The sequence below is a fragment of the Stutzerimonas sp. LR2 genome (assembly GCF_055755175.1).
This window is the reverse complement of the sequence record NZ_JBVTRR010000005.1, coordinates 219,611-274,630: the sequence shown is the minus strand read 5'-3', so window position 1 is coordinate 274,630 and position 55,020 is coordinate 219,611. Positions and strand designations below refer to the sequence as shown.

At 66.8% G+C, this 55,020-nt stretch carries 53 protein-coding genes (2 of these 53 only partly in view); 31 read left to right on the top strand and 22 right to left on the bottom strand.

Annotation, left to right across the window (positions count from 1 at the left end; all coding sequences use genetic code 11):
• Both ACVRRC_RS18900 and ACVRRC_RS18895 read right to left on the bottom strand, forming a co-directional pair.
• Positions 1-451, bottom strand: the 5' portion of a protein-coding gene (locus ACVRRC_RS18900) for a TIGR03862 family flavoprotein (protein ID WP_472997370.1). It extends 833 nt beyond the left edge of the window; the window shows 451 of its 1,284 coding nt (coding positions 1-451); the start codon lies at positions 449-451; its stop codon lies off the left edge, out of view.
• Positions 452-470: 19 nt separating this feature from the next.
• Positions 471-1,391 (bottom strand): histone deacetylase family protein, encoded by a 921-nt coding sequence (locus ACVRRC_RS18895; RefSeq protein ID WP_017244853.1) that lies wholly within the window; start codon positions 1,389-1,391, stop codon positions 471-473.
• Between the two features lie 70 nt (positions 1,392-1,461).
• On the opposite strand from ACVRRC_RS18895, the gene ACVRRC_RS18890 reads away from it, so the two are divergent.
• From ACVRRC_RS18890 to ACVRRC_RS18880, 3 genes are all read left to right on the top strand, one after another.
• On the top strand, positions 1,462-2,016 hold the full coding sequence (locus ACVRRC_RS18890) for a GNAT family N-acetyltransferase (protein WP_472997369.1): 555 nt from the start codon (positions 1,462-1,464) through the stop codon (positions 2,014-2,016).
• 76 nt (positions 2,017-2,092) lie between these two features.
• On the top strand, positions 2,093-2,962 hold the full coding sequence (gene tesB / locus ACVRRC_RS18885) for an acyl-CoA thioesterase II (protein ID WP_013981787.1): 870 nt from the start codon (positions 2,093-2,095) through the stop codon (positions 2,960-2,962).
• Positions 2,959-3,549, top strand: a complete 591-nt coding sequence (locus ACVRRC_RS18880; RefSeq protein WP_106442799.1) for an HAD family hydrolase — start codon at positions 2,959-2,961, stop codon at positions 3,547-3,549. The genes tesB and ACVRRC_RS18880 overlap by 4 nt, the downstream gene beginning before the upstream one ends.
• 102 nt (positions 3,550-3,651) lie before the next feature.
• Here the strand turns inward: ACVRRC_RS18880 and ypfJ are convergent, their stop codons facing one another.
• Positions 3,652-4,509 carry a KPN_02809 family neutral zinc metallopeptidase gene (ypfJ, locus tag ACVRRC_RS18875; RefSeq protein WP_020306613.1) on the bottom strand — a complete coding sequence of 286 codons (858 nt, stop codon included), beginning with the start codon at positions 4,507-4,509 and terminating at the stop codon, positions 3,652-3,654.
• A gap of 118 nt (positions 4,510-4,627) precedes the next feature.
• Positions 4,628-5,062 carry a DUF411 domain-containing protein gene (locus ACVRRC_RS18870; protein WP_013981790.1) on the bottom strand — a complete coding sequence of 145 codons (435 nt, stop codon included), beginning with the start codon at positions 5,060-5,062 and terminating at the stop codon, positions 4,628-4,630.
• A 191-nt stretch (positions 5,063-5,253) separates the two neighbouring features.
• On the opposite strand from ACVRRC_RS18870, the gene ACVRRC_RS18865 reads away from it, so the two are divergent.
• Entirely contained in the window at positions 5,254-5,793 is a 540-nt protein-coding gene (locus ACVRRC_RS18865; RefSeq protein ID WP_011912078.1) for a DUF4345 domain-containing protein, read from the top strand.
• A gap of 3 nt (positions 5,794-5,796) precedes the next feature.
• Here the strand turns inward: ACVRRC_RS18865 and ACVRRC_RS18860 are convergent, their stop codons facing one another.
• The 4 genes from ACVRRC_RS18860 to ACVRRC_RS18845 form a co-directional block, all read right to left on the bottom strand.
• Complete coding sequence (locus ACVRRC_RS18860) at positions 5,797-6,492, bottom strand: Crp/Fnr family transcriptional regulator (RefSeq protein WP_014595842.1); 696 nt, start codon at positions 6,490-6,492, stop codon at positions 5,797-5,799.
• A 96-nt stretch (positions 6,493-6,588) separates the two neighbouring features.
• Positions 6,589-7,374, bottom strand: coding sequence for a type IV pili methyl-accepting chemotaxis transducer N-terminal domain-containing protein (locus ACVRRC_RS18855; protein WP_014595843.1), 786 nt, complete (start codon positions 7,372-7,374; stop codon positions 6,589-6,591).
• Positions 7,375-7,540: 166 nt separating this feature from the next.
• Positions 7,541-8,149: a two-component system response regulator NarL gene (gene narL, locus ACVRRC_RS18850; RefSeq protein WP_011912081.1), complete on the bottom strand. Its 609-nt coding sequence runs from the start codon at positions 8,147-8,149 to the stop codon at positions 7,541-7,543.
• A complete protein-coding gene (locus ACVRRC_RS18845) occupies positions 8,127-10,103 on the bottom strand; it encodes an ATP-binding protein (RefSeq protein WP_472997368.1) in 1,977 nt (658 codons plus the stop codon). The genes narL and ACVRRC_RS18845 overlap by 23 nt, the downstream gene beginning before the upstream one ends.
• Before the next feature lie 267 nt (positions 10,104-10,370).
• Here ACVRRC_RS18845 and ACVRRC_RS18840 point away from each other — a divergent pair, with 267 nt between their 5' ends.
• From ACVRRC_RS18840 to ACVRRC_RS18790, 11 genes are all read left to right on the top strand, one after another.
• The gene (locus ACVRRC_RS18840; protein ID WP_011912083.1) at positions 10,371-11,972 is read left to right on the top strand and encodes an MFS transporter; all 1,602 of its coding nucleotides are present in this window, start codon (positions 10,371-10,373) and stop codon (positions 11,970-11,972) included.
• Positions 11,973-11,987: 15 nt separating this feature from the next.
• Complete coding sequence (locus ACVRRC_RS18835) at positions 11,988-12,446, top strand: universal stress protein (RefSeq protein ID WP_011912084.1); 459 nt, start codon at positions 11,988-11,990, stop codon at positions 12,444-12,446.
• 14 nt (positions 12,447-12,460) lie between these two features.
• Complete coding sequence (locus tag ACVRRC_RS18830; RefSeq protein WP_017244847.1) at positions 12,461-13,948, top strand: MFS transporter; 1,488 nt, start codon at positions 12,461-12,463, stop codon at positions 13,946-13,948.
• Positions 13,949-14,053: 105 nt separating this feature from the next.
• The gene (locus ACVRRC_RS18825; RefSeq protein ID WP_011912086.1) at positions 14,054-17,812 is read left to right on the top strand and encodes a nitrate reductase subunit alpha; all 3,759 of its coding nucleotides are present in this window, start codon (positions 14,054-14,056) and stop codon (positions 17,810-17,812) included.
• Positions 17,813-17,823: 11 nt separating this feature from the next.
• Positions 17,824-19,362 (top strand): nitrate reductase subunit beta, encoded by a 1,539-nt coding sequence (gene narH / locus ACVRRC_RS18820; RefSeq protein ID WP_053527336.1) that lies wholly within the window; start codon positions 17,824-17,826, stop codon positions 19,360-19,362.
• A gap of 3 nt (positions 19,363-19,365) precedes the next feature.
• Positions 19,366-20,121, top strand: coding sequence for a nitrate reductase molybdenum cofactor assembly chaperone (gene narJ, locus ACVRRC_RS18815; RefSeq protein ID WP_011912088.1), 756 nt, complete (start codon positions 19,366-19,368; stop codon positions 20,119-20,121).
• Positions 20,114-20,905, top strand: coding sequence for a respiratory nitrate reductase subunit gamma (narI, locus tag ACVRRC_RS18810; RefSeq protein ID WP_011912089.1), 792 nt, complete (start codon positions 20,114-20,116; stop codon positions 20,903-20,905). Before narJ ends, narI begins: the two co-directional genes overlap by 8 nt.
• Positions 20,906-20,986: 81 nt before the next feature.
• A complete protein-coding gene (locus tag ACVRRC_RS18805) occupies positions 20,987-21,943 on the top strand; it encodes a peptidylprolyl isomerase (RefSeq protein ID WP_019406545.1) in 957 nt (318 codons plus the stop codon).
• Positions 21,944-22,052: 109 nt separating this feature from the next.
• On the top strand, positions 22,053-23,042 hold the full coding sequence (gene moaA / locus ACVRRC_RS18800) for a GTP 3',8-cyclase MoaA (RefSeq protein ID WP_013981802.1): 990 nt from the start codon (positions 22,053-22,055) through the stop codon (positions 23,040-23,042).
• Between the two features lie 240 nt (positions 23,043-23,282).
• Complete coding sequence (gene moaB / locus ACVRRC_RS18795; protein WP_017245394.1) at positions 23,283-23,828, top strand: molybdenum cofactor biosynthesis protein B; 546 nt, start codon at positions 23,283-23,285, stop codon at positions 23,826-23,828.
• Positions 23,825-25,057 (top strand): molybdopterin molybdotransferase MoeA, encoded by a 1,233-nt coding sequence (locus ACVRRC_RS18790; RefSeq protein ID WP_472997367.1) that lies wholly within the window; start codon positions 23,825-23,827, stop codon positions 25,055-25,057. Before moaB ends, ACVRRC_RS18790 begins: the two co-directional genes overlap by 4 nt.
• A 54-nt stretch (positions 25,058-25,111) precedes the next feature.
• Here the strand turns inward: ACVRRC_RS18790 and ACVRRC_RS18785 are convergent, their stop codons facing one another.
• From ACVRRC_RS18785 to ACVRRC_RS18750, 8 genes are read right to left on the bottom strand one after another with little or no spacing between them, the layout of a single operon-like run.
• The gene (locus tag ACVRRC_RS18785) at positions 25,112-25,663 is read right to left on the bottom strand and encodes a cytochrome b (RefSeq protein ID WP_011912094.1); all 552 of its coding nucleotides are present in this window, start codon (positions 25,661-25,663) and stop codon (positions 25,112-25,114) included.
• Between the two features lie 58 nt (positions 25,664-25,721).
• Complete coding sequence (locus ACVRRC_RS18780; protein WP_472997366.1) at positions 25,722-27,194, bottom strand: ATP-binding protein; 1,473 nt, start codon at positions 27,192-27,194, stop codon at positions 25,722-25,724.
• A complete protein-coding gene (locus ACVRRC_RS18775) occupies positions 27,188-27,847 on the bottom strand; it encodes a response regulator (protein ID WP_045631807.1) in 660 nt (219 codons plus the stop codon). Before ACVRRC_RS18775 ends, ACVRRC_RS18780 begins: the two co-directional genes overlap by 7 nt.
• Before the next feature lie 60 nt (positions 27,848-27,907).
• Positions 27,908-28,558, bottom strand: a complete 651-nt coding sequence (locus tag ACVRRC_RS18770; protein WP_472997365.1) for a tetratricopeptide repeat protein — start codon at positions 28,556-28,558, stop codon at positions 27,908-27,910.
• Positions 28,555-29,385 carry an SDR family oxidoreductase gene (locus ACVRRC_RS18765; protein ID WP_017245388.1) on the bottom strand — a complete coding sequence of 277 codons (831 nt, stop codon included), beginning with the start codon at positions 29,383-29,385 and terminating at the stop codon, positions 28,555-28,557. Before ACVRRC_RS18765 ends, ACVRRC_RS18770 begins: the two co-directional genes overlap by 4 nt.
• Positions 29,372-30,043, bottom strand: a complete 672-nt coding sequence (locus tag ACVRRC_RS18760) for a TenA family transcriptional regulator (RefSeq protein WP_472997364.1) — start codon at positions 30,041-30,043, stop codon at positions 29,372-29,374. The genes ACVRRC_RS18765 and ACVRRC_RS18760 overlap by 14 nt, the downstream gene beginning before the upstream one ends.
• A gap of 15 nt (positions 30,044-30,058) precedes the next feature.
• Entirely contained in the window at positions 30,059-31,504 is a 1,446-nt protein-coding gene (locus tag ACVRRC_RS18755; protein WP_472997363.1) for an AMP-binding protein, read from the bottom strand.
• Positions 31,488-32,177, bottom strand: coding sequence for a thermostable hemolysin (locus ACVRRC_RS18750; protein WP_472997362.1), 690 nt, complete (start codon positions 32,175-32,177; stop codon positions 31,488-31,490). The genes ACVRRC_RS18755 and ACVRRC_RS18750 overlap by 17 nt, the downstream gene beginning before the upstream one ends.
• Before the next feature lie 237 nt (positions 32,178-32,414).
• Here ACVRRC_RS18750 and ACVRRC_RS18745 point away from each other — a divergent pair, with 237 nt between their 5' ends.
• From ACVRRC_RS18745 to ACVRRC_RS18715, 7 genes are all read left to right on the top strand, one after another.
• Positions 32,415-33,452, top strand: a complete 1,038-nt coding sequence (locus ACVRRC_RS18745; RefSeq protein ID WP_084898856.1) for an SdiA-regulated domain-containing protein — start codon at positions 32,415-32,417, stop codon at positions 33,450-33,452.
• 84 nt (positions 33,453-33,536) lie between these two features.
• The gene (locus ACVRRC_RS18740; RefSeq protein ID WP_013981815.1) at positions 33,537-34,220 is read left to right on the top strand and encodes a response regulator transcription factor; all 684 of its coding nucleotides are present in this window, start codon (positions 33,537-33,539) and stop codon (positions 34,218-34,220) included.
• The gene (locus ACVRRC_RS18735) at positions 34,210-35,478 is read left to right on the top strand and encodes a sensor histidine kinase (protein WP_472997360.1); all 1,269 of its coding nucleotides are present in this window, start codon (positions 34,210-34,212) and stop codon (positions 35,476-35,478) included. Before ACVRRC_RS18740 ends, ACVRRC_RS18735 begins: the two co-directional genes overlap by 11 nt.
• 81 nt (positions 35,479-35,559) lie before the next feature.
• Positions 35,560-36,237: a class I SAM-dependent methyltransferase gene (locus ACVRRC_RS18730; RefSeq protein ID WP_011912105.1), complete on the top strand. Its 678-nt coding sequence runs from the start codon at positions 35,560-35,562 to the stop codon at positions 36,235-36,237.
• 2 nt (positions 36,238-36,239) lie between these two features.
• Positions 36,240-36,959 (top strand): lipopolysaccharide kinase InaA family protein, encoded by a 720-nt coding sequence (locus tag ACVRRC_RS18725; RefSeq protein WP_045631812.1) that lies wholly within the window; start codon positions 36,240-36,242, stop codon positions 36,957-36,959.
• Positions 36,949-37,356, top strand: a complete 408-nt coding sequence (locus tag ACVRRC_RS18720; protein WP_013981819.1) for a diacylglycerol kinase — start codon at positions 36,949-36,951, stop codon at positions 37,354-37,356. Before ACVRRC_RS18725 ends, ACVRRC_RS18720 begins: the two co-directional genes overlap by 11 nt.
• A gap of 28 nt (positions 37,357-37,384) precedes the next feature.
• Entirely contained in the window at positions 37,385-39,538 is a 2,154-nt protein-coding gene (locus ACVRRC_RS18715; RefSeq protein WP_472997359.1) for an LTA synthase family protein, read from the top strand.
• A 99-nt stretch (positions 39,539-39,637) separates the two neighbouring features.
• Here ACVRRC_RS18715 and trmA read toward each other — a convergent pair whose 3' ends face one another.
• Together trmA and ACVRRC_RS18705 are read right to left on the bottom strand one after the other, a co-directional pair.
• Positions 39,638-40,726, bottom strand: a complete 1,089-nt coding sequence (gene trmA, locus ACVRRC_RS18710; protein ID WP_472997358.1) for a tRNA (uridine(54)-C5)-methyltransferase TrmA — start codon at positions 40,724-40,726, stop codon at positions 39,638-39,640.
• Positions 40,727-40,817: 91 nt separating this feature from the next.
• On the bottom strand, positions 40,818-42,113 hold the full coding sequence (locus ACVRRC_RS18705) for an NCS2 family permease (protein ID WP_011912110.1): 1,296 nt from the start codon (positions 42,111-42,113) through the stop codon (positions 40,818-40,820).
• A gap of 130 nt (positions 42,114-42,243) precedes the next feature.
• Here ACVRRC_RS18705 and ACVRRC_RS18700 point away from each other — a divergent pair, with 130 nt between their 5' ends.
• The 6 genes from ACVRRC_RS18700 to ACVRRC_RS18675 all read left to right on the top strand — a co-directional run bounded on the left by ACVRRC_RS18700 (position 42,244) and on the right by ACVRRC_RS18675 (position 48,266).
• Entirely contained in the window at positions 42,244-42,807 is a 564-nt protein-coding gene (locus ACVRRC_RS18700; RefSeq protein ID WP_011912111.1) for a DJ-1 family glyoxalase III, read from the top strand.
• Between the two features lie 68 nt (positions 42,808-42,875).
• Positions 42,876-43,850 (top strand): XdhC family protein, encoded by a 975-nt coding sequence (locus tag ACVRRC_RS18695; protein WP_472997357.1) that lies wholly within the window; start codon positions 42,876-42,878, stop codon positions 43,848-43,850.
• A 7-nt stretch (positions 43,851-43,857) separates the two neighbouring features.
• Positions 43,858-44,448 (top strand): nucleotidyltransferase family protein, encoded by a 591-nt coding sequence (locus tag ACVRRC_RS18690; RefSeq protein ID WP_472997356.1) that lies wholly within the window; start codon positions 43,858-43,860, stop codon positions 44,446-44,448.
• Positions 44,449-44,572: 124 nt separating this feature from the next.
• Positions 44,573-45,085: a (2Fe-2S)-binding protein gene (locus ACVRRC_RS18685; protein WP_013981825.1), complete on the top strand. Its 513-nt coding sequence runs from the start codon at positions 44,573-44,575 to the stop codon at positions 45,083-45,085.
• Entirely contained in the window at positions 45,082-46,068 is a 987-nt protein-coding gene (locus ACVRRC_RS18680; protein ID WP_152480863.1) for an FAD binding domain-containing protein, read from the top strand. Before ACVRRC_RS18685 ends, ACVRRC_RS18680 begins: the two co-directional genes overlap by 4 nt.
• Positions 46,065-48,266, top strand: a complete 2,202-nt coding sequence (locus ACVRRC_RS18675; protein WP_285362027.1) for a xanthine dehydrogenase family protein molybdopterin-binding subunit — start codon at positions 46,065-46,067, stop codon at positions 48,264-48,266. Before ACVRRC_RS18680 ends, ACVRRC_RS18675 begins: the two co-directional genes overlap by 4 nt.
• Before the next feature lie 524 nt (positions 48,267-48,790).
• On the opposite strand, the gene ACVRRC_RS18670 is transcribed toward ACVRRC_RS18675, so the two are convergent.
• Complete coding sequence (locus ACVRRC_RS18670) at positions 48,791-50,029, bottom strand: acyltransferase family protein (RefSeq protein ID WP_472997355.1); 1,239 nt, start codon at positions 50,027-50,029, stop codon at positions 48,791-48,793.
• 143 nt (positions 50,030-50,172) lie between these two features.
• On the opposite strand from ACVRRC_RS18670, the gene ACVRRC_RS18665 reads away from it, so the two are divergent.
• Together ACVRRC_RS18665 and ACVRRC_RS18660 are read left to right on the top strand one after the other, a co-directional pair.
• The gene (locus ACVRRC_RS18665; protein WP_472997354.1) at positions 50,173-51,252 is read left to right on the top strand and encodes a serine hydrolase; all 1,080 of its coding nucleotides are present in this window, start codon (positions 50,173-50,175) and stop codon (positions 51,250-51,252) included.
• On the top strand, positions 51,249-52,304 hold the full coding sequence (locus tag ACVRRC_RS18660; protein WP_472997353.1) for a serine hydrolase: 1,056 nt from the start codon (positions 51,249-51,251) through the stop codon (positions 52,302-52,304). Before ACVRRC_RS18665 ends, ACVRRC_RS18660 begins: the two co-directional genes overlap by 4 nt.
• Positions 52,305-52,338: 34 nt before the next feature.
• Here ACVRRC_RS18660 and ACVRRC_RS18655 read toward each other — a convergent pair whose 3' ends face one another.
• Genes ACVRRC_RS18655 through ACVRRC_RS18645 form a run of 3 tightly spaced genes read right to left on the bottom strand, consistent with a single transcriptional unit; the run spans position 52,339 to position 54,301 of the window.
• The gene (locus ACVRRC_RS18655) at positions 52,339-52,743 is read right to left on the bottom strand and encodes a carboxymuconolactone decarboxylase family protein (protein WP_013981831.1); all 405 of its coding nucleotides are present in this window, start codon (positions 52,741-52,743) and stop codon (positions 52,339-52,341) included.
• A 56-nt stretch (positions 52,744-52,799) separates the two neighbouring features.
• Positions 52,800-53,177, bottom strand: coding sequence for a MerR family transcriptional regulator (locus ACVRRC_RS18650; protein ID WP_106442824.1), 378 nt, complete (start codon positions 53,175-53,177; stop codon positions 52,800-52,802).
• Entirely contained in the window at positions 53,174-54,301 is a 1,128-nt protein-coding gene (locus ACVRRC_RS18645) for a methyltransferase (RefSeq protein WP_197861055.1), read from the bottom strand. Before ACVRRC_RS18645 ends, ACVRRC_RS18650 begins: the two co-directional genes overlap by 4 nt.
• Positions 54,302-54,394: 93 nt before the next feature.
• Here ACVRRC_RS18645 and ACVRRC_RS18640 point away from each other — a divergent pair, with 93 nt between their 5' ends.
• A protein-coding gene (locus tag ACVRRC_RS18640; protein WP_472997352.1) for a ferredoxin--NADP reductase crosses the window boundary here: on the top strand, positions 54,395-55,020 show its 5' portion. The gene runs 151 nt beyond the window's last position; the window shows 626 of its 777 coding nt (coding positions 1-626); the start codon lies at positions 54,395-54,397; its stop codon lies off the right edge, out of view.

Genomic DNA, 55,020 nt, shown 5'->3' with positions numbered 1-55,020 from the left:
AGCCCAGCCAGCGCTGGCGGGTATGCAGCTGCACGCCGCTTTCACGCAGGCGCTTGAGCCAGGCGCGCAGCAGGGGCGCGGCCTTCATGTCGCTAGGAAACACCCTGCCGGAGCTGCCGACGAAGGTGTCGATGCCCAGTCCGTGAATCCATTCGCGCAGTGAATCCGGGGAGAAGGCATCGAGCAGCGGTCGCAGGTCGCCGGCGCGCTCGCCGTAGCGGCTGACGAACGCGGCGTAGTCCTCGGCATGGGTGATGTTCATGCCGCCGACGCCGGCCAGCAGGAACTTGCGCCCCACCGAGGGCATGGCGTCATACAGGTCGACATTCACGCCTGCCTGGCCGAGCACCTCGGCGGCCATCAGGCCGGCCGGACCACCACCGATGATGGCGACGCGAAAAGAGGAGGGCTGGGGCATGGTGGCAACCGGGCAGGCGAGCGGGGCGGGCATTGTAGCTGCTGACGGTTGCTCAGCCGAGCCCGTGGCGCTGCCAGGCCGAGTGGGCGCTGACATGCAAGGTCGCATGACGACGGGCGAGCAGGGCGCGGTCCTTGTCGTAGCCGCCGCCGATCAGCCCTACCACGGGAATGTCTCGACCCAGGCAGTGATCGAGCACCGCGCTGTCGCGCGCGGCGAGCCCGGCGTCGGTCAGCGAGAGCAGGCCCAGGGCGTCGTCGCGGTGGACGTCGACACCGGCGTCATAGAGCACCAGGTCCGGCTGATAGATCGGCAGCAGGTAGTTCAGCGTGTCGTGCACGACCTGGAGGTAAGCTTCGTCGCCCATGCCCGGCGGCAGCGGGATGTCCCAGTCGCTATGGGCCTTGCGGGTGGGGAAGTTCTTCTCGCAGTGCAGCGAGACGGTCACCGCATCCGGCACGTTCTCCAGGATGCGCGCGGTGCCGTCGCCCTGGTGCACGTCGCAGTCGAAGATCAGCACGCGCCCGACACGTCCGCTTTCCAGCAGGTACAGCGCGATCACCGCCAGGTCGTTGAAGATGCAGAAGCCTGAGGCGTGATCGCGATGCGCATGGTGCGTGCCGCCGGCCAGATGGCAGGCCAGACCGTGCTGCAGCGCCTGCTCCGCCGCCAGCAGCGAGCCGCCTACCGCCCGCACGGTGCGCTGCGCCAGCTCCGGGCTCCAGGGCAGGCCGAGCCGGCGCAGCTCGTCGCGGCCCATCTCGCCGCTGCAGTAGCGCGCGACATAATCGGCGTCATGGGCCAGAGTCAGAATGTCGCGGCTGCAAAGTGACGGGCGCAATAGCGCTGCGTCCGTGGTCATACCGAGAGTGACCAGGTGGTCACGCAGCAGACGAAACTTCTCCATGGGAAATCGATGGCCCGGCGGCAGCGGCGGGCTGTAATCGTCGTGATAGACCAGGGGAAGGGACATGAACCACGCGTGTTCGACAGATGTGCGCCGCAGTATGCAGGCTGGCCGTCGACGCGCTCAAGGAGCAAGGATGGTCGATCGAATCGCCCTCGAAACCTCGCGTCTGCGGCTGCGCAGCTGGCATGACGACGACCTCGAGCCATTGGCGCAGCTGTGCGCCGACCCGGAAGTCATGCGCTACGACCCGGCCCTGCTGTCGCGGGATGAGTGCGCCGCGCTGATGGTGCGCAGTCGCCTCCATCTGCTGCGGCACGGCTTCGGCCTGTGGGCGCTGGAACGCAAGGACAGTGGTGCCTTTATCGGCTACTGCGGGCTGGTCTGGGCGCCATCGTCGGTGCCGGGCTCGGCGGTGGAGCTGCGCTGGGGCGTGGCCTGTGAACAATGGGGCCAGGGCCTGGTGCTCGAGGCGGCACGGGCGGTTCTGCAGCATGCCTTCGTCACCCTGCAATTGCCCGAGGTGGTCGCCTGCATGTCGCAGATCAACGAGCCGGCCAAACAGCTGGTGGCGGAGCTGGGCATGCGCGCCGATCAGGCTGCGTCCTTTGCCCACCCGGAGCTGGCAGCGGGGCACCCGTTGCACGAGCAGCTGCTCTACCGGCTGCAGCGGGGCGATTGGCGACAATAAGCCCTGTTGCTGGAGCGTTGCCGGCGAAATCCGTAACATGGCGCGCCTGTCCGCCCCCCTTATCAAGGATGCCGAAATGACCCAGATACTCGACGCCCTGGTCAATCTGCTGACCCTGGAACGCATCGAGGAAAACCTGTTCCGTGGCGCCAGCCAGGACCTCGGCTTTCCCCAGCTGTTCGGCGGGCAGGTGCTCGGCCAGGTGATCTCCGCTGCCAGCCAGACGGTGACGCCGGAGCGCCATGTGCATTCGCTGCACGGCTATTTCCTGCGTCCCGGTGACTCGCACCAGCCGGTGGTGTACGACGTCGATCGCGTGCGCGATGGCGGCAGCTTCACCACGCGACGGGTCAGCGCGATCCAGAAGGGGCAGACCATCTTCACCGGCATCGCCTCGTTCCAGGCCGAGGAAACGGGCTACGAGCACCAGTTGCCGATGCCGGATGTGATCGGGCCGGACGACCTGCCCAACGAGTGGGAGCTGCTGCACAAGCTTTCGCCGATGGTGCCGGAACGTGTGATGGAGAAGCTGCGCCGGCCCAAGCCCATCGAGATTCGCCCGGTCACCCTGGTCGATCCGGCCAACCCGCAGCCGATCGAACCGGTCCGCCACCTGTGGTTCCGCGCCGACGGCTCGCTGCCCGACAGCCCGGCGCTGCACAAGTACCTGCTTGCCTACGCCTCGGACTTCAGCTTTATCGGCACCGCGTTGCAGCCCCACGGCGTCAGCTCGTGGAGCAAGTTCATCCAGCTGGCCAGCCTCGATCATGCCATCTGGTTCCACCGCGAAGTGAAGATGGACGACTGGCTGCTGTACTCCATCGACAGCCCCTGGGCCGGCAATGCCCGCGGCTTCGCCCGTGGCAGCATCTTCAACCGCCAGGGCGAGCTGGTTGCCTCGGTGGCCCAGGAAGGCCTGATCCGCGTGCGCGAGGACTGGATGTGAATATCGCCGAGGTGCGGCACTGGGTGTTCGACATGGACGGCACCCTGACCATCGCCGTGCACGATTTCGCCGCGATCCGCCGCGCCCTGGAGATTCCCGCGGAGGACGACATCCTCCATCACCTGGCTGCGCTGCCGGCCGACGAAGCGGCGGCCAAGCGCGCCTGGCTGCTGGAGCACGAACGCGAACTCGCCTACGCCGCACGCCCGGCCGAAGGCGCCCGCGAGCTGCTGCATGCGCTGCGCGAGCGCGGCTGCCGCCTCGGCGTGCTGACCCGAAATGCCCACGAACTGGCGCTGGTGACCCTGCAGGCGGTGGGTATGGGTGACTGTTTTCTGCCCGAGGACATCCTCGGTCGCGACGAGGCACCGCCCAAGCCGCATCCGGGCGGGCTGCTGCATTTGGCGGAGCGCTGGGGCGTGGCGCCGGCGTCGATGCTGATGGTGGGGGACTACCGCTTCGACCTGGAATGCGCCAGGGCCGCCGGCGCGCGCGGGGTGCTGGTCAACGTGCCGCACAATGAATGGCCGGAGCTGGCCGACTTGTACGCGCCTGATTGTCGTGCGCTGCACGGCATGCTGGGCTGACAGCGGACATCGGCGCCTGGAGGTGGGCTCAAGCCCACCAGTCATTGCAACGGCCCTCGCAGGCGTGCCCGCCCCTCAGGGTGCGGGCGCGCCCGGAAGCGCCTACAGCCGCGCCGCCTTGAAGGTGTCGCAGCGCGCCGGATCACCGTGTTCGAAGCCATCGCGGAACCAGCGCACCCGCTGCGCCGAGGTGCCGTGGGTGAAGGCATCCGGGACCACGCGGCCCTGGCTGCGCTTCTGCAGGTTGTCGTCGCCGATGGCATTGGCGGCGTTCAGCGCTTCTTCCAGGTCGCCTTCTTCCAGCCAGTCGTGGCGTTGCTGGGCGTGATAGGCCCAGACGCCGGCATAGCAGTCAGCTTGCAGTTCCTGGCGCACCAGCAGGCCGTTGTCACCTTCCATCCGCGCACCGCGCTGGCGGGCGGCCTGCATCTGCTGCGAAACGCCGAGCAGTGTCTGCACGTGATGACCGACCTCATGGGCGATCACATAGGCCTGGGCAAAGTCACCGGCGGCGGAAAAGCGCCGGGCCATCTCGTCGAAGAACTGCAGGTCGAGGTAGACCTGCTGATCGCCGGGGCAATAGAACGGGCCGACTGCCGAACTGGCGAAGCCGCAGGCCGAGTTCACGCCGCCGCGAAACAGCACCAGGGTCGGGTCGCGGTACTGCACGCCGTTCTGCTGGAACAGGGCGCGCCAGGTGTCTTCGGTGTCGCCAAGCACGGCGCGGACGAATTCCACCTGAGGATCGTCGCCAGCCGGGCGCTGGCCTTGCTGAGAGACTGCGGGCCCGCCCTGGTTGGCCAGCTGGCCGAGAATCTGCAGCGGATCCTGGCCCGAGAGCAGGCCGATCACCACCACGATGGCGATGCCGCCCAGACCGAGGCCGCCGCCCAGGCGCATGCCGCTGCGGCCTCTGGCGTCCACTACGTTGTCGCTGCGTCGGGCTCGATTCCAGCGCATGAGTTGCCCCTCGGATGGATGGATGGGAGCGCCGGCCGCAGCGAAGCGGCCAGCGCTTTCCACTCAGACCCGTGCACCGGGCAAAACGCTGCAGCGGATGTTGGCTGTCGGGTACCGATCAGTTGCCGGGGTACTCGGAAATCACGCTCTCCTTGCCCTGCTTGCTGACGCCGATCACCTGGAAGGCGTCCTTGCGCTCACCCATTTCCATGCCGGGTGAGCCGACCGGCATGCCCGGCACCGCGGCGCCGATCAGGTCAGGCTGCGCGCGCAGTTTGAGAATGTCCGCCGCCGGCACGTGGCCTTCGACGAACTTGCCGTCGATCACACCGGTGTGGCAGGAGCCGAGGCGGTGCGGTACTCCATGCTCCATCTTTACCGAGGTCATGTCGTTGACCACGTGATCGGCCACGGCGAAGCCGTTGTCTTCCAGATGCTCGATCCATGCCTTGCAGCAGCCACAGTTGGGGTCACGGTAGACGTCGATGGCGATGGGGTCGGCCGCCTGGGCGAAACCGGCGAACAGGAGGGGGGCGAGCAGAAGACGGCGCATGGGAATCTCCAACGAGCGAGAGGCCCAGAATACGCTGGGGCGACGCCATTCCCAAGCCGCACCCCGCGCGCAATTGTCACGCCGTAAGACGCTTTCGGACGGTCGGTCGACATCGCGGTCGCGAAACAAAACGGGCGCAGCACAGTCCCATGCCAACCGGGATAGCGAGTCGCACATCAGGAGAGTTTTCGATGCGTTTTGCCCGTTTCGTTCTGCTCGCGCAGGCACTGGTGATGGCCAGCCTCAGCCTGGCCTACTGGTTTCGCCCCTACGAGATGGCCAATCTGAACGGCATGCTGTTGATGGAAGGCGCGTCCGTCAGCCATATGCGGGTCTACTACGGCGGCCTGCAGCTGGGCCTGGCGCTGTTCCTGATCTGGGCTGCGCGGGCGCCGGAGCGGGCGCGGCCGGCCCTGATGATGCTGATGATCACCATGACGGCACTGGTGCTCGGGCGACTGGTGTCGCTCTGGCTGGATGGCGGCGAGCTGGTCGGCTTCGATCTGGCCTCGCTGGTCTACCGGATCTTCGCTGCCGCCCTGGCGGCGGTCGCCTGGTACGTCATTCGTGAGCGTCCGGAGCCGGAGCCCGAGCGCATCGAGCCGGCTGCGCGCAGGCGCGTCAGCGAGCCGCCGAAACCCTTCCAGCTCGGCGAAGTGCCGCCGACGCTCGAGCCGGCCCCGGCCGAGCCGGCTGCGCAGCCGTTTCGTCGTGGCGATCCATCCGAGTGAGTCTCAGGCAGCCGCCTCGAGATAGGCGGAGAGGCTGTGCTGGTCGAGAATCTCGATGCGTCGTCGCTGCACGGCGATCAGCCCGGCATCGGTCAGCCGGTGCAGGATGCGTGACAGCGTCTCCGGCTGGATGCCCAGTTGCGAGGCGATCAGGCGTTTGGGCAGGTCCAGGTCGATGACGTCGCTGCGCGCCGTCTGCCGCTCCTGAAACAGGTAGCGCACGACGCGCTGGCAGACGTTGGACGAGGTCAGGTTGTCGATCTGGTGCAGGCGCTGGTTGAGCCGCGCGCTCAGGCTGCTGAGCAGCTGCATGCACAGTTGCGGCTGGGTCTCCAGCAGACGCAGGTAGTGGCTGTTCTGCACGTTGAGTACCAGGCTCTCCTTGAGCGTGGTAGCGCTCAGCGGATGTTCGGCGAGCTTGTTGAAGAGCATCGCCTCGGCGAAGGCCTCGCCCGGACGGATCACCTCGATGACCTTCTCCTGGCCATCGCAGGTGACGCGGTGCAGCTTGACCTGGCCGTTGATCAGCACATGGAAATGCTCGGCCGCATCCCCCTGATGGAACAACGTGCAACCGGCCGGCAGATGCCTGGCCGTGGTGTGCGTGGCGATGTTCTGCAGGGCCGTTTCCGGCAGCCCGCGAAACAGATGATGACGGCGCAACGTATTGAGCACTGCGGAGCCTGTCAGCATGGCCATCCCCCTCCTTTTGATGGGGGCATGCTAGGTTGCACGGTGCCGCTATCCCATTTCCCCTAAGCCATACCTCTTTATGGGCAAAGGAGGTAGTCGCGCTCAGCGGCTGCTGCCGGCGAGGCGCTCGTAGTCCAGGGTCAGCTGCTCGATCTTGCGCAGCAGCGAATCGCTGGTGGTGACGATCACCGTAGGGACGAAGCGGGAGTCGTCCGCGAGGCTGAAGCCGGCCCGGGCAAAGCGCCACTGTGCGGCGATCTGTTCGAGCTGGCGGTTGATTGCCTCGGTGTTCTGCGGCGCCTTGTTCAGCTCCTCCAGGCCGCGCTCGAACTCCGCGACCGCGGCATCGAAGTCCTCCCGCAGACGTTGCTCCGGCAGTTTCCAGCTCATGGCCAGGTAGAGCATGGCGATGCGTTGACTGAGCATGCGCTGGCGTCCGCTGCGGTTGACCAGGCGCGCCGCGTGGTTGCCGCTGTGGCGCTCGATTTCCTGAACCAGAGCCTCGCTCTGAGCGAGGAAGCGCTCGGCCAGGCGCAGCAGCTCGGCCGACTGCTCGCGGTCCGGACGGCTCAACGCCAGCTGGCGGTACTGGTGCCAGGTCTGGGTAGCCTCGTCGAGGGCCTTGCGGATGCCGTCGCTGGGCGCATAGTCGCCCAGCAGCTGGGCGTTTTCCTCGAGGCTGGCGATGCTGCTGTCGAGCTGGCTGGCGGCGAGGTCGACGCGGGTATCGGTGCCGATCATCAGGTAATTCTTGGCAATGCGCTGGCTGAGCATGCGCTGCATGCCGGCGCGGTTGACCGCTTCGGCGTCGCTGATGGCAGCCTGGCAGGAAAGGCTGCCGGCGAGCAGGCCGAGCAGCAGGGAGGTGGGTAGCAGGATCTTGAACATGGGCGCTCCTTACGTCCGGGCGGGCGCGATGCTGACCAGCCGGTCAGTTCGACGAGGACGAGACGATAGAGCGCTTCACGTGGATGACATTGATGATCGTCAAGGGGGCGGCCACGGCATCGCGCCTTGCGCGCTCACGCACAGAATGCGAGCGATTGGCGGTGGCTCAACCTTTCGCCTCGTTCTCCAGCACCCAGACCGCGGCCTCGACCCGCGAGCGCAGGCCCAGCTTGTGCAGCAGGTTCTTCACATGGACCTTCACCGTGCCCTCGGTGATGCCGAGCTTGCGGGCGATCATCTTGTTGCTCTGGCCCTTGGCGATCTGCCGCAGCACTTCCTTCTCGCGCTTGGTCAGGCTGGAGAACTGCACCTGCCCGGTGGGCTTGGGGCGCACCCGGATGGCTTCGGCGAGCACCTGGGTCAGCTCCGGGCTCAGGGCCATGCGTCCGGTGGCGGCGATGCGGATCTGCTCGATCAGCTCCTCGGCGTCCATGTCCTTGAGCAGGTAGCCGTCGGCGCCGTTGCGCAGCGCCTCGAGCACGTGGCTCTGTTCGTCGGAGACGGTGAACATGATGATGCGCGCGTCGATATCGGCATCGCGCATGCGTCGGGTGGTCTCAAGGCCGTCGATGCCCGGCATGTTGAGGTCCATCAGAATCAGGTCGGGCTCGATCTGCTGCGCCAGGCGGATGGCGTCCTCACCGTTGCCGGCCTCGCCGACCATCTCCAGGTCGTCTTCCAGCTCCAGCAGGTCACGCAGACCCCGACGCATCATGGGATGGTCGTCGACCAGCAGGATTCGTGTGGTTGTCCTTTCGTTCATGCGTGACAGGCTCCTGTATCAGGGGAATGTGGCGATAGGCGGGCGGGAAGCGCAGGTGCACCCGGGTGCCGCCGCCGGGACGCAGCCCGATGCTGATGCTGCCATTCAGGCTGTTGGCGCGCTCGCGCAGGATGATCAGGCCATAGTGGCCGGTGCGCTGCTCCTCGGGCCTGATGCCGATGCCGTCGTCTTCGATCTCGACGTTGATGGTGCCGATGCCGTCCTGGGTCAGGCGCAGCCAGCAATGCTCGGCCTCGGCGTGCTTGACCACGTTGCTCAGCGCCTCGCGGATGATCTGCAGGCAGTGCACTTCCTCGTTGGGCGTCAGTGGGCAGTGGTCCAGCTGGAAGTCGCTCTCGATGTGCAGCCCGGAGTTGGCGCCGAACTCCTCGATGGTGGCCTGCAGTGCCGGCTTGAGCCCTGGTTCGTTGACCTTGATGCGGAAGGTGGTGAGCAGCTCGCGCAGCTGGCGGTAGGCCGAATTCAGTCCGCGGTCGATCTGCTGCACGCTGTCATCCAGCTGCGCCTGACCGCTTTCCTTCTGCATCAGCCGCTTCAGACGCGCCAGTTGCAGCTTTTGCGCGGACAGCGCCTGGGCCAGCGAATCGTGCAGCTCGCGGGCGATCACCGCGCGTTCTTCCATCAGCGCCAGTCGGGCCTGTTTCTGCCCCAGCTGCGCCAGGCTCAGGGAAGCGGCGAACAGATCGGCCAATGTCGTCAGCAGCAGGGTCTGCCAGGACTCCAGCGGCTCGCCGGCGGGATGGGCGACGCGCAGCGAGCCGAGATCGTCCTGTCCGGAGCGCAGCTCGAAGGTGACCAGTTCCTCTCCGCTGGGCAGTCGCCCGCTCTGGTTGACCGGGCACACCTCGCACTGGGGCAGCTTGCAGTAATCCGGCGGCTGCAGGTCGCTGGAGGTCATCGCCGTGTGGCTGCCGGCCTCCGCGGAGCGGTTCAGGCACAGCGAGATCGGCCCGGTATCGAGGACTTCCTGCACCTTGGTCAGCAGCGAACCCATCATCAGCGAGGGGTCGTCCGGCTGGCTGTAGAGCATCCGGGCACTGTTGAACAGCAGCTGCAAGGTGGCGTTGCTGCGAGTCAGCGCGGCGGTCTTGTCGTCGACCTTCTGCTCCATCTCGGCATAGAGGCCGGCGAGTTCCTGGCTCATCTGGTTGAGCGTGCGCGCCAGCAGGCTCAGTTCGGTGTCGCCGGGGATTTCCACGCGGCCGCTGAAATCCCCCTTGCCGATGTCGCGGGCCATCTTGGTCAGGCTGCGCAGCGGGGTGGCCAGGTTGTTGTGCAGCCCGTAGATCAGCACGAAGGCGATCAGCACGATGATGAACAGGGTGCCGGCCTGCAGCGCACGGATCACCCCGAGCTTGCCTTCCGAGGCTTCCTGCAGGGTGCGCACGAACACGTCCAGCTCACTGACGAATTCCGGGGCCTCGCGACGGTAATCGTCCAGCCGCGGCGGCTGGGCATCGAGCAGCGGGCGCATGCGCTCCTGCCAGTGCTGCAGCACGCCGCCATGCAGGCCCGGCAGAGGCGTGTCGCCATGGCGGTGCAGGGCAGAGCGCAGCGACGCCGAGCGCAGCGTGCGCTCCAGAATGTCGATGCGCTCCTCGAGCAGCGCCTGCGGACCATGCTCGGCGGTGAAGGCCAGGCGGTAGGCCTGCATGCGCAGGCTGCCGGCCTGGTTGATGGCTTCGGCATCACCTTCCAGGGCGTCGGCCAGGTACAGGCTGGCCAGCATGCTGACCAGGGAAAAACCGATGATCACCACGAACGCCACCAGCGTGTTGAACACGATCGAGTGGCGCGTGGAGAGCTGGTCTCGTTCGGATTGGGGCATGGTCGGCTCGTCGGGCGGCGATGACGCATTCTGCGCCTTGCGGCATTCGCTTGCCATGGTGAGGGGTGTACTCCCAATGCTTTCGGGGTTATGCCTGGTGCCACAACCGGTTGTTTGAGGGTTTCTTAACTTATTGATAAGTAATGATTTTTATCGTGAAAATCGGAATATCCCGAAAGAGGTAGAAAGGTACCCCAAAGCAAATTGCCACCTGTCGTGTATTGACCTGAGTCAAATTCGGGACGGTCCCCTCCGCTTAGCGTGCGAGCCATTCCTGACCCCGCTGCGTTTGTCAGCAGGGCCTTGGCGCCAAGAGGATCGACCATGAGCAATATCGAAAAGTGGGACGTGGAGGACCAGACATTCTGGGACACCACCGGCAAGCGGGTCGCCAATCGCAACCTCTGGATCTCCATCCCGAGTCTGCTGATGGGCTTCGCCATCTGGCTGATGTGGGGCATCGTCACGGTGCAGATGCTCAATCTGGGCTTTCCCTTCGAGCCGGCCGAACTGTTCACCCTGACCGCCATCGCCGGTCTCACCGGCGCCACGCTGCGTATCCCGGCGTCGTTCATGATCCGCATCGCCGGCGGGCGCAACACCATCTTCCTGACCACCGCCCTGCTGATGATCCCGGCCGCCGGCGCCGGCATCGCGCTGCAGAGTCAGGACACCCCGCTGTGGGTGTTCCAGCTGCTGGCCTTCCTCTCCGGCATCGGTGGCGGCAACTTCGCCTGCTCGATGAGCAACATCAGCACCTTCTTCCCGAAGAACCAGCAGGGCCTGGCCCTGGGCCTGAATGCCGGCCTCGGTAACTTCGGCGTGACCACCATGCAGATCCTCATCCCGCTGGTGATGACCGCCGGTGTGTTCGGCGCGATGGCCGGTGCGCCGATGGAGCTGATCAAGGACAGCGGCACGCTGATCGGCAAGATCTCTGCCGGTACCGAAACCTGGATTCAGAACGCCGGCTGGGTCTGGCTGCTGTTCCTCGTCCCGCTGGCCTTCGCCGGCTGGTTCGGCATGAACAACCTGCTGGTGATCTCGCCAACACCGGGTTACCCGCTGAACGCCTTCGGCAAGATTCTCGGCCTCTACGCCGTGGCCTTCGTCGCCGCCGCCCTCGGCCTGTACCTCTACCTGCCTGCACCGACCGGCCTCGGCGTGCTGAACATGTGGGGCGTGATGCTGCTCACCATCGGCCTGACCCTCGGCATGCTGCGCATGCTGCCGGGCAGCATCAAGCCGAACATCAAGCGTCAGTTCACCATCTTCAGCGACAAGCACACCTGGTCGATGAGCATCCTCTACATCCTGACCTTCGGCTCGTTCATCGGCTTCTCCATGGCGCTGCCGCTGTCGATCACGGTGATCTTCGGCTTCATGAACGAAGTGGCCGCCGACGGCACCATCACCCGCGTCGCCAACCCCAACGCACCGAGCGCACTGACCTACGCCTGGATCGGCCCCTTCATCGGCGCCCTGATCCGTCCGCTGGGCGGCTGGATCTCCGACAAGGTCGGCGGCTCCATCGTCACCCAGGTGATCTCGGTGGTGATGGTCATCGCCTCGGTCGCCGCCGGCTACGTGATGCACCAGGCCTACGGCTCGGCCCAGCCCGAGGAGTACTTCTTCCTCTTCCTGGTGCTGTTCCTGGTGCTGTTCGCTGCCAGCGGCATCGGCAACGGCTCCACCTTCCGCACCATCGGCGTGATCTACGACCGCGAGAAGGCCGGCCCGGTCCTCGGCTGGACCTCCGCCGTCGCCGCCTACGGCTCCTTCGTCGCCCCCATCGTGATCGGCGAGCAGGTCAAGGCCGGTACCCCCGAAGTGGCGATGTACGGCTTCGCGGTGTTCTACGCGCTGTGCCTGATCCTCAACTGGTGGTTCTACCTGCGCCCCAACGCCTACGTGAAGAACCCCTGAGTCTGGAGAGCTGCCATGAACATCATGATTGCCTACGACAACTCGCGTAACGCCCGCAAAGCGTTGGACGCCACCCTCGAGATGTTCGGTCCGCTGAAGCCGCTGATCATGCTGATCGGCGTGGTGGAAGAGACCCGTGACACCAGCGATTCGGCGGTCGAGCTGTACGAGCGTGAGCGTCGCGAATTCCAGGCCTTCCTGCAGGAGGCGGCGGCCAAGGTCAGCGCCTTCGGCCTGGACGTCGACGTGATCCTCGCCGAAGGCGACGCCCGCAAGATGATCCTCAAGGCTGCCGAGCACAAGAAGCCGGACCTGCTGGTCATCGCGCGACATTCAAACGAACCGGACGGCGGCTTCATTTCCCGCTCGCTGAATCTACTGGTCGACGAGCTCGACTACATGACCTTCGGCAGCGTCAGCGCCTTCCTGGCCCGCCGGGCGCCTTGCCCGGTCCTGATTCAAGCCTGCCCCTGAGTGAGGAGCTCATCATGAGAGTTTCTACGCTGTTCGAATGGAAGCGCCCCGAGATCCGGGCTCTGCACCTGACCTGGATCGCCTTCTACATTTGTTTCTTCGTCTGGTTCGGCATGGCGCCGCTGGCCTCGAGCATGCTGAAAAGCGTGAACTGGCTGACGCCCGAAGACCTCAAGCTGTTCGCCATCGCCAACGTGGCGCTGACCATCCCGGCGCGCATCCTGGTCGGCATGGCGCTCGACCACTGGGGCCCGCGTCGGGTGTTCTCGGTGCTGCTGGTGGTCATGGCGATCCCGGCCCTGTTCTTCGCCTTCGGTGACAGCCGCACCCAGCTGCTGGTCTCGCGCCTGATCCTCAGCTCCATCGGCGCCAGCTTCGTGGTCGGCATCCACATGACCGCCATGTGGTTCAAGCCCAAGGACATCGGTTTCGCCGAAGGCTTCTATGCCGGCTGGGGCAACTTCGGTTCCGCCGCCGCCGCCATGAGCCTGCCCGCCATCGCCATCCATGCCTTCGGTGGTCCGGAAGGCTGGCGCTGGGCGATCGCCAGCTCGGCGATCATCATGGCCGTCTACGGCGTGTACTACTGGTTCGCCCTTACCGACGGCCCGGCCGGCACCGTGCACCGCAAGCCGCACAAGGCCAGCGCGCTGGAAGTCAGCACCTGGGCGGACATGGTCAAGCTGATCATCTGGACCATCCCCATGGTCGGCGTGCTCGGCATCCTGGTCTGGCGTATCGAGGGGCTGGGTTACCTGGGCTCCACCGGCGCCATGATCTGCTACGCGGTGATCGCCCTGGTGGTGATCTTCCAGATCGTGCAGATCCTGCGGGTCAACGTGCCGATCCTGAAAAAGGGCGTGCCGGAAGACGACAAGTACCCCTTCAACACCGTGGCTGCGCTGAACTCCACCTACTTCGCCAACTTCGGTGCCGAGCTGGCCGTGGTGTCGATGCTGCCGATGTTCTTCGAGCAGACCTGGGGGCTGACGCCGACCACTGCCGGCATCATCGCCGCCTCCTTCGCCTTCGTGAACCTGGTGGCGCGGCCCATGGGCGGCCTGGTCTCCGACCGCTTCGGTAACCGTCGCTTCGTCATGCTGGCGTACATGCTGGGCATCGCCGTCGGCTTCCTGCTGATGGGCCTGATGAACTCCAAGTGGCCGCTGATCGTCGCCGTGGCGATCACCGTGCTCTGCTCGGTATTCGTCCAGGGCGCCGAGGGCGCGACCTTCGGGATCATCCCATCGATCAAGCGCCGCGTCACCGGGCAGATCTCCGGCATGGCCGGGGCCTACGGCAACGTCGGTGCCGTCTGCTACCTGACTCTGTTCACCTTCGTGACCCCATCGCAGTTCTTCATGGTGATCGCCGCCGGTGCCTTCGTCAGCTTCGGGCTCTGCCTGCTCTGGCTGAAGGAGCCCGAGGGCGCGTTCTCCGACGAGTACTACGTGTCCAGCGTCGACCGTGAGCTGGAGGCCCGCCAGAAGCTCGCGTCCTGAGATTTCACCGAACGAATGCGCCAGCCACGCCGGCTGGCGCAAGCCGAGATTGATAAGCCGACCGGTCGGGCCAGTGGTTCGCAACCGGAGTGAGGAGAGAAAACGATGAGCCACTTGCTCGATCAACTGCGCTTCTTCAACAGGAAGCAAGGCGAGTTCGCCGATGGTCATGGTGAAACCCGCATCGAATCCCGCGACTGGGAGAACGTCTACCGCTCGCGCTGGCAGTACGACAAGATCGTGCGCTCGACCCACGGCGTGAACTGCACCGGTTCCTGCTCCTGGAAGATCTACGTCAAGAACGGCCTGATCACCTGGGAAACCCAGCAGACCGACTACCCGCGCACCCGCAACGACCTGCCCAACCACGAGCCACGCGGCTGCCCGCGCGGTGCCAGCTACAGCTGGTACATCTACAGCGCCAACCGCCTGAAGTACCCCAAGGTGCGCAAGCCGCTGCTCAAGCTGTGGCGTGAAGCACGGCGCAACATGACCCCGGTGGACGCCTGGGCCAGCATCGTCGAGGACAAGGCCAAGGCCGAGTCCTACAAGAGCAAGCGCGGCATGGGCGGCTTCATCCGCTCCAGCTGGGACGAAGTCAACGAGATCATCGCCGCGGCCAACGTCTACACCGTCAAGCAGTACGGTCCAGACCGCGTCATCGGCTTCTCGCCGATCCCGGCCATGTCCATGGTTTCCTACGCGGCCGGTAGCCGTTACCTGTCGCTGATCGGCGGCGTGTGCCTGTCGTTCTACGACTGGTACTGCGACCTGCCGCCGGCCTCGCCGCAGATCTGGGGCGAGCAGACCGACGTGCCGGAATCGGCCGACTGGTACAACTCCAACTACATCATCGCCTGGGGCTCCAACGTCCCGCAGACCCGTACGCCGGACGCTCACTTCTTCACCGAGGTCCGCTACAAGGGCACCAAGACGGTCGCCATCACCCCGGACTACGCCGAAGTCGCCAAGCTCACCGACCTCTGGCTCAATCCGAAGCAGGGCACCGACGCCGCGCTGGCCCAGGCCTTCGCTCACGTCATCTTCAAGGAATTCCACCTGGAGAAGCCGAGCGAGTACTTCCGCGACTACGCCAAGCGCTACACCGACCTGCCGGTGCTGGTGCGCCTGAACGAGAAGGACGGCAGCTACATCGCCGACCGCTTCCTGCGCGCCTCCGACCTGGCCGACAACCTCGGCCAGGAAAACAACCCCGAGTGGAAGACCATCGCCGTCGACGGCAGCACCGGCGAGCTGGTTTCGCCGCTGGGTTCGATCGGTTACCGCTGGGGCGAGAAGGGCAAGTGGAACATCGAGGCCCGCGAAGGCAAGGACGGTCGTGATGTCGACCTCTCCCTGACCCAGATCGAGGGCGGCGAGACGGCCGAGGTCGCCTTCCCGTACTTCGGCGGCATCCTCCACGAGCACTTCCAGCACGCCGAAGGCGAAAGCATCCAGCTGCGCCGCGTGCCGGTCCGCACCATCACCCTGGCCGACGGCAGCACCACCAAGGTCGCCACCGTGTTCGACCTGATGGCTGCCAACCTGGGTATCGACCGTGGTCTGGGTGGCGGCAACGTCGCTTCCAGCTACGACGATGCCAGCGTGCCCGGCACCCCGGCCTGGCAGGAAGTCATCACTGGCGTGTCCCGCGAGAAGGCCATCCAGATCGCCCGTGAATTCGCCGACAACGCCGACAAGACCCATGGCCGCTCCATGATCATCGTCGGTGCGGCGATGAACCACTGGTACCACATGGACATGAACTACCGCGGCCTGATCAACATGCTGATGTTGTGCGGTTGCGTCGGTCAGACCGGTGGCGGCTGGGCGCACTACGTGGGTCAGGAAAAGCTGCGTCCGCAGTGTGGCTGGCTGCCGCTGGCCTTCGGCCTCGACTGGAGCCGTCCGCCGCGCCAGATGAACGGCACCAGCTTCTTCTACAACCACAGCTCGCAGTGGCGCCACGAGAAGATGAGCATCCACGAGGTGCTCTCGCCGCTGGCCGACAAGTCGCAGTTCCCCGAGCACATGCTCGACTACAACATCCGCGCCGAACGCGCTGGCTGGCTGCCGAGCGCACCGCAGCTCAACCGCAACCCGCTGCAGATCTGCCGTGATGCTGAAGCGGCCGGCATGTCGCCGGTGGACTACGTCACCCAGTCGCTGAAGGACGGATCGCTGAAGTTCGCCTGCGAACAGCCGGACAATCCGGATAACTTCCCGCGCAACATGTTCGTCTGGCGCTCCAACCTCCTGGGCAGTTCGGGCAAGGGCCACGAGTACATGCTCAAGTACCTCCTGGGCACCAAGAACGGCGTGATGAACGAAGACCTGGGCAAGCGCGCCGACGGCTTCAAGCCGACCGAGGCCGAATGGCAGGACGAGGGCGCCATCGGCAAGCTCGATCTGGTCACCACCCTCGACTTCCGCATGTCCTCGACCTGCGTGTACTCCGACATCGTTCTGCCGACCGCGACCTGGTACGAGAAGGACGACATGAACACCTCGGACATGCACCCCTTCATCCACCCGCTGTCGGCGGCGATCGACCCGGCCTGGGAAGCCAAGTCCGATTGGGAGATCTACAAGGGCATCGCCAAGGCCTTCTCGAAGATGGCCGAAGGTCAGCTGGGCGTGGAGAAGGACCTGGTCACCGTGCCGCTCCTGCACGACAGCCCCGGCGAACTGGCGCAGCCGTTCGGCGGTACCGACTGGAAGACCGCTGGCGTCGATCCGCAGCCGGGCAAGAACTGCCCGAACATGGCCGTGGTCGAGCGCGACTACCCGGCCACCTACAAGAAGTTCACCTCCCTCGGCCCGCTGCTCGACAAGCTCGGCAACGGCGGCAAGGGCATCAACTGGAACACCCAGGATGAAGTCGATTTCCTCGGCGAGCTGAACTACAAGGTGCGCGACGAGGGCGTCAGCCAAGGGCGTCCGCAGATCGAATCGGCCATCGATGCTGCCGAGGTCATCCTCAGCCTGGCACCGGAAACCAACGGTCACGTTGCCGTGAAGGCCTGGGCCGCGCTGTCGGAATTCACCGGCCGCGACCACAGCCACCTGGCGCTGCCCAAGGAGCACGAGGCGATCCGCTTCCGTGACATCCAGGCGCAGCCGCGCAAGATCATCTCCAGCCCGACCTGGTCAGGCCTGGAAGACGAGCATGTGTCGTACAACGCCGGCTACACCAACGTCCACGAGTACATCCCGTGGCGCACCATCACCGGTCGCCAGCAGTTCTTCCAGGATCACCCCTGGATGCAGGCCTTCGGTGAGCAGCTGATGAGCTACCGGCCGCCGATCAACACCCGCACCATCGATTACGTGAAGGGCAAGAAGAGCAACGGCAACCCCGAGATCGTCCTGAACTGGATCACCCCGCACCAGAAGTGGGGCATCCACAGCACCTACTCGGACAACCTGATCATGCTCACCCTCAGCCGTGGCGGCCCGATCGTGTGGATGTCCGAAGTCGACGCCAAGAAAGCCGGCATCGAGGACAACGACTGGATCGAGTGCTTCAACGCCAACGGCGCCCTGACCGCCCGCGCGGTGGTCAGCCAGCGCGTGATGGAGGGCATGGTGATGATGTACCACGCCCAGGAACGCATCGTGAACGTGCCGGGCGCCGAGAGCACCAAGACCCGCGGCGGCCACCACAACTCGGTGACCCGTGTGGTGCTCAAGCCCACCCACATGATCGGCGGCTACGCCCAGCAGGCGTACGGCTTCAACTACTACGGCACCGTGGGTTGCAACCGTGACGAGTTCGTCGTGGTGCGCAAGATGGCCAAGGTCGACTGGCTCGACGGCCCGAACGGCAATGACCTGCCGCAACCCCTGCCGCAAGACATCTGAGGAATAAGGCCATGAAGATTCGTTCACAAGTAGGCATGGTCCTGAACCTGGACAAGTGCATCGGCTGCCACACCTGCTCGATCACCTGCAAGAATGTCTGGACCAGCCGCGAAGGCATGGAATACGCCTGGTTCAACAACGTCGAGACCAAGCCCGGCATCGGCTACCCGAAGGAGTGGGAAAACCAGGACAAGTGGAAGGGCGGCTGGGTGCGCAACGGCGACGGCACCATCAACCCGAAGATCGGCGGCAAGTTCCGCGTGCTGGCGAACATCTTCGCCAACCCGGACCTGCCGACGATCGACGACTACTACGAGCCGTTCGACTTCGACTACCAGAACCTGCACACCGCGCCGATCTCCGAGCATCAGCCGGTGGCGCGTCCGCGCTCGCTGATCTCCGGTCAGCGCATGGAGAAGATCGAGTGGGGCCCGAACTGGGAGGAGATTCTCGGTACCGAGTTCGCCAAGCGCCGCAAGGACAAGAACTTCGACAAGGTGCAGGCCGACATCTACGGCCAGTACGAAAACACCTTCATGATGTACCTGCCGCGCCTGTGCGAGCACTGCCTTAACCCGGCCTGCGCCGCGTCCTGCCCGAGCGGTGCGATCTACAAGCGCGAGGAGGATGGCATCGTCCTCATCGACCAGGAGAAGTGCCGCGGCTGGCGCATGTGCATCAGCGGGTGCCCGTACAAGAAGATCTACTTCAACTGGAAGAGCGGCAAATCCGAGAAGTGCATCTTCTGCTTCCCGCGCATCGAGGCCGGCATGCCGACCGTCTGTGCCGAGACCTGCGTGGGCCGCATCCGCTACCTCGGCGTGCTGCTGTACGACGCCGACCGCATCCATGAAGTGGCCAGCACCGTCAACGAGCAGGACCTGTACGCCAAGCAGCTGGAGATCTTCCTCGATCCGTTCGACCCGAAGGTCATCGAGCAGGCGCTCAACGACGGCGTTCCGATGTCGGTGATCGACGCCGCACAGAAGTCGCCGGTATACAAGATGGCGGTGGACTGGAAGCTGGCCCTGCCGCTGCACCCGGAATACCGCACGCTGCCGATGGTGTGGTACGTGCCGCCGCTGTCGCCGATCCAGAACGCCGCAAGCGCCGGTCACGTCAGCATGGACGGCGTACTGCCGGACGTCGACAGCCTGCGCATCCCGCTGCGCTATCTGGCCAACCTGCTCACCGCAGGCGACGAGGAGCCGGTCAAGCTGGCGCTCAAGCGCATGCTAGCCATGCGTGCCTACAAGCGCGCCGAGCAGGTCGATGGCGTGCAGGACCTCAAGGTGCTGGAGAGCGTCGGTCTGTCGGTGGCCCAGGTGGAAGACATGTACCGCTACCTGGCCATCGCCAACTACGAGGACCGCTACGTGATCCCGACCGCGCACCGCGAAGAGGCCATGAGCGATGCCTTCGCCGAGCGCTCCGGTTGCGGCTTCAGCTTCGGCAGCGGCTGCTCGGGCGCCTCGGACACCAACATGTTCGGCGCCAGGAAGGCCAACCGCCGCGACATCATCAAGACCGTCCAGCTGTGGGAGGACTGAGCCATGCGCATCCTTAAAGTGATTTCCCTGCTGCTGGACTATCCCGACCAGCACCTGCGCGACGGCCATGCCGAACTGGCTCAGGCCATCGGCTCGGCCCGCGAGATCAGCCCGGAGCAGCGCATCGCGCTGCGCCGCCTGCTCGACGAGCTGACCGAAGGCGACCTGATGGACGTGCAGGAGCGCTACACCGACCTGTTCGACCGCGGCCGCGCGCTGTCGCTGCTGCTGTTCGAACACGTGCATGGCGAGTCCCGCGATCGCGGCCAGGCCATGGTCGACCTGATGGCGCAGTACACCGAGGCCGGCTTCGCCATCGGCGTGCGCGAGCTGCCGGACTACATCCCGCTGTACCTCGAGTACCTCGCCACCCGCGAAGACCTCGAGGCCCGCGAGGGGCTGGCCGATGTCGCCCATCTGCTGGCCCTGCTGGCGGCCCGTCTGCAGGAGCGCGAGAGCCCGCATGCCGCGTGCTTCACCGCACTGCTGCAGATCGCCGGCGAGCCGGTGCAGGAAACCCTGGCCGGCCTGCAGGAGCAGGTTGCCGCCGAAGAACGCGACGACTCGCTGGAGGCCCTGGACAAGATCTGGGAGGAGGAGCAGGTCAACTTCCTCCAGGCCGAGCAGCAGGATCGCTGCCCATCCATGCCGAGCGGGCCGGGCAAGGCTCGCGAGGAAAGCCCGGTGCCGCTGCACTGGACCGATTTCAAGCATGACGGGCAGGCCGCCGCGCTCGCCCAGGAGGTGCGCAATGTCTAACTTCAATTTCCTGCTGTTCGGGGTCTACCCCTACATCGCCCTGGCCATCTGCCTGATCGGCAGCTGGGCGCGCTTCGACCTGTCGCAGTACAGCTGGAAGGCCGGCTCGAGCCAGATGCTGTCGAACAACCGCATGCGCCTGGCGAGCAACCTGTTCCACGTCGGCATCATCTTCATCCTGGCCGGTCACTTCGTCGGCCTGCTGATGCCCGAGGCGCTTTATCACCACTTCATCACCAGCGGTCAGAAGCAGATCGTGGCGATGGTGTCCGGTGGCTTCTTCGGCATCCTCTGCCTGATCGGCTTGGTGATGCTGATCCATCGCCGGCTGACCGACGCGCGCGTGCGGGCCACCTCCAACACCAGCGACGTGATGATCCTGTTCGTGCTGCTGGCGCAGCTGGTGCTGGGGCTGCTGACCATCGTCGCCTCCACCGGCCACCTGGACGGTTCGGTGATGGTGCTGCTGGGCACCTGGGCGCAGAGTCTGGTCACCCTGCAGCCGGTCAAGGCCGCAGGCGCCATCGAGTCGGTCAGCGTCATCTACAAGCTGCACGTGTTCCTCGGCGTGACCCTGTTCGTGCTGTTCCCCTTCACCCGTCTGGTGCACATCGTCAGTGCGCCGGTGTGGTACCTGGGCCGGCGCTACCAGATCGTCCGGCAGAAGGGCGTCAAGCCGGCCATGCCGCGTCCGCAGCGCCCGCGCACCTATGAAGCACCGGTACGCGAAACCGCCGTGCCGTCCGCCGTGCCTGCCACGGCAAAGAGCAAGAGCCCGGTATGACCCTTGCCGGCTGACGCCCCACGCGTCAGCCGGTCTGGTCGATCGGATCGAAGCTTCAAGCGTCTTATCGAGGTAATCATCATGGGTTGTGGATGTGGTGGAAGCACGGGTGGTGGCGGCTGCGGTGGCGGCGCCCGCCCGGAAATCGAAGTGCCGGCCGAGGCCCCTCTGTTCGAGGAGCTACCGCATGAAGAAGAACACCAGCCCGCCGAGGAGCAGGCCTCCGGCGAGCCGTTGCTGATCGCCAGCAGCGAGCAGGAGTGGCCGCGGGTGCGGGTCAACGGGGTGGCGATCGCGCCCCAGGCCATCGCCCAGGAATTGCAGTATCACCCCGCCGAGAGCCGCGACGAGGCGGTCTTTCTGGCGACCCAGGCACTGGTGGTGCGCGAGCTGTTGCAGCAGCGCATCGCCGAACTCGGCCTGGTGGTGCGTGCTGAATCCGGTGAAAGCGAGGAAGAAGCGGCCACCCGCACGCTGATCGAACAGGAAGTGCCGCTGCCGCTGGCCGACGAGGCGGCCTGTCAGCAGTACTACAACGGCAACCGTCAGCGCTTCTTCAGCGCGCCGCTGCTGGCCGCGCGGCACATCCTGCTGGCCTGTCCGGCAGATGACGCCGAAGCGCGCAGCCTGGCGCGGGAACAGGCGTTGGGCCTGTTGCAGCAACTGCAGGCGGCGCCGCAACGCTTCGCCGAGCTCGCGTTGCAGCATTCGGCCTGTCCATCCAAGGAGCAGGGCGGGGCGCTTGGGCAGATCAGCAAGGGCCAGACCGTGCCGGAGTTCGAGCGCCAGCTGTTCCGTCTGCCGGTCGGCCTCTGCCAGCAGCCGCTGGAAAGCCGCTATGGCTACCACCTGGTGTTCGTCGACCAGCGTATCGAGGGCGAGCAATTGCCCTACGAGATCGTCGCCGGAACGATTCGCGCCGAACTCAACCAGCGTGTCTGGCAGATCGGCGTCAGCCAGTACCTGCAGAATCTGGTGGGGGCGGCGAACATCGAGGGAATCCACCTGCAGGGCGCGGAAACGCCACTGATGCAATGACGGCGGCTTGGCCCTGCGCCGGGTGGAAGGTGCTTCACCACCCACCGCGCGAGGCCCACGGTGGATGAAGAAGTGTCATCCACCCTACGAGGCTTCAGAGGTGTTATCGATGACTCAACTACGCGATGCCCACAACCGCCAGATCGACTACCTGCGCATGTCGGTCACCGACCGCTGCGACTTCCGCTGCGTCTACTGCATGGCCGAGGACATGACCTTCCTGCCGCGCCAGCAGGTGCTAGGTCTGGAGGAGCTGGAGCGCATCGCGCGCATCTTCGTCGGGCTGGGCGTGAAGAAGATCCGCCTCACCGGCGGCGAGCCGCTGGTACGCCAGGGCATCGTCGGTCTCTGCGAGCGCATCGCGGCCTTGCCCGGTCTGCGTGAACTGGTGATGACCACCAACGGCTCGCAGCTGGTCAGGCTCGCCGCACCGCTGGCACGGGCCGGGGTCAAGCGGCTGAACATCAGTCTGGATAGCCTGGACGCCGAGAAATTCCACGCCATTACCCGCACCGGCCAGCTGCAGCAGGTGCTCGACGGCATCGATGCGGCGCGCGCCGCCGGCTTCGAGCGGATCAAGCTCAATGCCGTGGTGATGAAGGGCCGCAACGCAGAGGAAGTCGCCGACCTGGTGGACTTTGCCATCGCCGGCGGGCTGGACTTGAGCTTCATCGAGGAAATGCCGCTGGGCGATGTCGGCCGTTCGCGCGGCGAGAGCTTCTGCTCCAGCGACGAGGTCAAGGCGCTGATCGCCGAGCGTCACGCGCTGATCGATTCGGCCGAGCAGAGCGGCGGGCCGGCGCGCTATGTGCGCCTGCCGGAGCACCCGCAGACGCGCATCGGCTTCATCTCGCCGCATTCGCACAATTTCTGCGCCACCTGCAACCGCGTGCGGCTGACCGTGGAAGGTCGCCTGCTGTTGTGCCTGGGCCACGAGCATTCCATCGACCTGCGTGCACTGCTGCGCCGCCATCCGACCAGCGACCAGCCGGTGATCGACGCCATTCACGCCGCGCTGCAACGCAAACCGCTGCGCCACGAATTCTCCAGCGGCGGCGAGGTCCAGGTATTGCGCTTCATGAACGCCAGCGGCGGTTGACTGCCCGCGCCGAACGGGCTGCGGGCCGACCGTTTTATTCGCTACCATCGGCCGGCACTGCCGGTCTGACCCATGCCCCGCTGCGTTGCAGTCGGGCTTGTCGCAACGCTCGCTGACCAACGCCATACGCGTTGGTCGACCTGCCGGCACCGCCTGCCGCGCGCCTACCTCCAACGGGGAATGGGCTGGCCCGCGGCGCCGGTGCAGCCTGCGCACACATCTTCAAGGGAGTTTCGAGCCATGGCTCACCTGTCCAACACCGAATTCCAGCCTCTGAACATCGCCGTGCTCACGGTGAGCGACACCCGTAACATCGATTCCGATACCTCCGGCCAGGCGCTGATCGACGGTCTGCAGAGCGCAGGCCATACGCTGGCCGAACGGGCCATCGTCAAGGACGACATCTGGCAGATCCGCGCCCGGGTGTGCAGCTGGATCGCCAGCGAAAACGTGCAGGTGGTGCTGATCACCGGCGGCACCGGTTTCACCGCCCGCGACAACACCCCGCAGGCCGTACAGCCGCTGCTGGACAAGGACGTCGACGGCTTCGGCGAACTGTTCCGCCATGTATCGCTGGGCGAGATCGGCACCTCCACCGTGCAGTCCCGCGCGCTGGCCGGGATGAGCAACGGCACGCTGGTCTGCTGCCTGCCGGGCTCGACCAACGCCTGCCGCACCGCCTGGAACAAGATTCTTGTCGAGCAGCTGGACAGCCGTACCAAACCCTGCAACTTCGTCCCGCACCTGAAGGCGGCCGCGGTGGACAACTGCGGGCCACGCTCATGAGCGGCTGCGGCTGCGATACCGGCGGGCTGAAGCCGGTCGACGAGGCCATCGCCGAGCTGCTGGCGCGGGTGCCGGCGCCGCCCGCGGTGGAAGAGGTCGCGCTGCGCGATGCCCTCGGTCGCGTGCTCGCCGAGCCGCTGGATGCCAGCTTTCCGGTGCCGCCCTGGGACAACAGCGCGATGGACGGCTACGCCCTGCGCGCCTCCGATCTGCCGGCCGAGGGCGGTGCGCTGCCACTGGCCGGACGCATCGCCGCCGGGGACGCCGCCAGTCAGCAGCTGCCGGCCGGGCATGCGGTGCGCATTTTCACCGGCGCGCCGTTGCCGCCGGGCGCGGACGCCGTGGTGGCGCAGGAAAACTGCCGTATCGAAGGCGATCGCATCTGGCTGCCGGCGGTGAACGCCGGTGACAACGTGCGCTGCCTGGGTGAGGAAACCGCGGCTGGCGAGCGTCTGATCGACGCCGGCAAGCGTCTTCGGCCGCAGGAGCTCGGCCTGCTGGCGACCTTCGGCGTGGCGCGGGTGAAGGTGTACCGGCGTCTGCGCGTGGCGCTGCTGTCCAGCGGCAACGAACTGCGCGAGCCGGGCGAGCCGCTGGACGCCGGGCAGATCTACAACTCCAACCGCTACAGCCTGCTCGGCGTGTTGCAGAGCCTCGGCTGCGAGGTGCACGACTACCCGATCCTGATCGACGATCTGGGCGCCAGCCGCGACGCGCTGGCCGATGCGGCGAGCCGCTTCGACCTGATCATCACCTCGGGCGGTGTTTCGGTGGGTGAGGAGGATCACCTCAAGCAGGCGATTCGCGAATTGGGCGAGCTGCACCTGTGGCGTCTGGCGATCCAGCCGGGCAAGCCGCTGGCCTTCGGCGAAGTCAACGGCACGCCGTGGATCGGCCTGCCCGGCAACCCGGCGGCGGCGCTGGTCACCTCGCTGGTGGTGGCTCGGCCGTTCCTGCTGCGCGCCCAGGGCTGCACGCAGGTGCAGGTCACGCCGCTGCGCCTGTCTGCCGGCTTCGCCTGGCGCAAGGCCAACGTGCGCCAGCAGTTCCTGCGCGCGCGGCTCGAAGCGGTCGATGGCCGGCTCGAGGTGCGTCTGTTCCCGCGCCAGGGCTCGGCCATGCTGACCTCGGCGACCTGGGCGGATGGGCTGGCCGTCGTCGAGTGCCAGCGCACCCTCGCCGAAGGCGAGCTGGTGCAGTACCTGCCGTTCAGCGAACTGCTCGGCTGAAACGCCACGACGCCCGGCCGATGCGAATCGGCCGGGCGTTGTCGCGTCTGCGCCTCAGGCCTGGTGGCGCTGCGGTAGCATGCGCAACAGGGTGCCGTCGCGGCGCACGTACTGGTGGAACAGCGCGGCTGCGGCATGCAGGCCGATCAGCCAGTAGCCGGCCACCGCCAGCGTTTCATGCAGCTCCTTGAAATCGCCGGCCAGCGCCTTGTCCGCGCCGATCAGCGCCGGCAGTTCGAGGCCGAAGAAGGGGATCGGCTTGCCCGCCGCGCTCAGGGTCAGCCAGCCGAGCAGCGGCAGACCGATCATCAGCGCGTACAGCGCCAGGTGCATCAGCTTGGCCAGCGCCTGTTCCCATCCCGCGCCGGCAAGCGAGTGCGGCGCCGGGTGCAACCAGCGGGCGATCAGCCGCAGCCAGACCAGCGCGAACACCGTCATGCCGAGCATGAAATGCCAGTGCTTGAGCAGCTCGCGTGGCTCGCTGCCCTTGGCGAAGTTGCCCTTGAGTTCGATGGTGGCGTAGACGGCGGCAATCAGCAGCAGCATCAGCCAGTGCAGGGCGATGCTCAGCCGGCCGTAACGCGGCAGGGGGGTGGTCACAGACATTTCACGCACTCCGTGTGGGGGAATGGCGGCAGTCTAGGGCGCCAGGCTTAAGCGAACCTTAGCGAATGCCCGTTGCGCCTGTGGCGTGCGGTCGCGGCTGCGCGCCGGTGGTCGTGCTGAGAGGCTGGCGGGGCAGGTGCACGGCGACCTGCAGCCCGCCGAGCGGCGAGTCGGCCAGCTCGATGCTGGCGCCGTGCAGCTCGGCAATGCGCGCGACGATGGCCAGGCCGAGGCCCGCACCCTGGCCGTCACCCTGTCGATAGAAGCGCTCGAACAGCTTGTCCCGTTGCGGCGCCGGCACCCCGGGGCCGCTGTCGTCCACCTGTAGCGTGATCGCGGCAGCGGTGGCCTGCAGGCCGACCTGGATCTGGCCGCCGTCGGGGGTGTACTGCAGGGCGTTGCCGACCAGATTCTGCAGCAGCGTGGCGAGGCTCGCCGCATCGCCGCTGAGGTGGAAATCGGCCAGCTCGTCGACATCCAGCGTCAGCTCCTGGCCGCGGGCCAGCGCCAGGGGCGTCAGCTCGGCGAGGGTTTCACGACACAGCGGCAGCAGATCGAGGTCGGTCAGGCCCAGGCGCTGGGCACTCGGTTCCAGGCGCGCCAGGGTCAGCAGCTGGGTGACCACGCGGGTGGTGCGGTCGACGCCGGCGATCAGCTGTTCGAGAGCCCGTTCGCGCTCGTCCTCGCTGGCGGCCTGCAGCGCGTTCTGTGCATGGATGCGCAGCACCGCCAGCGGCGTGCGCAGTTCGTGGGCGGCGTCGGCGATGAAGCGCTTCTCCCGTTCGATCAGCTGATTGACCTGTTGCAGCAGGCGATTGAGCGAGGCCGCCACCGGTTCCAGCTCCTGCGGCAGCGGTGCCAGCAACAGCGGCGCGAGGTTGTCCGGGTCGCGGCGCTTGAGCAACTGAGCCATGCGTGCCAGCGGGCGCAGGCCCCAGCCCACCGCCAGCCAGATCAGCAACGCCAGCAGTGGCAGGCCGACGAGGTCGGGCAACAGGCTGCGCCGGGCGATCTTGCCCACCAGCTCGCCCCGCACATCGCCGCGCTCGCTGACCAGAATCCACAGCGCGTCCTCGCGGTCGTGCAGCAGGAACAGGCGCCAGGCATGGCCGTCGAGCAGCACCTCGTGATAGCCGCCGGCCAGGTGGCTGAACGGCGACGCCGAACCCGCGGCCAGCTGCTGCAGGGCGCCGTTCGGTGCGCCGGCCGACTGCAGCACGCTGTTGCCGTCCTCGGCGTAGACCTGAAAACCCAGCTTGGTCTCGTAGTCGTGCCCCGGCACGCCCTGATCGCGGCGAGCGTTCACCGCCGCATCCAGCGCGGTTTGCAGGGCCTGACGGGCCTGCGGCTCCATCTCGCGCATCACCAGGCCCTGCACCAGCCGCGCGCTTTGCGCCAGCTGGGCGTCGAACAGTTCCTCGATCTCGTGGCGCGCGTCGCGGTAGCTGCGCCAGGAGATCAGGCTCAGCGAGACCAGCAGGGTGCCGAGCAGCAGCGCCAGGGTGCGCTGGCGGATCGAGCGCTTCAGCATTTGTCCACCAGATAGCCGACGCCGCGCACGGTGCGGATCAGCTCGGGAAAGAACTTCTTGCGCAGGTGGTGGATGTGCACCTCCAGCGCATTGCTCTCGACGTCTTCGTCCCAGCCGTAGAGCACCTGCTGGAGGCGATCGCGGGTCAGCACGCGACCGGGCTGGGCGAGCAGCTCGTGGAGCAGGACGAACTCCTTGCGCGGCAGGTTGATCGGCGTGCCCTGGTAACTGACCTGCTGGTTGACCGGGTCGAGCAGGATGCCGCGGTATTCCAGCACCGGTTCCGGTCGATTGAAGCTACGCCGGAGCAGGGCACGCAGGCGGGCCTTGAGTTCGGCGACGTCGAACGGCTTGACCAGGTAGTCGTCGGCGCCGGCGTCCAGCCCGGCGATGCGGTCGCTGGTGGCATCGCGCGCGGTGAGCACCAGCACCGGCACCGGCTTGCCGGCAGCGCGCAGGCGCTTGAGCAGCTCCAGCCCGTCCAGGCGCGGCAGGCCGAGGTCGAGGATGACCAGCTCGAAGCTTTCATGGTTCAGCGCATGCAGCGCACTGGCGCCGTCCTGCAGCCAGTCCACCGTATAACCCTCCGGCTTGAGCGCGGTGCGGATGCCCTCGCCAAGGGCGCGATCGTCTTCCACCAGCAGAATGCGCATGTCGTTCCTGTCGTTCTCCGCCGCTGGGCGTTGCTGTGCATTCAACGCCGCCGTCTCGGTTTATTCCAGCTTTTCCTGGACCCTGGCCAGCAGCGCGCGGGCTTCCTCGCGGCGGCCGGCATCGGCCACTTCACGGCCGGGGCGATCGGGTGCGGCGAGGGCCTTCTGCAGCGCGGCCTGCGCCTCGCCATAGCGCTTCTGGCGCAGCAGAAAGTCACCGTGGAAGTAGTTGGGGTCGATGCCGTCCGGGTTCAGCGCCAGCGCCTGTTTGAACAGCGCCTCGGCCTTGTCTTCGTCGCCGAAGCCGATTGGCCAGCCGGGCACCTGGTAGTAGAGACTGGCGAGGCTGGTGTAGGCCGAACCGTCGAGTGCCGCGGGGTCGAGCTCGATGGCCTTTTCCAGTTCGGCCTTGGCCTGCTTGACCAGCCCCAACGCGCCGAGTCCGCCCTTGGCGCCGGCCCAGGTGCTGAGCACGATGCCATGCCAGATATGCAGTTCGGCGGCCTGCGGTTCGCCGATCACCGCGCTTTCGGCCTCTGAGGCGAGCCTGGCGAAGGCGGTTTCGCGCTGGGTCTCGGGCGTCTGGTAGTTGATCTCGGCCCAGCGCGTCTGGATCTGACGCAGCGACGACTCGCCGGCCGGGCTGAGAGCGAAGGAGGGCAGGCTGGCCAGGGCCAGCATCAGGGCGCAAAGGCCGAGCAGAGGCTTCATGGGTGTTCTCCGGGAGAGGTGGGTTGCGGTGCGGGTGGCTGTTCGGCACGGGCGAAGCGCTTGATCACCGGCAATTGCTTGCGCAGCGCCTGGTCGACCAGCCGCGGCAGTACGCCGTTGAGGCGCACGAAGAGTTTTTCCGGCCAGCCGAGATAGAACTCCTCTCGCTCGGCGGTGATGGCATGGACGATCTGCCGGGCGACCTCTTGCGGATCATCCATCTCCACCTTCAGCTCGTCGTTCATCGCTACCACGTCGGCGCTGTTCATCGCCGTACGGGTGGCGCGCGGCGCGATATAGAGCACCTTGATCTGGCTGTCGGCCAGCTCGCGGCGCAGCGCCTCGGAGAAGCCGCGCAAGGCGAACTTGCTGGCGCAGTAGGCGGTGAAGCCGGGGTAGCCGATGGAGCCGAAAGTCGAGCCGAGATTGACCAGCAGCGCTCGCGGTTGCTGGCGCAGCAAGGGCAGCAGCAGGTGGGTCAACTGCAGGGTGGCGGTGACGTTGACGCCGATCAGCCGGGCGATGGCGTCCTCGTCCTGTTGTTCGAGCAGGCTGAACTGATTGACCCCAGCGGCGTTGATCACACCGTTGAGCCCGCCAAAGCGGCGCGCGGCCTCCAGCACCAGCTGTCGCCCGCTGCGTTGGGTGAGGTCTGCCACGACCAGACTGATCTGCCCAGGGTAACGGCGGGCCAGGCTTTCCAGCGCAATGCTGTCGCGCCCCACCAGCAGCAGCCGGGCACCGCCGGCGCAGAGCCGTTCCACCAGCAGCTGGCCGATACCGCCGCTGGCACCGGTGAGCAGGATGCGCGCGTCAGGCAAGTGCATGGTCGTGCTCCGCCGCGGGAAGGCTGCGGAAGATGTCGCCATAGAGGCGGTAGACCACCCGCGCGGTGTGCACCACGGCGGCCTTGTCGTCCTCGTTATCGAGGCGGTTCATCAGGCGCTTGAAGAACTCGATGTGCTCCAGGTCCAGGCTGCCGTGGGAGGTCAGGTAGCTGAACGCCTTGGCCGGCAGGTCGAGCTTGTCCTGCAGCACGCCGGCGGCCTGGGTGGCCAGGGCGATGCTGGTACCTTCGAGCACGTTGACCATGCCGAAGAAGCTCGCCGGGTTGTGCCGGGCGATGCGGTCGTAGACGTAGGCGACCATCAGCTCGGTGGGCAGCGCCGGCTGGCCATGGCGCACCGCCTCGGCATCGCTGCCGCAAGCGCGGATGTCGTTGAGGATCCATTCCTGGTGGCCGATCTCTTCCTCGATGTATTCGGCGATGGCCTCGCGCAGCCATTCCAGCCGCTCCGGCAGGCGCGCACCGCAGGCCATCAGCAGCGGCACGGTATGTTTGACGTGGTGGTAGGCCTGGGTGAGGAAGGCGATGTATTGCGCGCGGGTCGCGGTGCCGGCGAGCGCCGAATGGATGATCGGCGCGGCCAACAGGTAGTCGCGCTCGGCGCTGGTCTGCTGTTGCAGCTGGTCGAAGAATTCCATGGTGAACCTCGAAAGTCAGGGCTGAATGGCGTTGATCGCCGATTGGTAATGGTTGAACAGCGCATTGCGGCGCAGCCGGCCGTTGGCAGTGGCCAGGCCGTTGCTGGCGCCGAACGGCGCGTCGGCACGCAGCCAGCGGTGTACGCGGGCGTAGTCCGGCAGGCCGGCGTTGACCCGGTCGATTGCCGCCTGCAGTCCGGCATCGCTGAGCTCGGGATACCGCGGCACCAGCACCGCGACGTTCTGCGCCAGCGCCTCGCCATGCAGCCAGGCCTGGGCGATCGGCGCCTGCTGGACCAGCTCGGCCTCCACCCATTCCGGGTTGACGTTGCGCCCGTAGGCGGTGACGAACTGGTGCTTCTTGCGCCCGTGCAGAACCAGGAAACCGTCCTCGAAATGGCCGAGATCGCCGGTGGCCAGCCACTCGCCGACCTGCGGAGGCTCGCCGAGATAGCCGAGCATCTGCGGGCCCCTGACCAGCACCTCGCCGTCGTCGGCCAGGCGCAGCTCGACGTGCGGCAAAGGCCGGCCGACCGTGCCGATGCGCCGTGCTTCGGGCGTGTTCAGGCAGACCACCGAGGCGCATTCGGACAAGCCGTAGCCCTCGAACACCGGCAGGCCGAGCCGCTCGGCGCGTTCGAGCAGCTGCGGCGCCACCCGCCCGCCACCGACGGCGATGAAGCGCAGCGTCGTCGGCAGCGGCAGGCCCTGCTCGGCGGCGCTGACCAGCGCCAGCAACAGCTGCGGCAGCAGGATCAGGCTTTGCGGCCGGCTTTCGTTCAGCGTGGCGAGAAAGCGCGGCAGGTCGAAGCCGGCACTGCCGGAGAAGCCGATCTGCGTCAGCGGCCGCAACTCGATCCGGGCACCGGCCAGCAGCGGCGCATAGAGCCCGGCGATGTTTTCCAGCAGGGTGGCCAGCGGCAGCACGCACAGGTGCTGCCGGACATCACACGGCAGGCTGACCTGCCACAGGCTCTCGGCCACCGCCAGCTGCGCCTCGGCATCCAGGCAGACGCCCTTGGGCTGGCCGGTGGTGCCGGAGGTGTAGGTGATCTTGCTGGTGCCGGCCGGCACCGGCGTGACTGTCTGCGGCTGGAGCAGCAGCAGGCCGGCTTCAGCGGATTGGAAGTCGCAGCGCCCGGCGAGCGCGCCTGGCGTGCCGATCAGGCAGTCGATGCCGGCGTGGTTCAGCACATGCTCCTGCTGTGCCGGGGAAAAGAAGCCCGGCAGCGGCACGCAGATCAGCCCGGCGCGCAGCAGGGCCAGATCCCACAGCGCCCACTCCAGGCCGTTGTCCAGCGCCAGGGCGACGCGCTGCACGCCGAGCTGTTGCAGCTGACTGGCGCGTGCGGCCACCTCGTGGCGCAATTCGGCGTAGCTCAGTTGGCGCGGCCCTTCGCCCAGGGCGATGCCGCTGTGCTGTTCCAGGACTGTCCAGAAGCGTTCAGTTGCAGGCTGCATGCGGCACCTCCGAGGCATCGAACAACGGTTGGTAGCCAAGTCGGGCGTAGATGCCCAGCTGCAGCAGGCGCTGGTGGCCGGGCAGGATCTCGCCGGCCATCAGCTGCGGGCGGCTGGCGTAGTAGCTGCCCCAGTCGGCCAGCTCCTCGCCCATCCGCGCCGGGTCGGCCGGGGCCAGCGCCAGTGGCTCCAGGGCCAGGCGCTGGAAGCTGTTGAGCAGGGCCGGCGTGCCGGTGAACACCACCCAGCGAAAGCCCTGGGCGACCAGCAGATCGGTCAGCGCGACGATCAGCAGCCGCGCCGAGGCATTGCCGAAGGCCGCCAGGTTGCCGACCTCGACGATTTCCTCGCGCGGCACCGGGCGGCCGCTGCGGCGGGCAACGGCCAGCTCGATGGGTTCGTCCAGGTACCGTTCGAGAAACAGCGGGCGACGCTGCGCGCTGCGCAGGCCGACCGCGCCCTGCACCTGGCCGTTGTCGCCATGCAGGCCAAGCAGGCAGGGCATGAAGTGACGCACCCGGGCGCCGTAATGCTCGGCGAAGCGCTGGCGAATGAAGTCTTCAAGGGCGACGCGCCGCGGGTCCTCGCCGGCCTGTGTCAGTTGCAGGCAGAGCGAGGGCTCGCGGCCGATGCGGGCCAGTATGTCGGTGTGATCAACCCAGGGCAGTTCCATTGGGGAACCTCGGTTAGAAGCCTGGGCCGATTGTTGGTGGGCAAACTTAAGGCAGTCTTAAGTCGCCGAAGCCGTCAGAACGCTGACATTTTCTTCACATTCGCTGGGCTATGGTCGCCGCGCTCGGGGTCGAGCCACCGGTGCTCCAGCTGCGCCAGAGGCCCATCGAACGCTGGCCGGCCGACCACCGAAGCAGCTATCGCAAGCAGAGCGAGCCGCGAAGAGGAAGGCCAGCAGATGCAGATTCATCCATACCCCGCCCCACGCCCGGCCACAGGCTCGGGCCGCCATTACCGGCTGTTCGGCCTGCTCGCATTGCTGCTGATCGGCCTGGGCGTGAGCATCGCGTTGCACTGGAACGAGCGGCTGTATTTCCACCTGACCCATCAGTGGAACGTCAGCGCGCACGATCCGGCGCTGCGTTGGCTGCCGGGCTATCGGGTGGCCATCGACGCCCGACCGATCGAGGGCATCAGCCGCAACCTCTCGGCGATCACCTACGACAGCGATCTCGACCGCCTGCTTGGCGTGATCAATGGCGGGCCGACGGAAATCGTCGCGTTGAGCAAGCGCGGCGAGCTGCTCGAGCGCTATCCGCTGGAGGGCTTCGGCGATATCGAGGGGCTGACCTATATGGGTGGTGGCCGGGTTGCGGTGTCCGACGAGCGTGCCCAGCGGATCAGCATCTTCCAGCTACCGGCACTGGCGCGCAGCATCAATGTGTCCGAGGCCAGGTTCTTCTCCCTGGGCATCGGCCTCAACGGCAACAAGGGCTTCGAGGGGGTGACCTACGATGCCGTGGGCGACCGCCTGTTCATCGTCAAGGAGCGCGACCCGCGCCAGCTCTACGAGGTCCGGGGCGTCGCCGCCAGCCTCGACGGTCAGCTGCAACTGGCCGTTCACGATCGCAGTGACTGGATCGCCAGTCAGGTGTTTGCCACCGACCTCTCCGACATCCACTTCGATGCAGAGACCGGCCACCTGATTCTGCTCAGCGACGAGTCGCGGCTGGTGATGGAGCTCGGCGCCGACGGTCGCATGCTCAGCTACCGCAGCCTCAACGGCCTGTTCAGCGACCTCGGCCGCTCGGCGCCGCAGCCTGAAGGCGTGACCCTGGACAACGACGGCACGCTGTACGTGGTCAGCGAGCCGAACCTGTTCTACAGCTTCCGCCGCGAGGAGGGTCAACCGGAATACCACGAGCCAGAGGAGCAGCAGGACGAGATAACGAAGCTGAGCATGACGGAGAAAAGGCATCGTATGATCCACGGCTGAGGACGAACGCGGCGCAGCCTGCGTTGACGTCCCTGAGCCCTTCGTCAAGAAGCCGTGAAAAGATCGTCATAGCCGCGAACCGATATGCGCATCCTGGTCATTGAAGACAACCGTGACATCCTGGCCAACGTGCTCGACTACCTCGAGCTCAAGGGCTACCTGGTGGACTGTGCGCAGGACGGGCTGAGTGGCCTGCACCTGGCCGCGACCCAGGAATACGACCTCATCGTGCTGGACATCATGCTGCCCGGCATCGACGGCTATCAGGTGTGCAAGCGCCTGCGCGAAGACGCACGGCGCGACACGCCGATCATCATGCTCACCGCGCGCGACGCCCTGCCGGATCGCATCAAGGGATTGGAAGCCGGCGCCGACGACTATCTGATCAAGCCCTTCGCGCTGTCCGAACTGGTCGCCCGTATCGAGGCGGTGTTGCGTCGCAGCCAGGGTTCGCGGCGTCGCCAGCTGCAGGTCGGTGACCTGGTCTATGACCTCGATACCCTGGCCGTCAGCCGCGGCGGCGTGCCGATACGGCTCAACCCCATCGGCCACAAGCTGCTGGCCATCCTCATGCAGCGCAGCCCGGCGGTGGTGCGCCGCGAGGCGCTGGAGGAAGCGCTGTGGGGCGACAACGTACCGGACAGCGACAGCCTGCGCAGCCACATCCACCAGCTGCGCCAGGCACTGGACAAGCCCTTCGACCGGCCGCTGCTGCACACCGTGCACGGTGTGGGCTTCCGTCTGGCGGAGGACGGCGATGCTCACTAAGCAACCCTTCGCCCGCCGCATCGTCATCGCCTTCACGCTGATGACCCTGGTGGTCAGCGGCGTGTTCTCGCTGGGGATCGTCGCGGTGGTCTACTTCGTCGAGTCACAGCTGGTGACCGAGGAGCTGAGTCGCGAGCTGGATATCGTGCTGCACGAGGACCTGCCCAGCGGACGTCCACCGCGCCTCGACGCCCAGACACGCTTCTTCAGCACCGCGCTGCCGGACTATCCGCTGCCCGAAGGCTTCGCCACGCTGCCCGAGGGTTTCACCGAGGTGGTCCGCGGCGACGAGGCCTACTACGTCTACGTACGCGATCTGGACGGCGAGCGCTACGTGCTGATGGAAGACCAGAACGAGTTCGAGGAGCGTGAGAACGCCCTGTTCAAGACAGTGCTCGCCGGCTTCCTGCTGAGCGTGCTGGGCGCCTGGCTGCTCGGCCGGCTGATGGCGCACAAGGTGATGGCCCCGGTCAGCCGGCTGGCCAATCAGGTGCGCCACCGCGACCAGCTGCATCCGCTGGCGCCGCCGCTGGCGCTGCAGTATGTGGATGACGAGGTGGGCCATCTGGCGGCTGCGTTCGACAGCACCCTCGGCCAGCTGCGCCAGACGCTGGAGCGCGAGCGGCTGTTCACCGCCGACGTCAGCCACGAGCTGCGCACGCCGCTGATGGTGGTGCTCGGCGCCTGCGAGCTGCTGCTCGCCAGCGACCTGCCCGAGCGCTCGCGGCGCCAGGCCGAGCGCATCCAGCGCGCGGCCGAGGAGATGCAGGCGCTGGTCGACACCTTCCTGCTGCTGGCGCGGGCCAGGCCCGATCAGCAGGAGGTCTTCGGTGGCAGCGCCGGCCTGGCTGATGTTGCCCGCGAGCAGAGCGAGCGCTGGGGGCCACCGATGCGGGAAAAGGGACTGGCGTTCGAGGTGGTGCGCGAAGGCGATGACCAGCAGACCTACAACCACACGCTGCTCGGCACGGTGATGTCCAACCTGCTGCGCAACGCCTTGCACTACACCGAGCACGGGCAGGTGCGGCTGGTGCTCGAGCACGGCGGCTTCCGCGTCGAAGACACCGGCGTGGGGATTCCGGTAGATCAGCAGGAGCGCATGTTCCAGCCCTTCGTGCGGGGTGCCGAGGGGCGCGGCGAAGGGCTCGGCCTGGGGCTGTCGCTGGTGCGGCGAATCTGTGCGCACCAGGGCTGGGCGGTCGAAGTGCATGGCCGCGAACCCTGCGGCAGCTGCTTTGCCGTCCGCCTGGCGTCTTGACGTTTTTTTCACATCTCTTTGACAACCCGTTGATGTCCGGCCGGTTAGTTTGGCGCTCCGTCTTCCCCCGGAGTGCCCGACATGCCGACATCGAGCCCCATCGAACTTGAGTTCTCGCGCAAGTACGACCGCCAGCACGCCTACGAATACCTGCACAAGCACCAGGACGGCCTCGCCCGACGGCTGTCGCATTGGCGTGACGAGCAGATGGCGCGACGCGCGCTGAAAATCGCCGGCGAGCCCGATCTGGTCCTCGATCTGCCCTGTGGGGCCGGGCGCTTCTGGCCCCTTTTGGCCGAGCACCCGAGCCGGATGATCTTCGCCGCGGACAATTCCGCCGACATGCTGGCCATCGCCGAGGCCGCGCAGCCGCTGGAGGTGGTCAAGCGGGTGGAGACCTTCCAGACCTCGGCCTTCGCCATCGACATGGGCGACAACGCGGTGGACAGCATCTTCTGCATGCGCCTGCTGCATCACATCGCCGACCCGGCGCATCGCCTGGCGATGCTGCGCGAATTCCACCGCGTCACGCGCGACACGCTGATCGTCTCGCTGTGGGTGGACGGCAACTACAAGGCCTGGAAGCGCAGGCGCCTGGAGCGTCGGCGGCCGGCCAAGGACAACCAGAACCGCTTCGTGGTCGCCCGTTCGGTGATTGAGGCGGAGTTCGCCGAGGCCGGTTTCGACATCCTCGACCGCAGCGATTTCCTCCCGGGCTACGCTATGTGGCGGGTCTACGTACTGCGCAAGCGGGGTTGAGCATGAGCCGAGCCTTCGTACTGCCGGCCCGCGAGGCGCGGACCAGCACCTTTCAGCGCTGGTGGGACATGCGTGGCGAGTGGGTCGAGGAGCCCAACCGGCGACGCGCCGGCGAAAGCGGCGTGCAGCGGATTCGCCCGCGCGATCTGCAGCAGCCGTTGCTCTACTGCAAGCGCCAGATCGGCCATCTGTACCGCTCGCCGCTGCATCCGTTCGGCCGGCCCACGGTGCTGCGCGAGTGCCACGCGCTGCAGGCCCTGCGTGATCTCGGGGTGCGCGTGCCGGAGCTGATCTACTGCGGTACGCGGCAGCAGGCAGGGCAGTGGCAGGCCCTGCTGGTAACGGCCGAACTGCAGGGCTTCGTCAGCCTGGAGGACTGGTACGACGAGGGCATGCCGGGCTACTACGGCAGCGTCGTGCAGGCACGCATGCTGGATGCGGTCGGCCGCACCCTCGGGCGTCTCCACCACGCGCGTTGGCAGCATGGTTGCTGTTACCCCAAGCACATTTTCCTCAGGGTCCATGGCCAAGACGATGGAGCGCAGGTCGAGGTGGCCCTGCTCGATCTGGAAAAGAGCCGGCGTCGGCTGCGCCGTCACGCCGCCGCCCGGCATGACCTGCGCCAGCTCAGGCGTCATTGCACGGCCATGAGCGAACCGGACTGGCAACGGCTGCTGACCGCCCATGCCGGCTATCGCGAGGTGCGCTGCGATGTCGCCTGAATGCTCATCCGAAAGCGGCAGCACAGTGGCCGATGGCGCGGCGCTCAAGGGGCGCAGCGGCCTGATGCGGCTGTGGCTCGCCGGGGGCTATTCGCTGGCCGGCCTGCGGGCCGCCTACCGCGGCGAAGCGGCGTTCCGCCAGGTGGTGCTGCTCTGCCTGCTGCTGATACCGCTGGCATTCCTGCTCGAGGTCAGTCGGGTCGAGCGCGCCGTGCTGATCGCCGTGGTGCTGTTGGCGCCCATCGTCGAGCTGCTCAATTCGGCCATCGAGGCCACCGTCGACCGCATTTCGCTGGAGCTGCACCCGCTGTCCAAGCGCGCCAAGGACATGGGCAGCGCGGCGCAGCTGCTGACCATGCTGCTGATCGCGCTGATCTGGGCGGTGATCCTCCTCTGAATTTCTTCCATTCACCCAGGACTTTCCCATGACCGACGCAACCGCCCGCGCGCAGGCTGTCCAGCCCGGACTACGCCACCATCTGCTGTTCATGGCTGGCACTGCGCTCGCACTGCTGACGCTGTTGGCACTGCTGCGCCTGGCACTGCTGCTGTTCAACCGCGAGCTGCTTGGTGACGCCTCGCTGGCCACCCTGCTCGAAGGCTTCGGCAACGGCCTGCGTTTCGACCTGCGCGTGCTGGTATATATCTTCGTGCCGCTGTCGTTGGCGGTGCTTAGCCCGCGCGCAATGGCCGCGCGCAGGCTGCAGCGAGTCTGGCTTACCGCCTGCGCCAGTCTGGCGATCCTGCTCGGCGTGATCGAGCTGAACTTCTATCAGGAGTTTCATCAGCGGCTGAATGCGCTGGTCTTCCAATACCTCGGCGAGGACCCGGCCACGGTGTTGAGCATGCTCTGGCACGGCTTTCCGGTGGTCACGTTGTTGAGCGTCTGGGGCGGGCTGACGCTGGTCTGGGCGCTGCTGCTCCGCTGGCTCGACGGTCGCTGCCGGCCGCGCGGCGTCAGCCAGATGCGCCGCTCGCCAGCTCGTCCGCCGCTGGCCTGGCACTGGCGTGGCGCCACGCTGCTGGTGCTGGTCCTGATCAGCGTGGTCGCCGCTCGCGGCACCCTGCGTCAGGGCCCGCCGCTACGCTGGGGCGATGCCTTCACCACCGACTCGGTGTTCATCAACCAGCTCGGCCTGAACCCGGCGCTGACCCTCTACGAGGCGGCGAAGAACCGCTATTCCGATCATCGCGACAACGCCTGGGAAGCCGTGCTGCCCGAGGACGAGGCCCTGGCGGTCACCCGCGAGCTGCTGTTGACCGGCAACGACCAGCTGGCCGACCCGGAGCTGGCCGCTGTGCGCCGCGACTACCGGGCGCCGGAGGCCGGTCGATTGCCGGTGCGTAACGTGGTGGTCATCCTGATGGAGAGTTTCGCCGGGCGCTATGTCGGCGCCTTGGGCAGCCGCGATGGCATCACACCCCACTTCGACCGCCTGGCCGGTGAGGGCCTGCTGTTCGAGCGCTTCTTCGCCAACGGCACCCACACCCACCAGGGCATGTTCGCCAGCATGGCGTGCTTTCCCAATCTGCCGGGGTTCGAGTACCTGATGCAGTCACCGGAGGGCGGCAACCGCTTCTCCGGGCTACCGCAGCTGCTCAGCGCCCGGGCGTTCAATGACGTCTACGTCTACAACGGCGATTTCGCCTGGGACAACCAGGCCGGCTTCTTCGGCAACCAGGGCATGACCCGTTTCGTCGGGCGCAACGACTACGTCGACCCGGTGGTGGCTGACCCGACCTGGGGCGTCTCCGACCAGGACATGTTCGACCGCGCCGTGCAGGAGCTCGGCGCGCTGGCACCGGACGAGCCCTTCTATGCACTGCTGCAGACGCTGTCCAACCACACACCCTATGCGCTGCCGGACCCGCTGCCAGTGCCGGCGGTCGCCGGCCATGGCTCGCAGGATGCGCACTTGACCGCCATGCGTTATTCCGACTGGGCGCTGGGCCGCTTCTTCGAGCAGGCCAAGCGCCAGCCCTGGTACAAGGACACCCTGTTCGTCGTGGTCGGCGACCATGGTTTCGGCGCGCCGGAACAGCTCACCGAGATGGATCTGTTCCGCTTCCACGTGCCGCTGCTGCTGATCGCCCCGGGCGTCACCGAGCAGTTCGGCAGCCGGCGCGAAGTGGTGGGTACCCAGGTCGACGTGGTGCCGACCATCATGGGCCGCCTCGGGGGCGAGGTGCGCCATCAGTGCTGGGGTCGCGACCTGCTGGCACTGGATGAACGTGACCCGGGCTTCGGCATCATCAAACCCTCGGGCAGCGACCAGACCGTGGCGATGATCCGCGGCGAGCAGATCCTGGTACAGCCCAAGGACCTCGAGCCGCGCCTTTACCGCTATCGCCTCGGTGCCGATGCCAGCGCCCAGCGGATCGAGGATGCCGCCAACGCGGCGTCGATGCTGCGCCAGCTGCAGGCCTATCTGCAGGTGGCCACCGGCAGCCTGCTGGCCAACACCGCGGGCGATCGTGAGCGGAAGGAGACGGCAACCGGAGAAACGCTGGCGCGCGCTGCCGCCGACGGTGAACCACCGATTGCGCCGAAGGGCCAGCGCGGCCCCCGCGAGGGCTGAGGGCTCAAGTGCGCCGAGCGCTCGCCCGCGCGGCCAGGCCGTGCCCGCGAAGCGCCGAGCAGCAAGTGGCGTGCCGAGGCTGGCGAGCGCGCTGCTGCCTCAGCGGCGAACCAGCAGCACCCCGGCTTCCATGTGGTGGGTGTAGGGGAACTGATCGAACAGCGCGCAGCGCTCGATGCGATGGGTATCGGCGAGCTGGGCGATGTTCTGCGCCAGGGTCTCCGGATTGCAGGAGATGTAGAGGATGCGCTCGAAGCGACGGGTCAGTTCGCAGGTGTCCGGGTCCATGCCGGCGCGCGGCGGGTCGACGAAGACGCTGCCGAAGTCGTAGCTCTTCAGGTCGATTCCGGCGAGGCGGCGGAACGGGCGCACCTCGTTCAGCGCCTGGGTCAGTTCTTCGGCGGAGAGGCGCACCAGCTCGATGTTATCGAGGCCGTTGTCTTCGATGTTGGCCAGCGCAGCGTTGACCGAGGTCTTGCTGATCTCGGTGGCCAGTACGCGGCGCACGCGGGTGGCCAGCGGCAGGGTGAAGTTGCCGTTGCCGCAGTACAGCTCCAACAGGTCTTCATCGCGTTCGCCGAGCGCCTCGTACGCCCAGTTCAGCATCTTCTGGCAGACCTCGCCGTTGGGCTGGGTGAAGGCGCCTTCCGGCTGGCGGTAGCGGAAGCTGCGGCCGGCGACCACCAGCTGTTCTTCCACGTAATCGCGCCCGATGACGATGCGCTTGCCCTTGGAGCGGCCGACCAGGCTGACGCCGAGGTCTGCGGCGAGCTGCTCGGCTTCGGCCTGCCAGGCCTCGTCCAATGGGCGGTGGTAGGCGAGGGTGATCAGCGCATCGCCGCTCAGGGTGGTGAGAAATTCCACCTGGAACAGTTTGAAGCTGAGTACTTCCGAGGCCTGCCAGGCGGCCTTCAGTTGCGGCATCAGCTCGTTGATGCGGCGGCTGGCGATAGGGAAGTCGTCGATCAGGATCGCCTTGTGCTTGTCGCCCTGCTCGAACATCGCGTAATGGCGCTGGCCGTCTTCGCGCCACAGGCGGAACTCGGCACGCAGGCGGTAATGCTCGCGCGGCGAATCGAAGACTTCCGCTGCCGGTGCATCGAACGGTGCCAGCAGCTCCTCCAGCCGGGCGGCTTTCTCGGCGAGTTGGGCGTCGTATTGGGCGGGGTCGAGCTGGGGCAGCGGCATGGCAGGGCTTCGTGCAGAGGTTTCAGGAGCTTCGCGGCCAAGCCCACTTCCGGGCGGACAGTGGGAGCGGCCGCGAACGTGTACGGTCTGATCAGCCGGTAAACCAGCCCAGCTTGACCACGAACAGTGCCGAGAGCACCCACATCGCCGGGCTCAGCTCGCGCCAGCGGCCGGCCAGCAGCTTGATGGCGGTCCAGGCGATGAAGCCGAAGGCAATGCCGTTGGCGATGGAGAAGGTCAGCGGCATGGCCAGCGCGGCGATGGCCACCGGCGCGGCGACGGTGAGGTCGTCCCAGTCGATCCCGGCCAGGCTGCTCATCATCAGCACGGCGACAAACAGCAGCGCCGGGGCGGTGGCATAGGCCGGCACGGCGCCGGCCAGCGGGGCGAAGAACAGGCTGAGCAGGAACAGCAGGGCGACCACGCAGGCGGTCAGGCCGGTGCGGCCACCGGCAGCGGTACCGGCGGCGGATTCGATGTAGCTGGTGGTGGTCGAGGTGCCCAGCGCCGCGCCGGCCATGGTGGCGGTGCTGTCGGCGAGCAGGGCGCGGCCCAGGCGCGGCATCTTGCCGTCCTTGTCCAGCAGCTCGGCTTTCTGCGCCACGCCGATCAGGGTGCCGGAAGTGTCGAACAGGTCGACGAAGAGGAAGGCGAAGATCACGCTGATCAGGCCGATATCCAGCGCGCCCATGATGTCCAGCTGCATGAAGGTCGGCGCCAGCGACGGCGGCATCGACACCACGCCGTTGAGCTGCGACAGGCCGAGCAGGATCGACAGGCCGGTGACCACCAGGATGCCGATCATCACCGCACCGGTGACCTTGCGGTAGGCCAGCGCGGCGATCAGAAAGAAGCCCAAGCACGCCAGCAGCGGGCCGCCGGCGCTGAGGTCGCCGAGGCCAACCAGGGTGGCCGGGTTGTCGACGACGATGCCGGCGTTCTTCAGGGCGATGATCGCCAGGAACAGGCCGATACCGGCGGCAATGCCGGCGCGCAGGGCCAGCGGAATGCTGTGGATGATCCATTCACGGATCTTGAAGATCGACAGCCCGAAGAAGATCAGGCCGGAAAGGAACACCGCACCCAGCGCGGTCTGCCAGGTGTAACCCATGGTCAGCACCACGGTGTAGGTGAAGAAGGCGTTCAGGCCCATGCCCGGTGCCAGCGCGATCGGGTAGTTGGCGACCAGACCCATGATCGCCGAGCCGATGGCTGCCGCCAGGCAGGTGGCGACGAACACCGCGCCGTGGTCCATGCCGGTCTCGGCGAGGATGCTCGGGTTGACGAAGAGGATGTAGGCCATCGTCAGGAAGGTGGTGATGCCGGCCAGGATCTCGGTGCGCAGCGTGGTGTTGTGCGCCTTGAGTTGAAACAGCTTTTCCAGCATGGTCGATCCTCTTGTGCCGGTTAAGTGTGGGGCCGTCGCCTCTGGCGGGCGGCTGGCCTGTCGTCGCAAAAGCCGGGCATCTTACACCGGCCGGCAGCGCGGTTGAATTTCCATTGAGCAGGTGAACGCCATGAGCAAACGTGTCCTGATTCCGATCGCCGACGGTTCCGAAGACCTGGAGGCCGTCACCCTGATCGACGTGCTGCGCCGTGCCGAGTTCGACGTGGTGGTGGCCAGCGCCGAGGAACGGCGCATGCTGACCTGTGCGCGCGGCACCCGGATCACTGCCGACACCATGCTGCTCGATGTGCTGGCGCAGGACTTCGACCTCATCGTGCTGCCCGGCGGCATGCCCGGCGCGAAGACCCTCGGCGAGCTGGAGCCACTGGCCGAGCGCGTACGCCAGCAGGCCCGCGCCGGACTGGACTACGCGGCGATCTGCGCCGCGCCGGCGGTGGCGCTGCACCCCTACGGCGTGCTCAAGGGCCGCCAGGTGACCTGCTACCCAGGCATGAGCGACAACCTCACCGGCACGCATTTCCTCGACCAGCCGGTGGTGGTGGACGGCAACTGCATCACCAGCCAGGGCCCGGCGACCGCCCTGGAGTTCGCCCTGACCCTGGTGGAGCGCCTGGCCGGTCGCGGCAAGCGGCGCGAGGTGGCTGACGCCATGCTGGTGCCGGCGACGAACTAACCACGCAGCCCATCGGTCACTGCTTGCATGCCGGCCAGCCGGTGCAAACAGTGAATTCGAGGAGAACGATGGACAGTGTCGATCTGGCAGTGCTGCGGCGTGCCCGCGACTGGTTGCGTGACGGTCACGCGGTGGTGCTCTACACGGTGATCGAAACCTGGGGCAGTGCGCCGCGCCCGGAGGGCTCGCTGCTGGCGCTGCGCGGTGACGGCCGTGTCGAGGGCTCGGTGTCCGGTGGCTGCGTCGAGGACGACCTGCTCGCCCGGGTCATGGCCGATGAGCCACCGTCGACCTGCCAGCTGATCACCTATGGCGTGAGCAAGGAGGAATCCGCGCGTTTCGGCCTGCCCTGCGGTGGCACCCTGCGCCTGCTACAGGAGCCATTGCGCGATGCCGGCTGGATCGACGAGCTGCTGTCGCGCTGCGCCGCACACGAGCGGCTGCTGCGCCGGCTGGACATGGCCAGCGGCGCGGTCGTCCTGCAGCCCGCCGGGCGTGAGGCTGTGCTGCAGTTCGATGGCCATACCCTGCGCGCGCCATTCGGTCCGGCCTGGCGCCTGCTGATGATCGGCGCGGGGCAGCTGTCGCGCTATGTCGCCGACCTGGCTCATGGCCTCGGCTTCGAGGTGCTGATCTGTGACCCACGCGAAGGCTATGCCCACGACTGGAATCCGGCCGCCGTGCGCTTCGTGCCCGGCATGCCGGACGACGCCGTGCTGGCCATCGAGCCGGATGCGCACACCGCCATCGTCGCGCTGACCCACGACCCGCGGCTGGACGACATGGCGCTGCTCACCGCGCTGCAGTCCGAAGCCTTCTACGTCGGCGCCCTGGGCTCGCGGGTCAATAGCGAGAAGCGCAAGGCGCGCCTGCTCTCGCTGGGTCTTGGCGAGCGCCAGGTGCAGCGCCTGCACGGCCCCATCGGGCTGCCCATCGGCAGCCGCACGCCGGCGGAAATTGCCCTGTCGCTGATGGCCGAGGTGGTGGCGCTGAAGAATGGCGCCCTGGCGCCGAGCCTGTCGGCGCAGCAGCGCTGTGCCTGAGCGCAGGGTGCCTGGTGCCGGTGTCTGCGCCGTCGTGCTCGCCGCCGGGCAGGGCAGCCGTTACCGCGCGGCCGGTGGTGCGGACAAGCTGCTGGCGCCGAGCCTCAGCGATGCGCCGGCGCCGCCGGTGCTCGCCGCCACGCTGGCGAACCTGCGCGGCGTCGCCGAGCGGCTGCTGGTGGTGACCCGCGCCGACAATGGTCCGCTGCACGACTGGCTTGGCGCCCATGCCGGGGACTGCGAGCGGCTGCTGGTGGAGACCCGTGGCCTCGGTCATAGCCTGGCCCAGGCGGTCGCCCATGCACCGGCGGCCCGCGGCTGGCTGGTGGCGCTGGGCGACATGCCCTATGTCCAGCCAGCGACCCTGCGGGCCATCGTCGCGGCGATCGACCACGACAATCTGGTGGTGCCTGTCCATCAGGGGCGGCCCGGCCATCCGCGCGGGATTGGTGGCGCTCATCGCGAACGGTTGCTGCAGCTCGATGGCGATCGCGGTGCCCAGGCGCTGTTCGCCCGGCATGCCGTGCAGCAGCTGGAGGTGGACGACCCCGGCGTGTTGCAGGACATCGACCACCCGGGCGATCGCCGGCGGTGCTGATCCGATAAGCCTGCACGGAGATGCTCCGGCCCCCGCTCAGGGAGCTGAACGATTTCGGCGCCACGCCAGTCGTACCCCAAGACGCACGGACAGCGCACACCAATGCCCAAACCGTGAGGCTGCCATGAGCGAACATTCTTCAGCTGCAGGCCAGACCTGCACCATCAGCCTGGAGCTGAACGGCGAACGCCGTGAGCTCCAGGTGCAACCCTGGACCACCTTGCTCGACCTGCTGCGCGACCAGCTCGGCCTGACCGGCACCAAGAAAGGCTGCGATCACGGCCAGTGCGGCGCCTGCACGGTGCTGCTCGACGGGCGGCGCATCAACAGTTGCCTGACCCTGGCGGTGATGCACGACGGCGCGCGTCTGACCACCATCGAGGGCCTGGCCAGCACCGAGGCGCTGCACCCGCTGCAGGCCGCCTTCGTCAAGCACGATGCCTTCCAGTGTGGTTATTGCACGCCGGGGCAGATCTGCTCGGCGGCCGGGCTCGCGGCCGAGCACCGCGCCAGCAGCCGCGACGAGATCCGCGAACACATGAGCGGCAACCTCTGCCGCTGCGGCGCCTATCCGAACATCCTCGCCGCCATCGAGGAGGCACTGCCGGTGCTACGTGGCCAGGAGGGTGCGCAATGACGCCGTTCAGCTACCAGCGCCCCGAACGTATCGACCAGGCCATCGCCCTGCACGGGCCGGACAGCCGCTATATCGCCGGTGGCACCAACCTGCTCGACCTGATGAAGGAAAACGTGCTGCATCCGGGCCAGCTGATCGACATCAACGGCCTGCCGCTGCGTGAGATCGAACAGACAGCCGAGGGTGGCCTGCGCATCGGTGCTCTGGTGAGCAACGCCGACCTGGCCTGGCACCCGCAGATCGAGCAGCGCTACCCGCTGCTGAGCAAGGCCATTCTTGCCGGGGCATCGCCCCAGCTGCGCAACATGGCCAGCACCGGCGGTAATCTGCTGCAGCGCACCCGCTGCTACTACTTCTATGACACCGCCACCCCGTGCAACAAGCGCGATCCAGGGTCCGGCTGCGGCGCACACGACGGGCGCAACCGCATCCACGCCATCCTCGGTGCCAGCGAGGCGTGCGTCGCCGTGCATCCCTCGGACATGTGCGTCGCGCTGGCGGCGCTGGACGCGCGGGTGCACATCGAAGGGCCGCATGGCCAGCGGCGCGTCGACCTGGTGGACTTTCACCGCCTGCCCGGCGACCAGCCGCAGCTGGACAACGTGCTCACCGAGGGCGAGCTGATCACCGCCGTCGAACTGCCGGTGGAGGGCTTCGCCAGCCACTGCGCCTACCTCAAGGTGCGTGACCGCGCGTCCTACGCTTTCGCGCTGGTCTCCGTTGCCGCCGCGCTGGAGGTCGATGGCGACATCATCCGTCGCGCACGCATCGCCCTGGGCGGCGTGGCCCACAAGCCCTGGCGCCTGGAGGAAGCCGAAGACCTGCTCAGTGGTCAGCGCGCCGAGCCGGCGAGGTTCGCCGCGGCGGCCGATCGCCTGCTGCAAGGTGCGCAACCGCTTGCCGACAATGCCTTCAAGATCGACCTGGCCCATCGCGCCATCGTGCGCGCGCTCACCGAAGCCGCCGGAGGAACCGTCCGATGAACAGTGCCAACTCTCCACTCGGCAAGCCGCTGGATCGCGTCGACGGCCCGCTCAAGGTCACCGGCAAGGCCTGCTATGCCGCCGAAGCCGAGGTGCCGGGGCTGCTCTACGGCGCGGTGGTCTCGAGCCGCATCGCCCGTGGCCGAGTCACGCGCATCGACGCCGCCGCGGCCGAGGCACTGCCCGGCGTGCGCCTGGTGCTGACCCATCAGAACCGACCGCCGGTGGCCAGCTACGACGAGCCCTACGAGGATGACGATGCCGCCGAAGGCTCGCCGTTCCGCCCGCTGTACAACGACCGTGTGCTCTACAGCGGCCAGCCTCTGGCGCTGGTGGTGGCCGAGACCCAAGCGCTGGCGCGCCATGCGGCGAGCCTGGTGCGAGTCGAATACGAAGTCGAGGCACACCAGACCGATCTGCAGGCCGTGCGCGATCAGGCCCACGATGCGCCTGCCGAGCTCCCCGAGCCGCGTGGTGATTTCGACTCGGCGTTCGCGGCGGCGGCAAATCGCATCGACCGTGAGTACGAGACCCCGGTGGAACACCACAACCCCATGGAGCCGCATGCTTCCATCGTCCAGTATCAGCCGGGCGGGGAGCTGCTGATCCACGACAAGACCCAGGGCGTGCAGAACTGCCAGCGCTACCTGGAGCAGGTGTTCGACATGGAGGGCAAGATCCGCGTGCTGTCGCCCTTCGTCGGCGGTGCCTTCGGCTCCGGCCTGCGCCCGCAGTACCAGCTGCCGCTGGCAGTAATGGCCGCGCTCAAGCTCAAGGCCGCGGTGCGCGTCGAGCTGACTCGCCAGCAGATGTTCACCTTCGGCTATCGCCCGCGGACCGTCCAGCAGCTCAAGCTCGCCGCCGATGGCGAAGGGCGGTTGCAGGCCATCGAGCACAGGGCCATCGGCCAGACCTCGCGCTTCGAGGACTTCACCGAGCACGAGGTGGAGTGGTCCGGCATGCTCTACGCCTGCGACAACGTGCGCCTCGGCTACCGTCTGGCACCGCTGGACGTCTATACCCCGCTGGACATGCGCGCCCCGGGGGCGACCATTGGCGTCTATGCGCTGGAGTGCGCGATGGACGAGCTGGCTTATGAAATCGGTATCGATCCGCTGGAGCTGCGCTTGCGCAATTACACCGAGACCAACGGTAACGAGGGCAAGCGCTATTCCAGCAAGGAACTGCGTGCCTGCTACCAGCAGGGTGCCGAGCGTTTCGGCTGGTCGCGGCGCCCGACGCAGCCACGCAGTCTGCGCGACGGCCATCAACTGGTCGGCATGGGCATGGCCACCGGTGTCTGGGAGGCGATGCAGATGCCTGCCTCTGCTCGCGCCTGTCTCGACGCGGACGGAAGGCTGCTGGTAACTAGCGCCACCGCCGACATCGGCACCGGCACCTATACCGCGATGACCCAGATCGCCGCCGACGCGATGGGCCTGCCGATGAGCGAGGTGGAATTCCGTCTCGGCGACTCCAGCCTGCCGCAGGCGCCGCTGGAAGGCGGTTCGGCCACCGTGTCATCGGTGGGCAGCGCCGTGCAGCGGGCCTGCGCCGGCCTGCGGCAGAAGCTGCTGGACGCCGTGCAGCAGTCGCCGGCCTCGCCGTTCACCGGGGCGAGTCTGGACGCGGTGGAGTTCGTCGATGGGCAGCTGTGGCTGAAAACCGGTGAACATGCCGTGGCGCTGCGCGACATCGTCCAGGTCAGCGGGGCGCTGGACGCCGAAGCCAGCGTCAAGCCTGACGAGAAGCGCGACGCCTGGGCGACCGCGACCCATTCGGCGGTGTTCGTCGAGGTGCGCGTCGACGAGGACCTTGGCACCATCAAGGTCAGTCGCGTGGTCAGTGCGATCGCCGCCGGACGAATCGTCAACCCGAAGACGGCCGGCAACCAGATCGTCGGCGGCGTGGTATGGGGCATCGGCCAGGCGCTGCACGAGGAGACGCTGATCGACCACCGGCTCGGCCGCTACATGAACCACAACCTCGCCGAGTACCACATCCCGGTGAACGCGGACATTCCCGAGGTCGAGGTGATCTTCGTCGAGGAACACGACGAGGTGGTCAACGAGCTCGGGTCGAAGGGAGTAGGGGAGATCGGTATCGTCGGTGTGGCAGCGGCGGTGGCCAATGCGATCTACAACGCGACCGGCAGGCGGGTAAGGGACCTGCCGATTACCCTGGATAAACTGCTGTAGTCGCCGGCGTGCAGGGTGGGTTTCGGCCCGCCGGTCGGCTGCGGAAATGGAGTCGCTGATCGTCCCCGCGCTGCGTGGGCATGCCACGGCGGGCCTCTGCGTTCGGGGCGTGTGGACCATCAGAACGTAGCGTGACCCTTTTGGGGGCTTTAGCCCATCAGTGCGGCAAAAGGTTGCTGGGTCGTCACGAGGATAACGAGTTGCCTGACGGCTTGGTTTTCGCCCTGCTGGGCGAGTCACTTTTTCTTGTCTGGCCAAGAAAAAGTAACCAAAAAGAAGGCCACCCGGCATCCGGGTTTTGCTTCGCAAAACTTCCCTCCCTCCGGCGTTGCTCCGGGGGCCGTCGCGAAGGGACGTCCCTGTCCCTTCGCTCCTCGCTCGGCGTCCTGCCTCGCGCGCCCCTACGCAACGCCTACGCTCGGCCTCCTGACGGGGAATGGGGTCCGAGTGTGCCTGTAGGTTTTCGGTCGCGATCTTTCGCTTTTTCTGGCGCGCGTGGGCATGCGACTTCACGCGCCCCGGGATCAAACCTTCAATACCCGCCTCAGCAGGAACTGCCTCACCGGCACCACCGCTCGCTCCTGCGCCAGCACGCACACCACGATGCACAATCCCAGATACAGCGGATAGAAGGCCGGCGTCAGTGCCAGTTCCCCCGCCTGAGCCACGCAATCGGCCCAGTCCTCGAGGCATTCGGCCGATACCGCCCCGAGCAGCTTCTCCGAGCGCGAGAAGAGGATGAACACCGGCACATGCAGCACGAACAGCGGCAACGAGGCCGCGCCGAGGCGCTGTGACCAGCCGACCACTGCGGCACTGCGTGGCGTGGCGATCAGCGCGCAGAGCCAGACCAGCGCCAGTTGCGCCGGCAGCAGCAGGCCGTTGTGCAACAGGAAATACCAGTAGCGTTCGCCCTTGAGCAGCCACATCGTGGCCAGAAAGCTCGCCAGCACGAAGGCCCCCAGTGCCAGCCGTGCTGCGATGCCGAGTTGCCCGCCGGCCGCTCGCCATTCGCGGAACAGCCCGCAGAGCAGAATGCCGGCGAGAAATTCCGGCAGCCGCAGCAGCGGCATGCGGTGCAGCATGCCGGTGACGGGAATGCCGTAGGCATCCTGCTGGATCGCCCACAGCGGCGGCAGCAGGTAGAGCGCGGCGATCGCCAGCAGCCACCAGCCCTTGTGGCGCAGGCGCATCAGGCGCGGTGCCAGCAGCGGGAAGCACAGGTAGAAGAAGAACAGCGTGGAGATCGACCACAGCGGCGGGTTAAACGTCAGGTACAGCGGGTTCCAGGCATGCAGCATCAGCAGCTGCAGAATGAAGTTGAACGCCAGCTCGCGGTTGTTCATGAAGTACTCGAGGGCGTCGCGGGCCTCGCCGCTGAGCTCCTCGTTGGTGTCGTAGACCACATAGCGCAGGCTCGCCTTGGCGTCGTCCGGCGGAATGCCTAGCTTGGCGATGATGGTCAGCACGATGGCCGTCAGCAGCAGCGAGAACAGGTGCAGCGGGTAGAGGTTGGCCAGGCGTTTGCCGAGAAAATGCCGCGCCGGCTCGCGCAGTTCGCCCTGCCGACAATAGACGTGCGCCAGCAGAAAGCCGGAGAGGACGAAGAAGCTGCTGGTGGCGAAGAAGCCGACGCCGGCCAGCTCCGAGAGCCAGGTCGGCTCGTCCTCGACGTAGGCGTGCACGGTATGGAACAGCACGACATAGATGGCCAGCAAAAAGCGCAGCCACTCCAGTCCGATGAAATGTTCGGTGCGCGCCACTGCTCCACTCCTGCGTCGGTTGATAGTCATCGGACTCGCATCGGCGCCAGCGGTTGCGCTGCACCGGTAATCGGGACCCGGCGCACGCCCGCCAGCGCCGGTGGTCGGATAAGTGGGAAATGCACCATTCGATCCGGAGGCCCATGTTGTTGCCCGCCCAGCTTCGTTCACCGTTCGCCGCTCTGTGTCTGCTGCTGATCACGCTGTCGCTCGCCCAGCGCGCCGTGGCGCAGGACAGCATCGAATGGAGCGGCCCGTTCCTGGCGCGCCTGGCGCAGGTGGACAGGCAGACACCGGGGCAACTGGGCGTCTACGTCAAGGACATGCAGACCGGCATCTCGGTCTCCTACCATGGCGAGGACGCCTGGTACCTGGCCTCGACGGTCAAGGTGCCGATTGCCATCGCGGTGATGCGCCGTGTCGAGCAGGACGACTTGACGCTGGACAGCCCGGTGACCCTGCTTGCCAGCGACTATGTCGACGGTGCCGGCCCGACCAACAGCTATGCGCCGGGCAAGGCGCTGAGCGTGCGCTATCTGCTGGACCAGATGCTGATCCACAGCGACAACACCGCCAGCGACATGCTGATCAGGCTGGTCGGCATCGAGCAGGTCAATGCGATCACCCGCGAGCTGGTGCCCGAGGGTTTCGGGCCGATCACCACCCTGGCCGATGTGCGACGGCTGATCTATGGCGAACTGCATCCGGCGGCGCGCACCCTGTCCGGTAAGGATTTTCTCGCCCTCAAGCGGCAGCCGAACGACGCCGGCCGCCTGGCCTTGCTGCCGCGGCTGATCGGCGTGGAGCGCAGCGCGCTGGTGCCCATCAGCCTCGGCGAGGCCTACGAGCGTTACTACGCCACGCCGTTCAACTCCGGCACGCTGAAGGCCTATGGCGATCTGCTCTCGGCACTCGATGCCGGCACCGCGCTGGGGCCGGCGAGCACCGAGTACCTGCTGAGCGTGATGCGCCGGGTCGAGACCGGCGGGCGGCGAATCAAGGCTGGCCTGCCGTCCGGCACCGGGTTCGCGCACAAGACCGGCACCCAGCGCGCGCGCATCTGCGATGCCGGGCTGGTGGACCAGCCAGGCGCGGCGGACTCGACGTCCCAGCGCCTGATCATTGTCGCCTGCGTGCGCGGGGTGGCCTCCACCACCCAGGCCGAGCGGGCATTGCGTGGCACCGGCGAGGCCGTCGCCGCAGCGGGGTTGATTCGAAGATGAGCAGATTGATCGCGTTGGGCGCACTGCTGGTGCCACTGGCCGGCCTGACGGCCTGCACCGAACAGGCCGAGGCGACCTGGAAGGATGGGCTGGAGCAGGAGCTGCGCCGCGTCGACGAGGCGTCGCCAGGCAAGCTCGGCGTGTACATCAAGCATCTGGGCGAGGACGCCGAGCTGCGTTACGACGCCGAGCGCTTCTGGTACCTCGGCTCGGCAGTGAAGGTGCCGATCGCGCTGGCCGTGCTGCAGGGCGTCGACGATGACGAGTTTCGCCTCGATCAGCGGCTGACGCTGGAGGCGGAGGACAAGGTGGACGGCTCCGGCGATCTGGTCTGGCAGGACAATGGCGTCGATTACTCGCTGCGCGACCTGCTCAAGGAAATGCTCATCGAAAGCGACAACACGGCCGCCAACATGCTGATCCGCCTGGTCGGCGAGGATGCGCTCAACCAGCGCACCCGCAAGAGCATGGGCGGTGACTTCGAGGCCATCACCAGCTTTACCCAGGTGCGGCGCGACGTATACGGCGAGGTACATCCCGATGCCGCCCGGCTGGACAACATGCAGCTGGTGGAGCTGGCCTCAGCGCCGTTCAGCAAGCCGCGTTATGAGGCGCTGGCGCGGGTACTCAATCTGCAGCAGGACGAGTTGAAGGCGGCGAGCATGGAGCAGGCCTACGAGCGCTACTACGCCCGCCAGCTCAACTCCAGCAGCCTGGTGGCCTACGGCACGATGCTGGAAAAACTGGTGCGCGGGGAGTTGCTGTCGGCCGAGAGCCGCGATCTGCTGTACGGCTTCATGAAGCTCGATACCTATGACAACTACCGGCTCGAGGCCGGGCTGCCGGAGGACGTGCCCTTCATCCAGAAGACTGGCACGCAGCTGGAGCGCGCCTGCCATGTGGGCGTGATCGAGCCGCAGGACGAGCGCCGTGCGATCGTCGTGGTGGCCTGCGCCGAAGGCCTGGACGAAGGCAAGGAAGCCGGCAGCCTGTTCGAACAGGTCGGCCAGGCGATCAGCAAGGCGTTGCTGAGCGAGGCGCCGCCGAACTGAGCCGCGCCTGCAGCAAGGCAAGCCCGGCAGTTGGTCATTCGTTGGCGTTGCCGGTCGGCAGCAAACCTCGTTCGGCGAATACCGTCTTGACGGTGTGCATGCCATTGAGTGCCGCCGGGAAGCCCGCATAAACCGCCATCTGAATGACCACTTCGACGATCTGCTCCGGCGTGCAGCCGACATTCAGCGCGCCGTGAACGTGCACCGCCAGCTGCGGTTGGCAGTGGCCGAGCGCGGTGAGCGCCGCCACGGTCGCCAGCTCGCGCTGGGGGAGGTCCAGGCCGGGGCGCTGATAGATGTCGCCGAAGGGAAACTCGATCACGTAGCGGGCCAGGTCCGGTGCGATGGCTTGCAGGCTGTCGATGACCTTGCGCCCGGCTTCGCCGTCAATTTCTTCGAGCTTGGCCAGGCCGTTTGTGTAGCGGGTCGATGCAGACATGGAGCGTTCCTCTTGATGGGCTAGAGGAAAGCCTGCGGGTTGGAGTCAGCTCCAGGTCAAGCGGAAGTTTGCTGGCGATACAGGGCGATCTTCGCGCGCAATGCGTCGAGATGATCATGGTCGCGCTGGATGCGTTCCTGCAGCCGGGTCGCATGTTCTTCGAGCAGCGCCTGGCGCGCCGCCAGCGTGGTAGCGCCGCATTCGCGCAGTTCGGCATAGCGGATGATGTCTACCAGCGCCATTCCGGTGTCTTTCAGGCGCAGGATGAAGCCGATCCATTCCAGGTCGCGTGGGCCATAGACGCGAAAGCCGCTGGCATCCCGAGCAACCTGCCGCAGCAGGCCGATCTTCTCGTAATAGCGCAGCGTGTCGGCGGACAGCCCGGTACGTGCGGCGAACTGCCGGATGCTCAGGCGGACCGGCACCTCGTTCATGCTTTGATCGACCGCAGAACGACGAATTTCGGCGTGGCGGCGACCTGCTCGGCATTGCCGAACAGACGCTTGAGCTTGAGGTGATAGCCAAGGTGGCGATTGCCGACGATCCACAGCTCACCGCCCTTGGTCAGTGCCGCCTTGGCCTGGGTGAACATGCGCCAGGCGAGGAAATCGCCGACTACCTGCTGCTGGTGGAACGGCGGATTGCACAGCACCAGATCCAGCGAGCCGGGCGGCTGTTCGGCCAGGCCGTCGCCGGCGCGGATATCGGCCGGGCGCTCGCCGAGGATCGCCTGCCAGTTCTCGCGCGCCGACTGCACCGCCATGTAGCTCTCGTCCACCAGGGTCAGCTCCGCCTGCGGGTTACCCAGCGCGTAGACGATGCCGAGCACGCCGTTGCCGCAGCCTAGGTCGGCGACACGTAGCGCGCCGAGCGCCTTGGGCAGATGCGGCAGAAAGGCGCGCGTGCCGATGTCCAGCCCTTCGCGACAGAACAGGTTGGCGTGGTTTAGCAGTTCCAGTTTTGGCTGGTCGAGCTGATAGCGGGTCGGGTAGGGCGACCGCGGTACCGGTTTCGCGCTTGGCGTGGCGCTGAGCAGGCGGGCCTTCTTTACCGCCAGCGAAGCCTGCACCGGGCCGATGTACTGCTCCAGCAGATCACCGGCGGCACGCGGCAGGTGCTTGATCATCGCCGCCGCGATCACCTGCGCGCCGGGCGCCAGCTGGCCGTGCAGACGGATCAACTGTTCTTCCAGCAGGGCAAGGGTCTTCGGTACGCGAATCAGCACCCGGTCGAACGGGCCCTCGGCGACCTCGCTGGCGGGAACGAAACGCACGCGTTCGGCCGGCAGGTCATTGCGTGCCAGGTTTTTCTGCAAGGCCAGATGGGCCAGATGCGAATCGCCGCTGCTGGTCACTTCGACATGCGCGGCCAGCGCGCAGGCCAGCGCACCGAAGCTGTCATTGAGAATCAGCACCCGCGTGGCGGCCGGCAGACGCTGTTCATGCAGCGTGGCGAGCAGGTATTCGTCGGCGGCGTCGAAGGCCTGCAACGGCTCGTTGGGCTGCTCCGGCTGGCGGATCAGGTCGAGGCTGGCGTACGGGGTGTCGAGAATAGGCATGAGAACTGGCGGTGTTTGTGGGCGTCGGAAAGGAGTATCAAGAGTTCACGGGGCGCCACGTAAGTGTCCACTGATGCTCGGAGGGAGCGAAGTATGACCGCCAGCGAAGAGAAGTTCACCCGCCAGCGCCTGCTCGAGGTGCAGACGCTGACGCCCAACCTGTTCACCCTGCGCACCAGCCGCGACCCCGGCTTTCGTTTCACCGCCGGGCAGTTCGCCCGCCTCGGCGTGCGCAAGCCCAGCGGCTGTATTGTCTGGCGTGCCTACTCCATGGTATCGGCGCCGCACGACGAGTTTCTCGATTTCTTATCCATCGTGGTGCCGGACGGCGAATTCACCAGTGAGCTGAGCCGGCTCGAGGTGGGCGACGAGTTGCTGGTGGACAAGCAGGCCTTCGGCTTCCTGACGCTGGATCGCTTTCCCGATGGTCGTGACCTCTGGCTGCTGGCCACCGGCACCGGGATCGCCCCGTTTCTGTCGATCCTGCAGGACTTCGAGGCCTGGCAGCGCTTCGAGCGCATCATTCTCGTCTACAGCGTGCGCGAAGCCCGCGAACTGGCCTATCAGCAGCTGATCGCCGAACTGCCTCAGCGCGACTACCTGGAGGGTCTCGGCGAGAAGCTGCTGTACCTGCCGGTAGTCACGCGCGAACGGGTGTCCGGCGCGCTGCATGGGCGCATCACCACGCTGATCGAGAACGGCGAACTGGAGCGCGCTGC

What these genes read in the sequence shown, in the direction of transcription:
- ACVRRC_RS18785 (WP_011912094.1), bottom strand. Translation starts at nt 25,663, where the DNA reads ATGTCTGTGACCACCCCCCTGCCGCGTTACGGCCGGCTGAGCATCGCC.
- ACVRRC_RS18660 (WP_472997353.1), top strand. Translation starts at nt 51,249, where the DNA reads ATGAGCAGATTGATCGCGTTGGGCGCACTGCTGGTGCCACTGGCCGGC.
- ACVRRC_RS18705 (WP_011912110.1), bottom strand. Translation starts at nt 42,113, where the DNA reads ATGCTGGAAAAGCTGTTTCAACTCAAGGCGCACAACACCACGCTGCGC.
- ACVRRC_RS18825 (WP_011912086.1), top strand. Translation starts at nt 14,054, where the DNA reads ATGAGCCACTTGCTCGATCAACTGCGCTTCTTCAACAGGAAGCAAGGC.
- ACVRRC_RS18700 (WP_011912111.1), top strand. Translation starts at nt 42,244, where the DNA reads ATGAGCAAACGTGTCCTGATTCCGATCGCCGACGGTTCCGAAGACCTG.
- trmA (WP_472997358.1), bottom strand. Translation starts at nt 40,726, where the DNA reads ATGCCGCTGCCCCAGCTCGACCCCGCCCAATACGACGCCCAACTCGCC.
- ACVRRC_RS18740 (WP_013981815.1), top strand. Translation starts at nt 33,537, where the DNA reads ATGCGCATCCTGGTCATTGAAGACAACCGTGACATCCTGGCCAACGTG.
- ACVRRC_RS18860 (WP_014595842.1), bottom strand. Translation starts at nt 6,492, where the DNA reads ATGGCCATGCTGACAGGCTCCGCAGTGCTCAATACGTTGCGCCGTCAT.
- ACVRRC_RS18645 (WP_197861055.1), bottom strand. Translation starts at nt 54,301, where the DNA reads ATGCCTATTCTCGACACCCCGTACGCCAGCCTCGACCTGATCCGCCAG.
- ACVRRC_RS18715 (WP_472997359.1), top strand. Translation starts at nt 37,385, where the DNA reads ATGACCGACGCAACCGCCCGCGCGCAGGCTGTCCAGCCCGGACTACGC.
- ACVRRC_RS18685 (WP_013981825.1), top strand. Translation starts at nt 44,573, where the DNA reads ATGAGCGAACATTCTTCAGCTGCAGGCCAGACCTGCACCATCAGCCTG.
- narH (WP_053527336.1), top strand. Translation starts at nt 17,824, where the DNA reads ATGAAGATTCGTTCACAAGTAGGCATGGTCCTGAACCTGGACAAGTGC.
- tesB (WP_013981787.1), top strand. Translation starts at nt 2,093, where the DNA reads ATGACCCAGATACTCGACGCCCTGGTCAATCTGCTGACCCTGGAACGC.
- ACVRRC_RS18870 (WP_013981790.1), bottom strand. Translation starts at nt 5,062, where the DNA reads ATGCGCCGTCTTCTGCTCGCCCCCCTCCTGTTCGCCGGTTTCGCCCAG.
- ACVRRC_RS18845 (WP_472997368.1), bottom strand. Translation starts at nt 10,103, where the DNA reads ATGGCAAGCGAATGCCGCAAGGCGCAGAATGCGTCATCGCCGCCCGAC.
- ACVRRC_RS18865 (WP_011912078.1), top strand. Translation starts at nt 5,254, where the DNA reads ATGCGTTTTGCCCGTTTCGTTCTGCTCGCGCAGGCACTGGTGATGGCC.
- narJ (WP_011912088.1), top strand. Translation starts at nt 19,366, where the DNA reads ATGCGCATCCTTAAAGTGATTTCCCTGCTGCTGGACTATCCCGACCAG.
- ACVRRC_RS18895 (WP_017244853.1), bottom strand. Translation starts at nt 1,391, where the DNA reads ATGTCCCTTCCCCTGGTCTATCACGACGATTACAGCCCGCCGCTGCCG.
- ACVRRC_RS18665 (WP_472997354.1), top strand. Translation starts at nt 50,173, where the DNA reads ATGTTGTTGCCCGCCCAGCTTCGTTCACCGTTCGCCGCTCTGTGTCTG.
- ACVRRC_RS18830 (WP_017244847.1), top strand. Translation starts at nt 12,461, where the DNA reads ATGAGAGTTTCTACGCTGTTCGAATGGAAGCGCCCCGAGATCCGGGCT.
- ACVRRC_RS18775 (WP_045631807.1), bottom strand. Translation starts at nt 27,847, where the DNA reads ATGCGCATTCTGCTGGTGGAAGACGATCGCGCCCTTGGCGAGGGCATC.
- ACVRRC_RS18735 (WP_472997360.1), top strand. Translation starts at nt 34,210, where the DNA reads ATGCTCACTAAGCAACCCTTCGCCCGCCGCATCGTCATCGCCTTCACG.
- ACVRRC_RS18890 (WP_472997369.1), top strand. Translation starts at nt 1,462, where the DNA reads ATGGTCGATCGAATCGCCCTCGAAACCTCGCGTCTGCGGCTGCGCAGC.
- moaA (WP_013981802.1), top strand. Translation starts at nt 22,053, where the DNA reads ATGACTCAACTACGCGATGCCCACAACCGCCAGATCGACTACCTGCGC.
- ACVRRC_RS18725 (WP_045631812.1), top strand. Translation starts at nt 36,240, where the DNA reads ATGAGCCGAGCCTTCGTACTGCCGGCCCGCGAGGCGCGGACCAGCACC.
- ACVRRC_RS18780 (WP_472997366.1), bottom strand. Translation starts at nt 27,194, where the DNA reads ATGCTGAAGCGCTCGATCCGCCAGCGCACCCTGGCGCTGCTGCTCGGC.
- moaB (WP_017245394.1), top strand. Translation starts at nt 23,283, where the DNA reads ATGGCTCACCTGTCCAACACCGAATTCCAGCCTCTGAACATCGCCGTG.
- ACVRRC_RS18730 (WP_011912105.1), top strand. Translation starts at nt 35,560, where the DNA reads ATGCCGACATCGAGCCCCATCGAACTTGAGTTCTCGCGCAAGTACGAC.
- ypfJ (WP_020306613.1), bottom strand. Translation starts at nt 4,509, where the DNA reads ATGCGCTGGAATCGAGCCCGACGCAGCGACAACGTAGTGGACGCCAGA.
- ACVRRC_RS18835 (WP_011912084.1), top strand. Translation starts at nt 11,988, where the DNA reads ATGAACATCATGATTGCCTACGACAACTCGCGTAACGCCCGCAAAGCG.
- narL (WP_011912081.1), bottom strand. Translation starts at nt 8,149, where the DNA reads ATGATGCGTCGGGGTCTGCGTGACCTGCTGGAGCTGGAAGACGACCTG.
- ACVRRC_RS18805 (WP_019406545.1), top strand. Translation starts at nt 20,987, where the DNA reads ATGGGTTGTGGATGTGGTGGAAGCACGGGTGGTGGCGGCTGCGGTGGC.
- ACVRRC_RS18720 (WP_013981819.1), top strand. Translation starts at nt 36,949, where the DNA reads ATGTCGCCTGAATGCTCATCCGAAAGCGGCAGCACAGTGGCCGATGGC.
- ACVRRC_RS18790 (WP_472997367.1), top strand. Translation starts at nt 23,825, where the DNA reads ATGAGCGGCTGCGGCTGCGATACCGGCGGGCTGAAGCCGGTCGACGAG.
- ACVRRC_RS18770 (WP_472997365.1), bottom strand. Translation starts at nt 28,558, where the DNA reads ATGAAGCCTCTGCTCGGCCTTTGCGCCCTGATGCTGGCCCTGGCCAGC.
- ACVRRC_RS18755 (WP_472997363.1), bottom strand. Translation starts at nt 31,504, where the DNA reads ATGCAGCCTGCAACTGAACGCTTCTGGACAGTCCTGGAACAGCACAGC.
- ACVRRC_RS18750 (WP_472997362.1), bottom strand. Translation starts at nt 32,177, where the DNA reads ATGGAACTGCCCTGGGTTGATCACACCGACATACTGGCCCGCATCGGC.
- narI (WP_011912089.1), top strand. Translation starts at nt 20,114, where the DNA reads ATGTCTAACTTCAATTTCCTGCTGTTCGGGGTCTACCCCTACATCGCC.
- ACVRRC_RS18675 (WP_285362027.1), top strand. Translation starts at nt 46,065, where the DNA reads ATGAACAGTGCCAACTCTCCACTCGGCAAGCCGCTGGATCGCGTCGAC.
- ACVRRC_RS18745 (WP_084898856.1), top strand. Translation starts at nt 32,415, where the DNA reads ATGCAGATTCATCCATACCCCGCCCCACGCCCGGCCACAGGCTCGGGC.
- ACVRRC_RS18650 (WP_106442824.1), bottom strand. Translation starts at nt 53,177, where the DNA reads ATGAACGAGGTGCCGGTCCGCCTGAGCATCCGGCAGTTCGCCGCACGT.
- ACVRRC_RS18695 (WP_472997357.1), top strand. Translation starts at nt 42,876, where the DNA reads ATGGACAGTGTCGATCTGGCAGTGCTGCGGCGTGCCCGCGACTGGTTG.
- ACVRRC_RS18680 (WP_152480863.1), top strand. Translation starts at nt 45,082, where the DNA reads ATGACGCCGTTCAGCTACCAGCGCCCCGAACGTATCGACCAGGCCATC.
- ACVRRC_RS18765 (WP_017245388.1), bottom strand. Translation starts at nt 29,385, where the DNA reads ATGCACTTGCCTGACGCGCGCATCCTGCTCACCGGTGCCAGCGGCGGT.
- ACVRRC_RS18760 (WP_472997364.1), bottom strand. Translation starts at nt 30,043, where the DNA reads ATGGAATTCTTCGACCAGCTGCAACAGCAGACCAGCGCCGAGCGCGAC.
- ACVRRC_RS18855 (WP_014595843.1), bottom strand. Translation starts at nt 7,374, where the DNA reads ATGTTCAAGATCCTGCTACCCACCTCCCTGCTGCTCGGCCTGCTCGCC.
- ACVRRC_RS18655 (WP_013981831.1), bottom strand. Translation starts at nt 52,743, where the DNA reads ATGTCTGCATCGACCCGCTACACAAACGGCCTGGCCAAGCTCGAAGAA.
- ACVRRC_RS18840 (WP_011912083.1), top strand. Translation starts at nt 10,371, where the DNA reads ATGAGCAATATCGAAAAGTGGGACGTGGAGGACCAGACATTCTGGGAC.